The following is a 56,670-nucleotide window of genomic DNA, read 5'->3' on the forward strand; positions in this document are numbered from 1 at the left end:
GTTGAAACGGCCCTCCGATGGCGAGAAGCACATCCTTACGGATATCGTGAAAAACAGTCACATGATCTCGTGGCTACGTAACTGCCAGGTTGCAAGACATCATTGGGCAATGTAGTCCGGGCCATATTCATCATGCGCCATGACAGATGCCTGTTGAGCAAGGATCTATCAGAGCGGCTCGACAGAACGGCCGCAGACGATCGTCTGTTTGTGAAAGCCGCGCTGTATCGTAATTATACAGGCATCCCCTGACATGATCTGCCCGTCCGCTTCAGCGACTGGAAGACTGTGCAGAGACATCTGCAACGCCTTATGACGGGCTGAAATCAACTTTCCCCGCGCCCCATCCATCGCGTCTGCGCCATCATCAGGCTGACCTAACGACACGCCCCGGATACATATGATCCCTTTGGCTGCTGATCTTTTTGGGGTTGGCATGCAGGCTGGCGTAGCACGGATTCTTATATTCTTTTCTCGCCTCACTTCACTGTCCAATCTATAGTCACCCGGAAATAAGTTGCCGAGATCGTGACCCTGAATGAGAATACGAATGACCATATATGACAAACTGGCGGAGCTGAAAGAAGATTTCAGAATCCAGTTACAAGTTATTTATGCCTTGATGATGCGTGAAATTCATACACGTTATGGTCGAGAAAATCTTGGTTTCTTATGGGTTCTGGGCGAGCCAATCTTATTTTGTGCTGGTGTCGCCATATTATGGACTGCGATACGCCCTTCACATGAACATGGTCTGCCGATGACCGCGATTGTGGTGACGGGCTATGTGCCGCTGACAATGTGGCGGCACTGTCTGGGACATTCCGTGAAGGCTTTTGAAGCAAACGGTAGCCTTCTTTTCCATCGTCAGGTAACCCCGACCTGCATTATTATCGCACGCGCCAGTCTGGAAATAATAGGCACGACCATGGCGGGCGTACTGGTTACTTGCGCGGCAATTTTTGCCGGATTCATGAAACCCCCACAGTATTATGGTATGCTATACCTTGGACTGGGGTTTCAGATGGTATTCTGCCTGGCGATAGCCATGATTTTTGCTTCGTTAAGCGAAATGTCAAACTTGGTTGAAAAAGCAGTTGGGATTTTAAGTTATCTTTCCCTTCCATTTACCGGTGCATTTACAATGGTCAATTGGCTACCGCCAAAATACCGCTGGTATATGATGATTTCACCTAGCGTCGACAATATAGAAATGATCAGAGAAGGAGAATTTGGATTAAATGCCCATGCCCATTACGATATATTCTACGATTTCTGGATAACGCTTCTTCTTCTTATTTTGGGCTTTTATTCAGCACAACGTGTTCGCCGCTTTATATTGGTTCAATAATAATATGTTTGTTATGTAATTTTTTTAAGATTAATCTGACTTCCTAAATAGCACAGCCGGAGCGTGTCGTCAGGCAGCACCCGGCTCTGTAAGGCTTGGACTATTAGGTTATACGTAATGTTTTCTCCCTGTTACGCAGGGAGAAATGAAGATATCGTGGGCATGGCCCGATCCAAGTGACACAGTTAGTGGGCGCCGATAAAGAGTCTTCTCTCATGTCATGAAGGCCATGTCGGCAGAATGGCCGTAGATAACCATCTGTTTACCGTGCTGTATCATGATCGAACAGGCGTCCCCTGACGTGATCTGCCCACCCACTTCGGTGACTGGAGGAATGCGCACAGAGGATTTCGCAGCTGATGCGAAAGCGACGTGCACGAACAGATTTTCCGGCAACCGGCAGCCGACCATGACAATGAATACATGATGCTCGACAGCACGACTGTCCGCTCCTGCCAGCATGATCCAGGTGCCCGTGAAAAAGGGCGCGCAGATCAGGCATCGGACAGTTCCATGATGGATTGACCACCAAAATCCATGCCGTTGTCGATGCCGCAGGAAAGACGGTCGTTGCGTTCCCAATGCCCGGATATGACCGAAGCCTTATCCCGCTTTATCAACCAGGCAACACGGGAATTTCTGCATATGCGCGTCAGTAAAGGTAGTATCCGGAACTACCATTCAATCCGGCAGAGCTCCCGCATTCCCCGATCAGGACAGATCCAGACAGGCCAGCTTTGCCACCAGCCTGCCAGAAACAATAAAACCGCTTTATCTATTCTTTAACTTCAAACGTACGGACAAGGTCCGCCCAGAATGGTTCCGAGATCAGCCGCTCATAGGCCCCAGCCCATTCACCCTGTATCTGCCCGACGTGTTTCTTGAAATCTTTTAGCACTGCCTGCAACCGCTCATGCGCTTCGTGGTACAGGTCCGGGTTATAGGCAAAGATATGATACCCGATCTTCTGCGGGTCATAATATGCCCAGTCGCGGCCAGCACGGATATCGCGCCAGTTGATGTCATTGCGGGATTTGAAAACGGTTATCTGCCGTCTGCGGGTGCTCAGGATACCCAGCGGGGAGTTCTTGAACCGTAGCGGCGAGACATTCCCGTTATGGCTGATTTTTTGGTACAGATTGTACGTTTGAGCCAGGAGATTACGCTTGGAACTGGTCTTCTGTATCCACGGAACAATAAACTTACCAGATGTTCCGGGAGGTGTGGGAATGGCACCAATCGGCAGATCGGAACTGAACTGGTAATTGGTATTAAACCGCTTGTAAACCTGCATGATGCTTGCATGCAGGTCAGCAGCATCCGTCTTGGCCAGAATATTCGGACCTTTCAGGAAATCTTCGATAGCCAGAACCAGCAGCATGGCTGATCCATAGTGATAAATATTGATGAAATTGTAGAAACGACGGATCAGAAGCCGGGCCACGCGACGCATCAGTGCTTCAATGCGCTTCTGCACGTCATCATGGTATGTTTCAAAGTTATCCTGCAGCAGACGAGCGTAAAGTGCTTCCGTATGGCAGGAAAGCCGGATCAATTCGTTGCGGATATTGTAATATGCGAACCAGCCTTCAGGCTTGGCATAATACGGTTCGTGCCAGACCCCGATACCGGGAACAGACAGGATATGCCCCCCACCCAGCGAGATGCGGATACCGTATTCCACATCATCCAGATGGACAAAACACGGTAGCGGCATACCGAATTTCTTGAATCCTTCAACACTGCCGCCAAACAGCCACCAGCCATTAAAGTTGAGCTGATGATTGCGCATCAGACCATCTTTGGTCTCGATCTTACCCAGATTGGCAGGCGGCAGTCGACCAAACGGGCGTTCAAACCGATCCGGTATCCAGTGCGCGCCACCATCCGCCAGCATAACCGGATTGTAGACATCCAGCTGTGCGCCCCCCAGGAACAGGTAAGGGTCGGACGCCACGCTGAAAAGATTGGTCAGGCGTGTAATGGCGGTTGGTTCGACATCCGCGTCATCGTCCAGCATGATGACATGCGTATATGACCCGTCCTGCAGGGCTTCGAACATGCCGCGTCCAAAACCGCCAGCCCCGCCGACATTGCGCTGGGGAATCAGCCGGACGTTTGCAGGCCAGTGTTCCGCACGCCTGATCGTGCATGCGTTATCGACAACCATGATGCCAAAGTTCGGAGAATGTTCCGTCAGAGCCGAAACGAGGCGGTCCACATTGGCGCCCAGCTGTTTTTCGCGTTTAAAGGTACAGATGACAAAACATGGGCGCACATCACGCACCATGGCGTCATACATGCCCCAGCAGGCGCCCTTTACCATAAGATCGGACGTTAATGCTTCGATGACGAAATACCATCGGCCAATCGTGGCTTCGGAACCCGTAATGTCAAAGTCAATACGAATTTTCCTGACGCCCTGCTCGCCTTCTTCGGCGACATACTTGCGCTTTACGAATTCCGTAACCTCACCATCCTGTGCGCGGTGATAAAGACCGACACGACAGTTCCCGATAACGCTCAGCTCCAGATACAGTTTTGCATCCGGGATGATCTGGTTTATTTCCCGTTCATACAGTGCCGTCAGAAAGCCATCGAATGTGACAGTCTCCCCACATTCAATAAGAATGGAGCCGTCTTCCTCAAAATCAGGAAAGGGGCTGTTCATGTAAAGTGGCTTGATTTTTTGCGCCAGGGCAAAATTAATCGGGAAGAAGGGGAACTCACGCACTTTCTTGACAGAAAGTTCCGAAGTGTCATCTTTGGCTTTGAGGTTCATAATGCACAAGGTATCCAGATTTCAGATTATTGGTCCTAGAATGACCATGAAATACACCCTCATGCAAGGCACATAAAAAATCGGCGTCCTTGTGCAAATTCCATCTGAAGGGTTGATTTTCAAGCAATCCTGCACGCGATTCAAGCTCTGAATATGGTCGCCGGGGCAAAGAAACAGAATGGCCAGCATTACGTAACAGAACATCATTCATTTACAGGCAGTCCCGCAGAGTGATGCGTTGTCTGGCTTATCTCCGCTCATGACCTGTTCAAGCCAGGGCAGGTCCAATCATGGCATGACACAAAAAAGACATATCCATTATTGAATTTATGAGTGAATGATTGGACCTATCGATATGGTCCGTACCAGGCGCCCGGATGTTTCCGCACCCATGAAAAGGGCTCTCTACTGCCGAAGCCCTACCCCTCCTACCCGATACCGCGTCTTCACCCGGCCCTATTTCCTGTGACAGGCATCCTGCCTCTGGTCTGGAAACGAGAACTGAGCCTGTAGGCTTCAATCCGGTTATGTGTGAAAATAGGGTTACGACCGCTGCTCCTGATCCATGCTTGATATTGGCATGCAGGCACAGACATCAGAAGTATTTGAAACATATATAAAATAACAGGATTTAACCGAGTGTTTGACAATATAATTTTTTTATCAGGTGCCAATTACATGAGCACTGACAGGAAGGACTGGATAAGTGATTTCCTGTCGCTATTTCAACCGGTCATAAAACATGCCGTGGGCAAGGAGCCCGCCTGGTCTACCCTGGAGATGTCTGCCGACCTGCCAGAATCGTACCGGAAACCAGGCACACTGCTCATAGGTCATGAAATTTCAAAGAAGCAGGCCCTCGATCTGAATGCTGCCGGGGTATCCTTCATGGATATCCGTATTTCTCCGCTTCGTTTCATGGTGCAGGACAACATTTTTGCCATAAGTACCAACAGAACGGAACCAAGGGACATTCTGGCAGAATTTGCCATGCCTCCGTTTGACATCGCTGTTGAAGCAAGGGCACTGGCATTGTCACTTCGCTATCGGGATCTGGGACAGCACCAATTTCCCGCTGGCTCACTGGTGTTTTTTACAGAACAGCCAGGGGGAGCAGACAGCATACATTACGGCGATGAAGTATCACTGCATGATTATAAACATGAAATCCAGTATCTGTCGGAACATTATCCCGAAAGATACATGATCTGTCGGCCCAATGATCCGCCAGAGGACATCACCCTGCTGGAAAACATGGGATTTCGCCCAGCCTCAGCTAATTTCTATGCCGTGCTCGGCAGCAGGAACGTGGCTGCCGTCGCTGCCATTCGCTCTGGAATCCTGTCGGAAGCGCAGTATTTTGGCAAGAAAGTTCATGCCCTGGAGCAACCAACCACGCGACTATGGAAGGATAGCGGGGATTATAACGACGGTTCTTCGTGGTTTTTCAACATTGCGCCGGATCATGCGCTGTCCTCGCTTTTCTGGAAGAATGTACTCGCCGGCAAAACATGCTTTCCGCCTGATCGGGCCGCCATACGCCGTCCGCAGGATCTGATCCGTCGCGCGCTCAATAACTGGAATTCCTCGGCTATCGGCTTAAATCTTTACAATCAGATGTGGCATGAGACGGTTGGTAATCATATCGTTGGTCTGCGTCACCTGCTTCAGGAGGAAAACGGATTTCGCCTTGGGCAACGGCCTGATGCTGACCAGAGGGGCTGTGCCGCACTGACGGGCCGTTGGCGGTGGTTCAGTGGGGAAGTCGTGCATATAGAAGCTGACGGACATGCACGCAGTGATTCTGATTTTGGCAGACTGGCTGGCAGCGCCGATGAATGGACGATCCACTGGGTAAGGCGGAATCTGATCGATCGGCTGAAGCTGGATGAGACAGGAGGGAGCCTCTTCGTACAGAACCAGTATGGCGATGGCGGTGAGGCGGCACGGCTTGCCTGAAGCTGGCAGAAGGGACGCCGGGTTCGGTCTGGCGTTGGTTGATGTTGCGGACAATACGGATGGACAGATCATCCGCGACGCCATGCGCACATGCTGACCGGCGGTGAAGTATGCGCGCGAGTGGCCTTGCGCGTAATACACTGCTGGTCAGCACAATCAATATATTGCGACCAGCCTGCTGGGCAGCCAGATGGGCGTTCCGTCTGTGGTAGGGAATCCGATCAGGTAGCGCAGACTCCATAGCAACCCGATCAAACCTGGCCCGCCGCCACATGATGGAGAAACCGGAGAATGAAAAAGGCTGTTCTTCTGTCGGTCACGGCATTGTTTGCCTGGAACGGGGCAAGCCATGCACAGTCATCCTCCAGCCAGCCCCCGCAGGAACGCATGGACTGGCAGGCTGACAGGAAGAATGCCGCCACGGCACGATCGGTAATAGATGTCCGGGATTACGGTGCCGTGGGCGACAGGACAACGGATAACGGAACAGCGTTCAAAAATGCAATTACGGCTGCGGAGGCCAACAATCCTGAAATCAATTTTCCCTATTCACCAAAAGGATATGTGATCCAGTCGGGTGCGTTTACCAACAGGATGCTGGGGCGTTTCAATTTTAATGGTAACGTGTTTTCCGGCAAGGCTCTGGGTAGACCGGAAAACGGTGCAGGCCGGTTCAATTCGCTTTACACAAATCCATGGCTGATTGTCAGTAACGTCAAAGAAGAGATGGACCCCGCTGCGCTATCCCTTCCGGGCAGTGGTTCAGCACTGATCGGGCATGCTTTTGAATGCCTGCCGAACAGGCCCAACAACACCGATACCATAATGACCAGACGCATGGTGGCATGCCTGTACGCTGGCACGGATACAGGAACAGGGGGGAAGCCCGGGACGGCTTACACCATGGAAGTTTTCAATCCCGTTCTCAACCTGGATTCCAATTCAGGCAGCGTTCAGGAAATCGACCTGAATTTCAATGGAACGGTCAGGGACGGGGGCATTTCTCGTGGCCTGTTCATTACAGGCGGCGGAAAAATGGGGAATACCACCAGTTCGGTGGCGCTCGATATCCAGCACAGTGATTATTCCGGTGGTCCGCTGCCTTGGTCAACAGGAGTTTCCGTTCGTGAAGCCACTGTATCGTATCAGGCCCATGCACGCTCTGACGGGACAGGATCCATGTTCGAAGGATTCAGCCCGTCGGGCACAAAAGTCTCTGCAATCGACGATAACGGGTATGCGACCTTTGCGGGGATCGCCGCGTCTGCCGGGTATACACCGACGGCATCCTCCACCTGTAAAAAGGGGGCTATCATGAATGATGACAGCTACGCCTATTTCTGCACCAGCAAAGGCAAGTGGAAGAAGGTCGCACTTGATGCACTGTAATACACCGGAATGCCTACCAGCCAGTAATTACTTTTCAAAAAATATCCACTCGATTACTTCATTGAAAATATAATGCATCGTGGTTCATTACATTGTCACGAACGTATCCAACCCAGTCAATGCGCCATCATATGTTTTATTTTCCCCTGTAACTGCTTGATACGCATCAATAATGTGGGGCGCCACAGCCGCATATCATTAAAACGCTCAATCACTGTTTCCACTTCACAGGGGAGCTGTGTCAGGGGATCAATGTAACGCGGATAGAGAATGAGGGCCCCGGCTACCAGATCCTCCAGTAAAAGAGTACGCTGTCGCCGATTGGTGGGAACCTGCCCCAGATCCGTGGTTAAACCCCACCCTGCATAAAAAGGACAACCGTACGTCACGACCTTGCGCTGTCGCATCAGACCTTCAAACCCGGCAAGCGAGGTCAGCGTATGAATCTCATCCACCTGCCCCATAATATCCGTAATGCTGCCCCCGATACTGATGTGATCCGCGTAAGCCATGACCGCTTTATCCGGCAGCCTTCCCTGCCGGTGTCCGGCCACCACATCAGGATGGGGACGATAAATTATGAAAGCATCAGGATTACATCGGTGCACTGCCCGCAGTAATTCCAGATTGCCCCGCACCGGACCGCCACCCTTCACGACAGACAGATCATCACTGACCTGTCCGGGAACCAGCAGTACACGCTGTCCAGGCATGCCCCATTCACTTACCTGCCCCTGTTCGGAGCGGCCATATTTCGAGATTCCCTTGCAAACCACATGGTCAATCAATAACCGCGCCCGTTCCCGCAGATGACTGTCGAACGTTACTGTCGCCAGAATGTGCTCAAGATCGCTGGGCTCAGAAGGATCGTAATAAATGCCGCGCTGGTCCACAAAAATGGAGGCAGGAACCTGTAATCCACTTCCCAAACCGACCGAACGGACAAAACCATCCTCCACACGCCACACCGGCACCTTTGCCGCCTGTGCCTGCGGCGCCAGTGTTGGCGGCATGCGCGTGGCCCATGTGACAAGCGCCCTGCCCTGGGTAGCGCACCTTTTTACCGCAGGACCGACCTGTCTGAAAAATGGTGGGTGAGTGGGAGGGGTCGTGAAGAAAGCCGCAATGCGCCTGCGTTTCCACAGGGACATGCCAAAACACACCCCGATGTTCTGGTTGGCATCGATAATACGCCGCCACAATGCCTGAAATTCCAGAACTTTCAGGATTGTTGTCGCTTTACCCGTGTACGGGTCCCGATAATGCCAGTCCTGTATCAACTGTCGCGCGACCTGTGTTCCCTCAACACGATGACCATGGTCAGGGCTGGCATACCGCGTTACCTTCAGGCCCCGCAGCGCCGCAAGATCCCCGATATCGCCCCGCCCCAGTTCATGAATTTCCTGCGCATGATCCAGCAGACCATGCGGGTCCACGGGGGTATGCAGGTGAAGAACGCCATGTTTACGGGCAACCCGTGCGGCCGGCCCATATGCCCCAGGTGCAACCAGCAGCAGGTCACGGGCAGGGAAAACGGTCACAAGGCGTTCCAGCAAACGTGCCAGCACGCGCATGCTGGCCCCGTCCATCCCATATCCACCACAGATCAGCACAGGTTTTACATGGGAAGGGGACAGCGCCCAGAAGTTGCCGCCCGTCCTGTCCGTAATAATCCGCTGGGTAATTTCCGCCACGGCCTTCGCCGTGGCAGTTTCCCCGATTGCAGGCACTGCAATTACCGGCAAACCACGCCGGAAAGGAGGCATCCGTAACAGACAGGAATACGATGCCAATGTCATGATTGCTGCCTCTGGCCTGTCATGGCCTTTGTTAAAGACCTTTATGCAAATCGTTCATAGGTCCGCAATTTCCAACCACGTTCCCGGTGTTTATTCCAACGGGGATACCTTGTACAAGAGCCTGTTATCGATAACAACCTCCAACGCAACGGGTGCCATGCCGATTGCACAACGGGATTTTCATGTTACCATTTCAGGTTCTGGCATCTTTTATTGTTATCGTCTTCCTGACGCCAGCTATTGAATACGCTGTCGTAATGCCACGAGCAGAGCGACGCCTGTCGACACGTCGCTGGTTGCTGGACGTTTTATGCAGCATGGTCGCGTATGGGGGATGGCTGACCCTGACCGGAAGCCTCCCGATTGCTACCATCATGGTCTTGACGCTCATGACCGTTACGGTCGTGGCATCGAACATCAAATTCCGTGTGCTGGGTGAACCCCTGCTGTTCAGTGACGTTGTGGTTGCCCGCAGCTTTCTGCAGCATCCCAAATTCTATCTTTTTTCCATTCCCCTGACCGGGCGCATCACCCTTCTGGCGATCAGCATTGCAGCCCCGGTCCTGCTGTGGATCTATTCTTCAGCCGCACTGTTGCCCCATCTGGCAGGTGCCGGGATATTGCTGCTGGGGGGGCTGCTGCTATGGCTCCGTTCACCGCGAACACTCGCACCAACCCCGGATATTGAACGTGATGTCGTGCTACTGGGCCTGCCGGGAAGTATTATAATGTACTGGCGACAATGGCGGGCGAGCGCCGACCTCTCATCCCCTGCCCCACTTCGCGGCAGCCCTGCCTATGATCAGATCGTGATCATTCAATGTGAATCGTTTGCCGACCCGGCACGACTGAATCTGCCAGCCGACATAGCCCTCCCGGTGATGCCGGGTCTGAAGCGGGCCTATGAAATCGCCTCCCACCGGGGACCTTTATCCGTAAGTGGATTTGGCGCCTATACCATGCGTTCGGAATATGGCGTTATTTTCGGGCAGGAAGAACGCGACCTTGGTTTCCGGCGTTATGACCCTTTCCTGACTGCAGAACGCGAACGCGCGCATGCCATTGGCAACCGACTGAAAACCATAGGGTATGACAGCACGTTCATCCACCCACATGACCTGCGATTCTATAATCGTGAAACGCTTATGCCAGCCATGGGCTTTTCCCGCCTGGTCAATCCTGGACCACATATCCCGACACCGGACATGCCCTATTTTGGCGATGTCGCATTGGGACAGACACTGGTGGACATGATGCACCAGGTCACCACACCATCATTATTCTATACCGTCACCATGGAAAACCATGGGCCGTGGCCAACCGGTGCGGATAGACAGACCCCCTTGGAACACTATCTGCGGCATGTGCAGAACAGTGATCAAATGCTGCTGGACCTGATTGAAAACATGTCAGCCAGGGATTCCAGGACATTGCTGATATTTTTTGGCGATCATCGCCCATCAATCACGGGCATCGTCACGCCGTCGCCCATACGCGACGTACCGTACGTCGCGATTTCCTTTCCGCTGCAAGACAAGGCAGCACCTCAGACCCCTGCGGCCCTTACGCCAGCCCAGCTCAATCATCTGATCATTGAAATGTCAGTGCGCTCATCGCCCTGAACACTGCCCCATCAGTGGGTCAGTTACGATCACATTCCGTATGGCAGACCTTGTCCAGAAATACTGCCGTAATCGCATAATTGGCATCGGTCTGCCGGTAATGGTGATTGATGTGATGGATCTTGATCTTGCGCAGCAGAGGAAAACGCATGGGAAACTGATGGCATGAATAATGCACCGTGTCGTATGCCACATACCCACACAGAAAACCGGCGGCTACCGCCCCACCAACACCATAGCCCATGGACCAGACACATCCGCCCCAGATCACCAGCGCCAGCGGCAGGGAGACGCTCAGCGGCATCAGGTTACGCAAGGGATGGTTGGGCTGCTCATGATGATTGCCATGCATCACGAAAACCATTGACTGGATGAATGCCGATTTTGCCTGAAAATGAAATAGGAAACGATGCATCAGATATTCAAAGGGAAACCATACCACAAACCCGATCACGCAGTACAGGGCCATCATCTTGATCGAGACAGCCATCCGCCACGCGAAGAACAGGGCGGCAAACAGTATGATGCTCCAGACAACGACAAACGCACTGAAGGAAAGCAGCGTCAGGGATTCCATTACAGGATTTTTGAACAGGCGAAGGGGGGCCTCTTCCTTCATCCTACGCTTCTGCTGCATCATGGTTACCCTCGAACATTCCCATCTGGCATGAATGCGTATCCCTGCCTCAACGACCCATTATAGACAACTTATTTCAGAGGTGCAGCCCTGCCATTCCACTGCAAGAAAGTCTTTTTTATTAATCTGTGGCAAGTTTCTCAAGTTATGCGATTTCCCTGTCCATATCGCGTCATATATGGGGACGGATCCGGCTGTTGTCCATCTCAGAAGGCAGGCACCTATCAATAAGAATTTTTCCAATTCCTACTCTTTAAATGCACTTTCGGACTACCATTCATCAGAGTAACAGCAATTCTGCGGGAAGGTTTCATACCCGTCCGGATAATCCCCCCACCCTTCCTGATCGCGACATGGGTATCATGATATATCCATCAATGACTGTATGGTCCAATCTCATTTTCCCAAACCGTCGAAACAGAATTCATCAACCTATACAAAACCACATTCCGTGGGGTCATAAACTTTTACTATACGATTGTGATACCAGAAAAAGTAAGCATATTATATATATTCCGTTTGGGGCTATAATATGTACTATAAATCCATTTTTCTTATAATATTATTTAACAATTTATTACATTTTTAATGATTGTCCTCTGCGCGCAGAATCGGACCTGCCACCGTTTCCAGAAGACCCTCACCATGAACCATGGCCCCTGATCCATGGTTCATGATGTTCATTTTAGACGTTCAGGAAAAAGCTTACACAAATACGCATGGAATGTGCGTAAACGCCCGATCTGCGCGGACTCCGTAAATTCCTGCGCCCGTTCCAACCCGGCATGACGCAGTTTTTCCATTTCTGGCGCATCAGGCTGCATTTGATCCAGCCATTCAATCTTGCTGGCAATATCCTGCGTATCATAAGGATCCACAAGCATGGCCGCGCCACCCGCGATTTCCTCGGTCGCCCCCCCGCGAGATGTCATGACCGGGACACCCAGCGCCATGGCCTCGATAATAGGCAGGCCGAACCCTTCCGCCAGAGAGGGAAAAACGAGGGCATGGGCATTCGCCAGACTGCGCAGCAGGGAATCCCGGCCACACCATGGCACGCGGATAATCCGCTGACGCGGCGTGCGGGGACGGAAATCGGGCATATCATCACCGTCCGGTCCCAGCAGCACCAACGGCCGCTCTGTGGCGCTGGCTGCATGGGCATCCACCAGCCGTTCGATATTTTTACGCTTTTCCACCCGGCCGATACAGATAAAGCAGCCTGCGGGCGCCACTACCGGAGCCGTTGTCAATTGCTGGCGTTCGGCTACCGTCACACCCGCAAGCTGATAGAGATTGATGACCTTGCCAGCAGGGACACCAAATATCTCCCTGATCTGCTGCCTGACCGTTTCTGAAACCGTCACCACGACATCCGCCCGGGCAACCAGTTGGGTCAGCATCTGCTGCAGACGCTGGGGGTTGATCCCGGTCAGATGCGGGTGTGTAAGGGGAATCAGGTCATGGATCGTCACGATGTTGATCGTATTTTTCACCACGATCGGCAGTGGATAGGTCCAGAACATGATGTCCGGAAGCCGCTGGCTACGCAGAAACAGCAGACGCTTGCATATCCTGAAGTGAATATGAGCCACCCTGTAGATATCCGAAATATAGGGATAGGGTTCAGCTGATGACTGCTGATAGTGGCTACGGATTATCTGAACGGGCAGGCAGGCCCGCAGGAACCTGGTCAGTCGCCGCCATCCGGTATCGGGATGCTGCTGGGTGCCATCATCCGGGTCATGGTCCCACAGATATTGTGTGTGAAATCCCATACGGGTCAGGCATGCCTCCACCCCCTGCACGTAGGTTGCAACGCCAGTGCCACCTGATCTGCCCATGTTCCTGCTATCCAGCCATATCGTGGGAGCAGCCGGTAGGGGGCGGTCACTATTTTCAGGATGCGGAAAAATGGTCATGAAAGATGCGGTTGCCAATCACGCGTGCGTCACAAGCGGGAGATGCGGCGCGGGATAACCCCACTCGCTCCTGTACCCGGAAAAGAATATACGCCAGTTCCTGCACAGCTATAAACGATCCGGACGCATGCACCGGTCAGGGATCAGGACCCGTGCCGTCCGTCTGATCGAAAAAATGCTGCCGTCTCGTCAACAACGGCAATGCCTGCCGCAACCTGACGGGGCCAGTTGAACAGGTTCATGCGCGCCGTGCGTGCTGGCCCCCTGTGTGCCAGACTTTCCGCGACCATGGCGTCAATGGCCCCCCGCCATGCCGGGCCGTCGGTCGGATCAAGATATGTTGCATCCGCGCCCGCCACCTCATGGAATACCGGAATGTCGCTGCAGATGGCCGGGGTACCCAGAACCAGGGCCTCGGCCAGGGGAAGTCCGAACCCCTCGGAAAAGGAGGGAAACAGCAGCCCCAGCGATCCCTGCAGCAGACCGACGACTTCGGGGTCCGACAGGTCGTTATATTCCAGCACATTGCCCTGCAATGCCGGGCAGCGTTCCAACATGTCGAGAACGTTTTCGTTTTCCCAGCCACGGCGCCCGACAAGGATCAGACGTGGAGTGTCCTTTCCCTTTTCTTCGGCCATGGTACGCCACAAGTTCAATAATAACAGGTGGTTCTTTCGCGGCTCAATGGTTCCCAGACACACAAAATACGGCCTGCCATCATCCGGCAGGCGCGATGGTGTCCCGTCAGGCGACTGGGAAAGCTGCAAATGCAGCCCATGGGTTACGACATGCACATGGCCTTCGGCAGGGCGGCCTTTGACATACGGTGCAAGCGAACGGGCTACGGCTTTGGCCGGAACGATAACGCCGGCGGCAAGACGCGCTACTGTTTCCATTCGCCGGGTATGACGTTGCGGTTCACCCGGCCGGGCATATTCGGGAAATTCCATGGGAATGAGATCATGCACCATCGGCACGAACAGGCTGCCATGACGGGACAGGAACGTCTCGATTGCCCGCGGGCGCGTCAGGTGATGATGCGACACCAGAAGATAGACACTGTCGCCCCGGTACCGGGGCATCGTCCAATGCGATAGCAGCACTGACTGCAGCAGGCGCTGCGCCATGCGGGGCAGCCGGTCGCGCAATGCGATATCGCCATCCCAGACCTGTCCCATCATATGCAGGAAATCACGCACGGCCTGCATCCGCAGCGTACCTATGATACCGACCGGATGGAAAGCGACAAAGGTCAGACGATACGCCTCATTATGCAGCAGGTAATGGACGTATTCATATTCGACACGGTCAATCCCGGTTGGAATCGGGTTCCGCGCCCGCGAAAGCAGGCGGGAGACATCCATGAAAATATGCGGAGCGTCGTCCATCATCGTGATCAATCAGTGTTAGTGAGAAGAACGTGCATCAAGATGCGAGATGGTGAACACCTTCCCGTCCTCTGGCGGGGTCGTACGATTGATCCGCCTGAGCGTTCCCTGCACCAGTAACTGTAGCCCTTCACGAGAAAAGAAACCGCCCTCGATCAGGCAGCGATCAATCAGCACGCGCCGGAAATCCTCGAATGTAACGGGATCTGGTGCCGTGGGCGCGCCCCAGAAATGGTCCAGTGTTCCCTGATCGGTAATGCCCGGCAGATCGTAAATCGCCTGTCCCAGCGTAATGACCGGGACATTGCAGATCAGCGCAAGCGTACCCGTGGTGCTGTTGATGGTCACCACGCCTTTCGCTGCCCGGACCATCTGGGCGATATCACCACTTTCCAGATAGCGCACGCGATCCGCAATTCCCAGCTTACGCGCGGTCGCCTGCACAAGGGCATTCCAGTCCTTGACCCCATTATCCAAGGGATGTTCTTTCACCAGCAGGTAAAGATCCCTGGGCGCATGCCGCGCAAAGGATTCCAGCACGACATGGATTGCCCCTGCTATGCCATCAAAATCCGAATGCAGCCGGATCTGCGCATCGGCATCCAGCTGAAGCGGAAATAGCATGTAAGGCAGGTTGTTATCCGCCACTTCCGCCAGAATCTGTTCCGTGCGTTCCCGCGCCGCATCACGATGATACAGACGCTTGAGCCACCCGATCCCTTCCGTCCACGGATGCCACGGCCGGTAATCATGCCAGTTCTTGAAATACCGCCGCGTCAGCAGATCAGCCGCGTTATAGGCCACGGCTTCCAGCGCCCGCCGCCGGAACGAGGACGGAACCTGAGCATGTGGCTGCAGGGGCGGAAGACGGGCAGCCTGTTCGTGATACCAGGCCGGATCACGAGGCAGGGATGAATGGCCATTGACCCCGTCAAGTTCCAGCGTCACCCAGTCAGGACGGATGTAGCCTTCTTCAAACACATAAACCCGTATGCCACGCTTGACACATAACTCCGTCGCCTTACGGTGCAGTGGACGACAGTCACCAAACAGCATGACATCGGTAATACCGTACCGGGTCAGGACATTCGTCAGAAAGTCAGGCCATTCGTCCATGCTGCCTGTAAAATTGATTCCATTCGGCAGACGCCAGAACAGTTGATCGCCACCGTTGAAATTGATCTTGTAGACTGCATATCCGGCCTTACGGAATGCTTTCCCAATTTCATGGAAAAAAGGCCCCATCAGTCCCTGAAGCAGCAAAAAACGACGGGAAGAGGTTACAGCATTGTTTTGTGAAATGTCAGGCATCACATATCAGTCTGTTCAAGCTTGACAGGCATGCCAATTCCTTTGGGAGCAGGACAGCGCCGATACGGACCGCCGACCTTTGTTTAAGGTTACAAAGTCGCACAGATATATGAGGAACAATGGTACAAGCATATGGCAGTGATATGTTTTATCAACGGGCCAGAGCTTCGCTTTCGGTATAATCCAGTCAGACCGCCACCCGTTCAAGGGCCAGACAGACTGTTTCCCGTGGAAAATGACAAAGGCGCACGGAAAGATATGCGAAGAATGCTGACTTTCCATGCTGTTGATCTACCTGCCACTCCCTGCCGTTCTGTTCTCGTAGCGGGCTATTTTAGAGTATGGGGGATTAGAAAACAAATCCTATCTTATTTATGGGACACTCTGGCACGCCACCCTTTCCGGGTATACAGCAGACAAAAATCTGTTTTAAATAGTATTTTAGGAATAATTTCTTTTGTTGTCTGGAATTTACAGGGAATGGTATAAATCAATTCCCTCCTGAACGGATGCACATTCTATCATTTTCCGATCATGTATTACGGCGCTTCTGTCGCATATTTCTTTAATAAAATTCATATCATGCGAAACAATTATCAATGCACGATCCGCACGCTTGATAAACAGTTCCTGTCGGCACCGTTCATAAAACCGGGCATCACCAACCATGATGACTTCGTCAATCAGATAACAGTCAAATTCGATCACGACAGACAGGGCAAAGGCAAGACGCGCGCGCATACCGGAAGAGTACGTTTTTACCGGATCCATAAGCTGCTTGCCCAGTTCGGCAAAATCATCGACATATTTCCGCGTCTTCGGATAATCGAGATTATAGATCCTGCAAATAAAGCGCAGGTTATCCAGCCCGCTCAGGCTCCCCTGGAATGCCCCGCCGAAAGCAAGAGGCCATGAAATTGACATGGTACGTTCGATACGCCCCGATGTCGCCAGTTCAACGCCCCCGATGATTTTGATGAGTGTTGATTTCCCGGCACCATTACGGCCTAGAATACCAAGCTTTTCGCCCTTTTCGACCTGTAGGTTGACACCGTCAAGGATACGACGCTTACCGTGCTCGACATGATATTCCTTAACGATATCAATACAACGTAACATACTGACTTTTCCCATTGGTCCGGTGACTGATACGCCGCACCGGACCGGTCATGACGACCGGCCCCATCATGAATGACATGAATTACCGCAGGTTACGTTCCCGCGCGCCCGAAATCAGCAATTTACCCATTACATAAAGGCCAAGTGTCGAAAAGAACACGATTACGAGAACGATTATGTTACGGGGATATGCTGGCCAGTCAGCTGCATTGGGCTGCGCCACTTCATCGACATAGATCATCTGCTGGTTGGCCTGCTGCTTGGCCACTTCCAACGATGCGACATCACTGAGCAGGATACGCTGCTGCATATCACGCTGCACCATCAGATCTTCGTACCCGGTAATCTTTGGAACAAGGGATTCATCCGAACCCGTAATCTGGCTGCCCGATTTCTTGATCTGGTCGGTCAGGATGTCAGCCTGCCGCTGGTAGGCTGCGATCAGCGGACTGCCGGGGGCTGATTTCTGCAACTGGTTCAGCTGCATGTTCGTCGACGTAAGCATATTCTGCAGGCTGGTCACAAAATTGACCATCGGGACAGATTGCCGCATGGGGTCGATCAACGCGACCTCATTCCGGTATTCGGCCAGTTTGTGGTTGATATCACGCAGCCTGGCCTCAGCTGCCTGCACTTCGTTCGCAGAGGCACGAATCAGATTTTCCCGCTGCCTGCGATTGATCTCATTCACCAGATTCTCACCGGCATCCAGCAGCGCACGCGCAATCCTCTGGGAATCTTCCGCACGGAAAGTACGGACGGTCAGGATGGAAATGTTCGTTTCCGAATCCTGCTCTACCAATACATGCCATTGATAGTAGAGGTAAAAATGCTCGAAATTCCGGGGAAGCGCAAAAAACGGATACCGTGCAAAAAAGTCGGCTTCCGGCCGCGAATATACATCCAGCAGGTTATTATGCTTGATCAGCAGTTCTGCGGCATCGCGTGACTGGATATAATCCTGCACCACGTATGTATTTTCAGATGTCGCGCCGCTGCCACTGGATTGCAGGATATTGCTCAGCGAAATACCGGACTGCCCGGATCGTCCACGCACGACAAAATGCGCTTCGGATATATACTGCGGCGTTGCAATCAACGTCAGGTAAAGAAAGACCAGAAACGTCGGCGCAATGACAAAGATCAGGAATGGCGTATGGTTCCGCACCAGATTACGAAACCAGTTTAAAACCCGCGTCAGAAAGGATTCATCGTCACGATTGTCATGGAACCGATTTTCATCCTGATTATATACCTCAATATTCATGACATGCAGGCCCGATCCAGCGTACGACCAGCAATAATTTCCGAACCATACCAAACAGCAGACAATTTTACCGTAGGATCCACAACAGACACACGACCGAAGCCTTTATGTTTCAAAAATTGATTCATTATCGGACTATCCATGCCGCAGTGATCCCAGGGGCGATAAGTGTACTGATCAGGTTGAAGAACTTATAGAATTTGTTACTGGCGGAATTGGCAATATAGATCAGATCCCGATCCCGCATCATGAATCTTTCCGCCAGAAAATAATTACTGGGGTTCATCATATCCAACTGATAGATTACCGGCCCGGTTGTCGCATTATTATCAACCGGCATGCCAAGATGTTTCAGCACATCCGCATTCTCGAAGCGGAACAGGTAAACCGCGTTCGGATCGGCACGGGAATCAATCGGGCCACCATTACGCGAAATGGCTTCAGCCAGATTCAGCGTAGGGGTGGTGAACTGTGTCTGCGTTACCCGTCCGCTGGCACCAAATACCGTGAAGCTACGTGGCTGGAATACAAGTTGCACCCGGTCACCCGGCCGCATCGTGATATTCTGCGCAGGATCGTTTTCTATTGTCTTGAGCGGCAGTTCGGCAATTTTGTCGTTACGCGTCAGGCGAACGATATAGTCCTCGTCCGACTGGGCTGTCCGGTCTTCCCCCCCGGCCAGAGCAATGACATCAAGTATGTGTTCCTGATTGGGTGTAAGGGGAATACGGCTGGGTCGGCGGACCCCCCCGTACACTATGACCGAATTGGTAATATCGGACAGAATGCGCACGACCACCTGAGGAGACTGCGATTTCTGCTTGAGGCGCGCCGTAATCGTATCGGCCAGTTGACTGGTGGTCATGCCAGTTACATGGATCTGCCCGCCGAAAGGAATTTCAATATCCCCGTTCCCATCCACGCTCAATGGCGGCAGGCTGGAGGCCGTGGACATATTCATCCCACCAACACTGCTGCCCCCTGCACCACCATTTGCACTGGCGCTGGCACCAGCACTGGCGCCCCCAGGACCTGTCGGCGTCCCTACGCTACCGGGACTGAACAGCGCGCTTCCCACTTCATATATGGAGACCTGAAGGATATCGCCCGGCCCGATTGTGTCATTGCGGGGCGCACTGACGGGGGAATTATCCGCATCAAGGCTACTGAACAGCGGCGGTTCTTCGCTTTCCAGCAGACCGATCAGTTCCGGGGAAACCTTAACAATGCCGTAGTTTACGCTATTTTTCTGTGGGTTCCGCTGGGCATGATTGACCTCGGATTCCGTGGGGCCACTATCCGGCAGGGAGCTACATCCAGCCAGCAACAGAATCATCCCGCCGATAACGGCAAAACGCTGACCTTTTCGAACATGCCGTAGAACTGAACCCAAATTTTTCGGGAGACAGAAAATGGTCAATGTGACACCGCAGCTAAAAGTTATGATCAGGAAGATAATCCGGCTGAAGGAAGAAAAGGGCCAGCGCAGGGGCCTTTTATCAGATCACACTTTGACTGACCATACGTGAGGACATGAATGCCCCATAAAGCTGGCAGTAGCGGAAAACCATCCATTACATACCCGTTTTCCAAGCATGGACATACCATGACAGCCCTCTTTACGCAGGTCCGATCGGCACGCGCGAACGTAAGAAAACGTTTCGATATGCACGAAAATCACCTTTCCATGACGACATCAGCAACCGGCACAAGACCATGGCAATAAGGCAAAAAAAAAAAGACATCAATGCGCGCCGCCAGATCAGATCGCGCGTGTATGGAAAACGTTCCCTGTGCAACTACAGCATATCGTCAGTCAAGCGGAACGGTAACCGGGTATTGCACGCCCCGACTGTCCGTGCCGACTGTTTTCCGGGGATTTCTCGGAAGACAGGCGGATACGGCAGCATGGTATGCGCAATGACGGAACGGATACACCGCCACCGCTCTTTACCGGAAGGGGAACCCTGCCGAACATTCTTTAATAAACTGAAACAGTTCCAAACAGTTGCCCCCGCCATGACAGGCAGAAAGCAGCCTTGCCGACATCCGTGCAGTCCGCTTCAGTCATCATCATGCCTGACTGACAATACACCGTAGCATATGTCTGCGGCCCTACCGCTCCTGTTTCAGGGCATGCAACAGACCACGAATACTGTATGTATATAATGCCAAAAACAAAAACGGCCCCGAAGGGCCGCTTGCCAACCAACTGATTTAGTTTTTTAAATCTGGAGCGGGCGATGGGATTCGAACCCACGACCCCAACCTTGGCAAGGTTGTGCTCTACCCCTGAGCTACGCCCGCGCTCCGTGTCGGTGAAGCGGTGTTTACGGCAAACCCGATGGGTGTGCAAGAGGTTAAAGTGCTTTTATCGAAGTTTTTTTTCATCCCCCCATAATGCGGTTGCGGGGATCGTCGGGAATGCCAATCTATCCCTACAGCATATGAACCGACCGGCATGGGCATCAGGGCAGGCAATGTCCCCGTCCCCATGCTGGCCGCCAGACCAAACAGGAACACGACCAGATGGACTACATTATCGGCCAGACACCCCGCCCCGCCGGTTCCGCCCCCGCGGGTAGCCCGCCAATTGCAGGCGGCAGGCCCGACCCGGTGATGGAGGGCACGCAGAACACCTTCATGCGTGACGTGGTGGACGCCAGCCGTGAAATGCCGGTTCTGGTCGATTTCTGGGCAACGTGGTGCAAGCCCTGCACGCAGTTGACCCCGGTGCTGGAAAAGGTGGTGCGTGCCGCCGGCGGCCGCGTCCGACTGGTGAAAGTAGATGTGGACGCCAACCGCGCACTGGCCCAGCAGTTGACCCAGATCGGTCTGCCGCTGCAGTCCATTCCGCTGGTCGCCGCCTTCTGGCAGGGGCAGATCCTTGACCTGTTCCAGGGCGCCAAGCCCGAAAGCGAAGTACGCCGGTTTGTGGAAAACGTGCTGAAATCCGCAGGCGGCGCCCTGCCCGCAGCCGATCTGGTGGAAGCCGCCCACAAGGAAATGGAGGAAGGCCGCGCCGAAGCCGCCGCCGGACTGTTTTCACAGGTACTGGAAATCGAACCCGAAAACCCCGCCGCATGGGGCGGCCTTGCCCGTGCCCTGATTGAAATGGGGGATGAGGAAGGGGCCGAAACCGCCCTGAACGACGCGCCTGCATCCATCGCCAATCATGCCGAAATCACCGGAGCGAAGGACGCACTTGAACTCAAGCGCGAAGGACGCAAAGCGGCTGAGGAAGCTGAGGGAATCCGCGCCCGCATCACCGCCAATCCCAAGGACTACGCCGCCCGCTTCGAACTGGCCGCAGCCCTGAACGCCGCGGGCAAGCGGGCGGAAGCAGCAGACGAACTGCTGACCATCATGAAAGAAGACAGGGCATGGAATGACGACGCCGCGCGCAAGCAGCTTATCCGCCTGTTCGAAGCCTGGGGCCAGACCGATCCCGACACGGTCGCGGCGCGTCGGCGCATGTCCTCGTTGCTGTTTTCGTGACGCGTCATGACCCACGGGGGACCATCATCATCCATGATGACATCCCCCGCCGCATCCCGCAGATCGGGGAAATGACACTGGCGGACTTCCCGGCGGAGCTGGGGCTGTTCCCGCTGGATGAAGCCCTGCTGCTGCCGCAGGGGCGGCTGCCGCTCAACGTGTTCGAGCCGCGCTATATCGCGCTGGTGGAAGATGCGCTGGCGGGCAACCGCCTGATCGGCATGATCCAGCCCCGCCCGCTGGACGGCATGGATGGCAGCCCGCTGGATGATGCCGGGGATGCCGACATGGATGATGGGTACAGCACGACCCCACCGCTCTACAATATAGGATGCATCGGTCGTATCACCGCCATGACCGAACGGACGGACGGCACGTACGCCATCACGCTGACCGGCGTTGCCCGCTTCCGCCTGCTGCGCGAAACGGAGATGCGCCGGGGCTACCGGGTCGCACGGGTCGATGCATCGTCCTTCGTATCCGACCTGACGGATGCTGGCGATGACATTCCCTTCGATCGCGAGGGGCTGCTCAACGCCCTGCATGATTTCTGTGAGGCACAGGGAGTGAGTACGCAATGGGACGCGCTGCGCCAGATGGATGACGCCGCCCTTCTGGTCACCCTGCCCATGATCTGCCCGTTTGGCACCGAACCCCGCCAGATGATGCTGGAAGCGCCCACGCCCGCCGCCCGGGCACAGATCCTGCGCAATCTGCTGGACGGGGCTGGACATGAACCCGATGAGGGTGCATCCCCATCGTGATTAATTTCGCCTGAATAACTGCAACCTGCATGGGATCTGCCGCCATGACTGAAAAGCCGCCCGCCCCCCCGCTGGACCCCCGGCTGCTGTCTATCCTTGTCTGCCCGGTAACCAAGGGGCCGCTGGTCTATGACCGTGAGGCCGGTGAACTGATCAGCAAGCGCGCGGGCCTGGCTTTTCCGGTGCGTGACGGTATTCCCATCATGCTGCCCGACGAAGCCCGCAAGCTGGACGCCTGAAATACCGATAAAAACAAGAGTTTTTGGTGAAGCTTTTTTCAAAAAGCTTCGAAGAATGCAGCCTTTCTGAAAAAAGGCTGCACCCAAAAACTTCTTTATTCCGGCAATGCCACGGCCATGCCATCAATCAGCCGCACATCGCCCAGCCATGCCGCAGCCAGCAGGCGCGCGGGCGCATCCCCGCTCAGCGAAGCCAGCGGCTGCAGGTCCAGTTCCGATCGCAGTTCCACGTATTCCACCGGCTCAAAACCCGCATCCGCCAGTTGGCCGGCTGCCTGCGTCAATGCGGCCGGAATATCCGCGCCCGCTGCGATATCGGCGGCACAGGCCCGCATGATGCGTGGCAGGGCCACGGCAATCTGGCGCTGATGGGGTGCCAGACGCCGGTTGCGCGATGACAGGGCCAGACCATCAGCCTCCCGCTGCGTGGGACACGCCACGACCTCAACCGGCAGATCAAGATCGGTGACCATGCGCCGGACCACCTGAACCTGCTGGAAATCCTTTTCGCCAAAAAAGGCGCGATCCGCCAGCGTCTGCATAAGCAGCTTGCACACAACCGTCGCCACGCCATCGAAATGGCCCGCGCGGGTACCGCCACACAGCCCCTCCGACACCCCTGACACGTTGATGCGGGTGGCGAAACCGGGTGGGTACATCTGCGATACGGTGGGCGCATACAGCACATCCACGCCTGCGCCCTTCAGCAGGCATGCGTCCGCCTCCAGCGTGCGGGGATAGGTTTCAAGATCATCTGCGTTGTCAAACTGGATCGGGTTGACAAAAACGGTCGCAATCACCCGGTCCGCCTGCGCCCGCGCCGCATGAACCAGTGACAGGTGACCTTCATGCAACGCACCCATGGTCGGTACCACTCCCACGCGGTCACCTGCCTGCTTCCACTTCCTGACACATGCGCGCAATCCGGCTACGGTGGTAATGGTTTCCATGCGCTATCTTTTCCTCTCCCTACCTGTCACTGACGCCAATGACAGGACGGATTACATAACATCATTTCGGTTTCGTGCACGATGGACATGAGGACGCACGCCAGTTCATGTATGGACGTGGTGCAGGCATGGCTTTTCTGCTATGTCGACCATTGCGTCATGCAGGAGGTTTTTTTGGCCCGTTTTCTTCCCGTTCTTGGTATCTGTGCCATCGTGCTGTCCTTGGCCGCATGCGCCACCAACACGCCGGGATCGGTCAAGGACCGTTCGACATGGGCACGCTGGGGTTATGCCGAAGGGGTGAAGAACGTCGCATCCCACTGACGCCACTCCACGCGTTTCCTTACAGACCTGATATTCCCCAGCTACAGGATGCCGGCTCGACCGGCTGTTTGACTGCATGACCAATATTCCCGAACCCGCATGGTTTCCCATTGCGCTGCGGCTGGACGATGTCCGGGTGCTGGTGATTGGCGGCGGCATGATCGCCGCCAACAAGGTACGTCTGCTGCTGGCCCACCGCGCGAAGGTCGAGGTTGTGGCAGGCCGCCTTGATGCGGAAATGCAGGTATGGGCGGAAGACGGCTCCATCACCCACGTCGCCAGCACGGCCGATGACACCACCCTGCGCACCATCATGCCCGGCTGCCGTCTGGTCTATGCTGCAACCGATGACCGCGCGGTCAACCGCACTGCCGCGGCTCTGGCGCAGGAAATGAACATTCCCGTCTGTGCGGTGGATGATCCGCAGCCTTCCACTTTCATCACCCCGGCCCAGATCCATCGCGGGCTGGTGCGCATCGCCATATCCACCGGGGGGGCAGCCCCCGTCCTGGCCCGCCGCCTGCGCGAACAGGTGGAAAGCACCATACCCGATGGCACGGGGGAACTGGCCGTTTTCATGCAGCAGCAGCGTGAGCATGTGGGAGCGGCCTGCCCCGATATCTCACGCCGCAGGCAGGTCTGGGAAACCTTCCTTGACGGTGCGGGCGCACAGGCTGCCCGGCGGGGCGAGATCGAGCGCGCACGGGCCATACTGGATGACATCATCGCGTCCACTGGTACACGGGGCGAGGTCTGGCTGGTCGGCGCGGGACCGGGTGATCCGGACCTGCTGACGCTACGCGCACTGCATCTCATGCAGAATGCGGATTGCGTGCTGTATGACCAGCTGCTCTCCCCTGCCCTGCTGGACCGGGTCAGGCGCGATGCGGAACTGGTGTTTGTCGGCAAGCGGCGGAACAAACACACCATGCCGCAGCAGGAGATCAACGCCGAACTGGTCCGTCGCGCGCGTATGGGCCAGCGCGTGCTGCGACTGAAAGGCGGCGACCCGTTCGTGTTCGGGCGCGGGGGCGAGGAAATCGAGGCCCTGCTGGACTCCGCCATTCCGTTTCAGGTCGTGCCCGGCATCACGGCGGCCAATGGCTGCGCCGCCTATGCCGGTATCCCACTGACCCACCGCGACTGTGCGCAGGCCTGCATGTTCGTGACCGGGCATGCCCGCGCGGATGGCACCCTGCACCTGCCATGGGACAGTATGGCGCGACCGGGGCAGACGGTGGTGATCTATATGGGGGTTTCCGCCCTGCCCGCCCTGTGCGCACAACTTATGACTCACGGCCTGCCTGCGGACTGGCCCGCCGCCATTGTCGAACGCGGCACGCGCGCGGACCAGCGCGTGCTGACCGGTACACTGGGCGGACTGGCACGACAGGCAGCGGATGCAGGTGTAGGCAGTCCAGCGCTGATTATCGTAGGCGAAGTAATCCGGCACCGGGTGATATCCCCTTAGTGAATATCAGATATGCAGGTTGCTCCCGTACATCCTTTGTTATGAATTCCAGTCTACTTCCATTGTATTAAACGCCGTGAGGCCACTGAACGGTCAGGGAGGCCATGCCAGACCTACAGGCAAACAGCACGCGGCGTATTCACGACATCATGCATGCCTTCATGCCCTGGGCTGACCGCCTGCCTGCGGGCTGGGTGGGGTTCAGCCTGCGTACATGGTGCTCGCTGGTCCTTGGTCTTGCCACGGCCTTCTGGCTGCAACTGGACAATCCGCTGCTGGTTGGCGTCACGGTCATGATCCTGGCGCAGCCTTTGCGCGGACAGGCATTATCCAAGGCATTTTACCGGTTGCTGGGCACCATGGTGGGCATGGGCGTGTCCATTGTGCTGGTGGCGGTGTGGAACCAGCAGCGCGGCCCCTTTCTGGGGGGTGTCGCGCTGTGGCTTGCGGCCTGCGCCTTCGTGGGATCGCTGGAACGCGACTTCCGCTCCTACGCCGCGCTGCTATCGGGCTATACAGTCGCTCTTGTGGCCGTGAACTGCATTGATACGCCACAGAATGTATTCAACATCGCGGTGTCCCGTGCCTCGGCCATTACCCTTGGGGTCTTTGCCGTCGCCGTGGTCAATATCCTGTCAGGCTCGCCCGAGGCATGGCGCGGACTGGCGAACGGGCTGAAGCAGCTTATCCGACCGCTTAGCGAAACCGCGCGCGCCGCCCTGCAGCATATGTACGACCGGGGCGCACAGACCGACATCCGGCTGGGCGCACGCATACTGGCACTGACCACCCCCCTGTCCTACGCCCGCACGGAACTGGAACGCGGCGGTGCGCGCGCCAACGGGGCACGGCTGGCCATGGTGTCCATGCTGACGATACTGGACTGCGCGCGTGGACTGGGGCGACATACCGGTCATGGCAACATCAATCCGGCAGTGGAGGACGCCATTGCCCGTGTCGCCCGACAGACCGACCTGCGCACCGATCAGGCCGGTTTCACCACACATATACTGGATGCCGTGCGCACCACCCTGTCCGGCCATGTACCCAATGCGGACGAAGCCTTCGCCATTGAACGCGCCGCCCGCATGCTGACCGCACGTACCCGCATGCACGCCGGACAGGAAGTACTGACCGAGGGCACTGGCAGCGCCATCCACAGCAGGACCGTCAATATCGCGGTCCAGCCCAATTACCTGCTGGCCCTGATCGGGGCTCTGCGGGTTCTGGTCGGGTTTTCGTTTGCTGCCGGGGTCTGCGTCATCACCGGCCTGCCGGGGGCGACCGTGGCACTGGCCCAGACCGCGCTGACCCTGACCCTCGCCGCGACCAATGTGGATACGGCACGGTTTGGCATGGGCGCGATCATCGGCCTGCCGTGCAGCGTGCTGGCGGCTGCCGTGCTGAACTTCTTCGTGCTGCTGCATGGGGCGGACATGCCGTTCCTGGCGCTGACGTTGCTACCCCAGACATTCCTGGCCTGCCTGTTGCTGATACGCCCGTCCACGGCGGCCATCGGGTTCAATTATGGCGTGTTCTTTTTCGCCATACTGGGGCTGGACAACCACCAGAGCTACAACCCGACGGAATTCCTCAACCGCAACATCTTCTATCTTCTGGCGGCCCTGCTGGCTTTCATCATCCTTGTGCTGCTGTTTCCGCCATCACCACGGCGGCAGCGGTTCTGGATGGCATCCACCATCGTGCGCGCGCTGGAACGCCAGATGACCGGGCATGGCGAAGCCGACAGCCCGACCCGCCTGACCCGCACCTATGACCGGCTGGCCCAGATGCAGTTCTGGACCGATCGCCTGCCACGCAGCGCCAGCAGCGGGCGGCAGATGGAAAGCTTCACCACCTTTGCCGAGCTTGATGGCGCGCTGGCGCGGGCACGGACCTATGCCCGGCAGGCACAGGCAGTCCCCCTGCTGCGCCCGGCCGCCGAACTGGCGCAACGTGAACTGCTGCTGCACGCCCCATGGGATGTAGTACCCGCGATGCATGAGGCAATGGCCGCCATACCCGCCCCGCAGGCCCATCTGTCCCCCCAGACCCAGATCGCCGCCATCAACCTGCTGGCGGGGCTGGATGGCGTGATGCGGGCATGGCAGACGGCGGCGCCACGGTTGCGGCATTACGGCATCATCAAAACGAAGAAGGCAGGCTGATGCGTCAGGTTGTTGATCTGGAAGGCGTGCTGATCTCGGCCTTTGTCATGAACCTCGGGCTGGCACTGTGCACGCTGCTGGTGCTGCGCATCGTGCTGTCGTGGCTGAACCTGTGGCGGTTTGTCTGGAACCCGCCGCTGGCGCAGTTCGGCCTGATGATCTGTCTTATTGGCCTGTATACCCTGATCCTGTGAAAGAATCCTGACTTGTTCGCATATGCAAACCGCCTTGTGCGTCTGGCCGTTACCGCAACCATCCTGTTCGTCGCGGCCATCGTGGTCATTGTGCTGTGGGATTATTATACGGCGTCACCGTGGACACGGAATGGTCAGGTCCGTGCGCAGGTCGCCAATATCGCGCCGCGCATTTCAGGCCAGATCAATGAAGTCCGCGTGCATGACAACCAGTTCGTCCATAAGGGCGACGTGCTGTATGTCATCGACCCGTTCGATTTCAGGGTGAAGCTGGATATTGCTGATGCCGCCGTGAACGAACGCCGCGCGGACCTTGAATTCAAGACATCGCAGTACGAACGCCGCCAGAAGATTTCAGGCGTTGCCGTATCAGGCGAGGAAAAGCAGCAGTTCGAAGCCGTGGCACAGCAGGCAGAAGCCCAGTATGCGGCAGCGCTTGCGGACCTGAAACAGGCACGCATCAATCTGGAACGCACCGAGGTCCGCAGTTCGATCAATGGTTACGTCACCAACCTGACCATGCGCGCGGGTGACTACGCCAATGCGGGGCAGGTCAACATCCAGATCATCGATGCGGATTCCTACTGGGTGGACGGGTATTTCGAGGAAACGAAAATCCATTCCATCAAGGTAGGTGAACCGGTGCGACTGGACCTGATGGGATTCCATGAACCCCTGTTCGGCCATGTGGAAAGCATCACGCGCGGGATCGCCAGCAATAACGCCGCCACGTCCATACAGGGACTGCCGGCAGTAGACCCGGTCTATACATGGGTGCGGCTGGCGCAGCGTATCCCGGTGCGCGTGAAAATCGACAGCATCCCGTCCGACCTTGTGCTGGCAGCGGGCATGACGGCCACTGTGACCGTGGTGTCGGAAGCAGGCAACCGCCGCCATATGTCGGTACGTGACGCGCTGCGCCATGTAGGCGATGACATGCAGCACCTTGCCGGGCACCGTTAAAAAAACTGTTTGAAAATAATAAAAGTTTCTGGGTGTCGTCTTTTTTCAACAAGGCGACGTTCCCTGAAGCTTAAAAAAAAGCTTCAGCAAAAACTTCTTTCCCCATCATCTTATCCACAGATTCAGGGGACGAATATCCGGGCAACCCTGTGGATAGAACCGTCGGGAACCGGGGATAAGGTGTGTGTTTTCCACGACTCGTTGAGAGTCGTATGAATTTTTTCTGATATCCCATCCGTTCGGCGCCCCGCACATTCAGGGTGACCGCCGCAGTATCGTCAGGCGCGCGGCGGCGGGGCATAAGGATCCCGCTTCCCCATATCCGGCGCCGGGACATGCCCCATGCGATGGGCACGGTACAGCAGGCCGTGACCCAGTTTTTCAATCAGGATACCACGGCGCTGCATGCGATCGTGGCTTATGGCATATCCGATTTCGCGCACGATCTGACCACGAAGCACCTGCAACCAGCCACGCAGGACAAGTTTCATCCGTGTCATATCGCGTGCACTCCCGTTCACCACCATGTCAGTCATTATTATCATGGCAGATAAGAGTTATCCGCATAACTTTCAAGGTAAGTCAGATGGTCTAAAAGGTTATTTTTATTTAATCCATGTCATGACATGAAATGCATGGCCGTCCGTACCGGCCCCATTCATGACAAGGATGGTCCGAACCAGTCCTGCCATGGGGGATATCTTGCGTTACCTGTTCCTGTTTCTTGCCCTTATGTGCGGATATTGCAGCACCGCGGTCGCCCAGACAGCCCCGTCACAGGTCATCAGCACGCTGTTTGCCGACAAGCTGACCATGATGGACCTCGGCCTGATCCGCGCCGAACGCGCCATGCAGCATGAAATCGACAGCCTGCCCGACAGCTATGACAGCGAGATGATGCCCGTCGCCGATTTCGACCCCCGTCGTAACACCATACTGGTGGGCATATGGTATCAGGACCATGATACCTTCAATCGCGGGCAGTGCGACAAACTTCTGGAAACAATCAAGAAATCCTTTGGTAACCAGCCCACGACCATCGTTGCGTCATGGTTCCGCCATCATGGCTATACCTCGCTACGGGATGCGGGACAGTTCTATATCGGGCTGCGCAATATCATCTGGCTGGTGGTGACTGACGGGGACCGGGCCTGTTCCTATTCCATGGCCAACGGGCAGACCACAACCAGCGGATTCTGAACTTAAGGAATTTTTTGGTGAAGCTTTTTTCAAAAAGGCGGCTCCCAAAAACTTTTACCTTTTTGTCTTCAGATACATCTCTCAGACGGCAGGTTCATTCTTTCCCCGCCAGAACGTACGCTGCAGTTCCGCCGCTTCGTCTTCCAGCAGGGGACCAATGACCGCAACCGACCGCTGACCCGCCGCAAATACGGTGCGACAGGGCAGATCAAGCGTCGGGTTTTCGGGGTGATTGCCCGTTATGTCCTTCAGGCTGGCCTCGCTCTGACCATAGACCACGCGGCCGATCCCACTCCAGTACACCGCACCCGCACACATCGCACAGGGTTCGGCGGATGTGTACATGGTGTACGACGCCAGCTCGTCCGGCGCATGGGCTTTTGATGCCCGCGTGGCCAGCAGGCGTTCGGCATGGGCGGTCATGTCACCACCTTCCGCCGTGTATCCATTGCCCTGTTCCATCACCACATTACCCTGCGCATCGACCAGCACGCAGCCAAAGGGATGATCGCCCGCCTGTCGCGCGCGCTCCGCCACGGCAAAGGACTGCCGCAGGAAATGTTCGTGATCCAGATCGGGCAGGCAGGTTGGTTGGGTCATTCCACATCCATGAAAAAAGGTTCCGTTCGCTTGTGCCGGTTCCGGATTTCATTTTCAAACGGAAATATTCAGCCCCGTCTCCTGTAATCCGGCTCCACCCACGGCACTCATCAGACTGGGATCAGTCCCTGTCCTGTGGGTGCGCCATTGCCATGCGGACCGTTTCCATTTCGTCATCCAGATAGCCAAGGATATCCACCCCGTCATACGCACCGTCAAAACGATCAGACGCCAGTTCGACCCGGATGGCAGCCAGACGGTTCAGACGATGCTGGAGCTGCGTGACGTAAGGCGTGACCCAGGCGGGTTCCTCGGGTTCGAATCGGGCATCGATATCAGCCTGGTTACAGCCTGCGGGCAGATAGGGATCGTGCATTACGGTTCCTTGCATGTGTATGAAAAAGATACACAAACATCTCGCAGGCACGATTACGTTTCTTTCCCCTGCATTATTTCCTTGCTACATGTGTATATTTTTAGCACAAATATCGTATGAAAAATGAACACGAAATTGCACAGGGCGCACAGACCCCGTCCACACCCCGTCGCACACGCCCGCCACGGCTGGACTGGGCTGCCATTGCTCCATCCGTCGCACAGTTACGCAGGCAGGGCTACTCCGCCCGTGAAACCGCGCGCAGGCTGGGCCTGAACATCAAGACACTGGAGGCCCACCTGCGCCGACACCGCATCCGCCACGCCATACCCATGGACCGTCCGGATCAGGTCCGCCGCACGTGCCTGAACTGCGATACCGCCTTTGTCGCGGATGGCCGTTTCCTGCGCCTGTGCCCGGACTGCCGGGCCATATTCAGCTAACGGCGGCTCACATTTATGTGCAACCGGAACCCGCCCACCGCTTTCACACTTGAGGAAACATCATACCAGGCAGGGATCCGCACATGGATACGCATACGTCTTCACTACCGACATCACCGAATACGGCCCAAGCATCGACCCATATCCAGTTCCGCCTGTCCCTGCATCATGACCGTCCCGCACGCCCGGCCCGACGTAGCATGCGTTCCCTGACCGCACTGGGCCTGGCGCTGGTCCTGGCCAGCACGGGATTAAGCGCGTGCAAGCGCCACCATGAAACCACGGGCGAGAAAATAGATCATTTCGGGGACAAGATGCAGGATACGTTTGATCCGCCAAAGGGACCGGCGGAAAAGGCCGGGCGCTCGATTGACCGCACGATCCATAACGACTGATGTCCGACGCGGTCAGGGCGTGGTATCGCGCCCGATCGCATCAAACGGCAGGTCCATGACCGGGTAATCCTGCCAGTCCACATAATCGAAATGCCACCATTCCTCAGCCAGTGGCAGGAAACCGCTAGCCGCCATGATACGGCCCAGCAGGTCACGCAGGGCCCGGGCCCCCTTATTACCTCCCGCATAGGCCACATAGGCACGCGACGTCATTTCATCAAAACCCGACGGCATGGAGACAACCCGCCCTGTTGCCAGATCCCACAGGGTCAGATCCACGGCGCATCCACGATTGTGGCGGGAGCCGATGGCGGGGTCACCGACGAATTCGTACAGATCCTGCGGCACCGCCTGACGGAACAGGTAACTGACATGCCATGGACGATAGGCATCGTAAACCAGAAGACCATAGCCATGCCGTGCAGCAAGTGCGCGTGCGTGTGACAGGGCGTGCGCCGCCGGACGCTGCAGGAATGCCCGTGGCGTGGGATAGACAGGAAAGCCCAGGAAATTCCGCGCCGTGGCATAACGTATATCCAGCGCAATCGCCGGATCGACCTGAGTTATGTCAACCAGGTCGGCAGCCCGGGACGTGGGCGCGAACCCCGGCATACGCGCCGCCCGTGCATGGGCCAGCAGCACATCGGGCGCGTACTGCAATGCACGCGGAATGCATCTTCATCCGGTGGCCCGCCGGCAACCGGCCCGGCCTGCCACTGGCGTTCATGCGACATGACTGGCGCTTTCCATTACGTCACCGGGCATTGCATGATGCCCCATTCAGGCGGGTGGGGTATAGGACTGCACATCTTCCAGCGTGTGGCCGAGCAGGATCTTGCCGCCATCAGTGGACTGTACCCATGATACGGGAATGGTGAAGGTACTTTCCGCCGGGCCATCAACCGTAATCTGGATGGTCGCATCGGGATTGACCGCTGTCAGCGTGCCCATACGGCCCGAACCTGTCGCGAACACATCCTGGCCCAGCATGGACTGCGTTACATCTGTCATGAATTTCCCTTCCCTGCGCGACATGAAAGTCGCGCCACCCTGTCGGCCTGAACCCCGCCATCATTACAGGATCATCCGGTCACGGGGCCGCCCGGGTACACGGGCCGGCAGACAGGTTGCGATTGATGCCGCCATGGACATGGCGCTACCGGATTCATGCCCCGCATAACACACGCCGGGGGCACAAGTTGCCCAGCCCTCAGTTCACGCCAAACTGCTTGCGCTGGGACATGACCTTATTCAGGCGTTCGTTATAGCTATGGTAGGTACCACGGGGCACGCAACCCATTTCCTCCAGATCCTCAAGCTTGATGCTGTCATTCAGCCACGAATTGACTTCATTGAACTCGACTTTCTGCGGCACGTCGCGGCCACTGAACACCACCGGGTCATCCTGACCCTGCACATAGCCAAACTTCATGAATACCCCGCCAGCAGCGGACGCGTTGTGCGGGGCCATTTCGCCACACACCACCGATGTCGCATCCATGGGATGCACCGTGACATTGCGGAATGTTACCCCGTGCGGGTCAGGCTGCGTGGCCGCGACGTGACGCTCCGCCTCGGCAATGACGGAAGCCGTTTCCCCATGCCGGCCACCGCCCACCGCATGGGCCGCCCCGGAAAACAGGCATATGGATACGCCCAGTATGATGAACCTTTTCATGCTTCCGCCTGCCTGATCGTCTATATCTGTCATTATCCAATCTTTCTGATGCGCTGCCCTGTTCCATCGGTCAAGCGGGTGGTCTGTTATCGGATCATATGTAATTATATAACGTGCGATAATAGTATTAAGCTGCGCCAGACAAAACCTGACAGACGCGTTATAACGAGGGGGCACAGACGCACCGCCGCAACCGGTACATTGCACGAAGGCCCTTCCATGTCGCAGCGCCCCATTTCAAGTCCCGCCCCCGATCCACACAACCGCGCGGATTTCGTGCATGTCCGGGGGGGGCGCGAACACAACCTGAAAGATGTGAACGTGGACATGCCGCGCGACCGGCTGGTGGTGTTCACCGGAGTTTCGGGATCGGGTAAATCATCCCTCGCCTTCGGGACGCTGTATGCAGAAGCGCAGCGACGGTATCTGGAATCCGTCTCCCCCTACGCACGACGGCTGTTCCGACAGATGCCGGTGCCTGACGTGACCGCGATCGAGGGCCTGCCACCAGCCATCGCCCTGCAGCAGCAGCGCGGCACTGGCACCGGGCGATCTTCGGTCGGCAGCATCACCACGCTGTCGAACCTGCTGCGCATGCTGTATTCCCGCGCAGGACATTATCCCGCTGGCATGAAGCGGCTGGAAGCGGAATCCTTTTCCGTCAACACCCCCATGGGTGCGTGCCCGCAATGCCACGGGCAGGGCCGGATCATGGACACCACAAACGCCCTGCTGGTGCCCGATGACAGCCTGTCCATCCGCCAGCGCGCCGTGGCCGCGTGGCCCACCGCATGGCAGGGGCAGAACCTGCGTGACATCCTGATTACCAAGGGCGTGGACGTGGACTGCCCCTGGCGCGACCTGCCACAGAAAACGCGCGACTGGATCCTCTATACCGAGGAAACGCCGACTTTTCCCGTCTATCCCGGCCTGGACCACGCGGGCGTGCAGCGTGCGATCCGCGACCATGTGCCACCATCCTATAACGGCACGTTCACCGGCGCGCGACGGTACGTGCTGCATACCTTCGCCACATCACAGAGTGCGAACATGCGCCGGCGGGCCGAACGCTTCCTGACCGCCACCCCATGTCCCACCTGTCATGGGCAGCGCCTTAACCCCGATGCACTGCGCGTCACGCTGGCCGGGTTGAACATTGCGCAGATGACACAGCAGACCCTGTCTAGCATTGCGCGTACCCTTGCTCCGCTGGCCGAAGGCACACAGGTGCTGGATGATACGCCGCAGGCAGGCGACGCCACCGCCATCGCCGCCCGCCGCATGGCTGCCGACCTGATTGGCCGCATCGGCGTGCTGGAACATCTGGGGCTGGGGTACCTGCAGGCCGACCGGTCGGTCACCACCCTGTCACCGGGGGAATACCAGCGGCTGCGGCTGGGGACACAGATCCGGTCCAACCTGTTTGGCGTGGTATATGTGCTCGACGAACCTTCCAGCGGATTGCACCCGGCAGATGCCCATAACCTGCTGGATGCGCTGGAAGGGCTGAAGGCAGCGGGCAACTCGCTGTTTATCGTTGAACACAACCTCTACCTGATCCGCCGCGCGGACTGGATTGTCGATGTCGGTCCCGATGCGGGCACGCGTGGGGGCGAGGTGCTGTACAGCGGTCCGCCCGATGGCCTGCGTGACGTGCCGCTCTCGCGCACCGCGCCCTACCTGTTCGCCAGTGACGCGCCCATCGCAGGCATACCGCGTGCACCGAAGGGGTGGCTGAAACTGGGTGGGATTACGTGGAACAACCTCCATAGCCTGAGTGTTGATATCCCGCTGGGCACGTTCGTGACCGTTACCGGCCTGTCCGGGTCAGGCAAATCCAGTCTGGTCAGTCAGGCCATGCCCGCCATTGTCGCCCATGCGCTGGGACAGAAACTGGTGCAGGATATGGACGGCGAAAATATCGAGGATATGCCCATCGGTACACCGCAGGGGCACGTCACCGCCGGAGCCAGCCAGATCAAACGGCTGGTCATGATTGACCAGAAGCCGATCGGCCGCACACCGCGTTCCAACCTTGCGACCTATACCGGCCTGTTTGACACGATACGGCAGATGTATGCCGCAACCGATCTGGCCAAATCCCGGGGTTACGACGCGGGCCGTTTTTCCTTCAACCTGCCCAGGGGCCGCTGCCCCACCTGCGAGGGCGCTGGATCGGTCATGGTGGAACTGCTGTTCCTGCCCAGTGTCTATTCTCCCTGCCCCACCTGTCACGGCACGCGCTATCAGGCAGATGTGCTGGAAGTCACGATATGCGGGAAATCCATTGCCGATGTCCTGAACATGACAGTGGATGACGCGGCCACGTTCTTTGCCGGCACGCCTTCACTGGCCAACGCGCTGGGCACCTTGCAGCAGGGCGGTCTGGGCTACCTGCGGCTGGGACAGCCCGCAACCGAGCTTTCAGGGGGGGAGGCGCAGCGCATCAAGCTTGCGACCGAACTGCAGAAGCAGCGCCGGGGCCACACGCTATATATCCTGGATGAACCGACCACCGGCCTGCATCCGGCGGATGTGGACCGGCTGCAGACCCACCTGCAATCGCTGGTCGATGGTGGCCATACCGTGGTGGCGGCTGAACATGACATGCGGGTCGCCGCACGCGGGGACTGGGTGATCGACATGGGACCGGGCGCGGGGAATGCGGGCGGCAAGATCGTCGCCGCAGGCACACCCCATGATGTCGCCCGCGCATCCCACAGCTGCACCGCACCGTTCCTGCTGCCACTGACGGGCTGAAAACCATAAGAAGTCCTTGGTGAACCTTTTTTCAAAAAGCTTCGAAGAACACCGCCTTTTTGAAAAAAGCGGCACCTTTCAGACTGGCATTACTGCCCACATCGCGGCGACACCCGCAAAAACCAGCAGGGCCGCGATCAGTGTCATGATGCTCCAGCTCCGCAGTCCTTCGCGCACACTTACGCCGCACATGCGGGTCACGATCCAGAACCCCGCATCATTGACATGCGACAGCGCCATGCCGCCTGCCCCCATGGCCAGCGCCACAAGGGCCAGATGCGTCTGGTCCAGATGCAGCCGCCCGATCATGGGACCAAGGATACCCGCCGTGGTCATCAGCGCCACCGTCGTCGGCCCCTGCGCCACGCGCAGGATCATGGTCAGGACAAAGGCCAGCACCAGCAGCGGCAGGCCACTTGCCGCCAGCAGGCCACCCAGCGCATCACCCACGCCGCTACCCACCAGCACCTGCGCGAACGCGCCACCCGCGCCGGTAATCAGGATGATGATGGCCGTTCCCGGCAGGGCAGCGGCCACCACGTCGGACACGGTCGCCAGCGCCAGCCCGCGCCGCAGCCCCAGCAGCCACGCGCACAGCATGACATCCAGCCCAAGGGCGACAAAAGGAATGCCCGCAAAAACCAGAACCGAGCGCAGGCAACCCTGCTGCATGAGTTCCCCCGCCAGCGTACCCGTCACCATCAGCATGACCGGCACGGCAATGACCGCGACGATTTCCCCCATGCCGACCGGCCGGTGCTGGCCTGCCTGCATGAACAGGCGGGCAGGTTCATCCGCCGCACCATGGCCCTGGGCCGCATCGCGTGCTTCATCCACCACGGCGCGGATATCGGGCGCACAGCCGAAGGGCTGCGTCATGATCGGGCGCGTCAGCACATAGGTCAGCACGGTCACTACCGCCGCCAGCGGCAGGCCAAGCAGCAGCATGTGCCCCGCCCCCACACCGAGTGCCGCCGCCACCGCCACGGCACCTGGATGAGGCGGCAGCAACGCATGCACCGTCAGCATGGTCACCGCCATGGGAATGCCAAAGACCGCAGGTGGCCGCCCCGTCTGCCGCGCCATGCCATAGACCAGCGGCATGAGCATGATGACGCCGACTTCGAAAAACACCGGAATTCCGACACCGAAGGCGGAAATGACCAGCGCCAGCGGCACATGGGCGGCCCCCACCCGGCGCACCAGTCCCTGCGCCACGACAGCGGCCCCGCCCGAAAGGTCAATCATCCGCCCGATCATGGCCCCGAGGGCCACGATAATGGCGATATGGCCCATGGTGCTACCCATGCTGCCCTGAACCGCATCAGCCAGCTTTGCCACCGGCATGCCGGTCAGCAACGCCACCCCCACCGCGACAATCAGCAGGGCCACAAAAGGATGCAGCCTCAGCCGCAGGATCAGCAACAGCAGGACGGCAATGGAACCAATGCCGATCAGAATCAGCGCAAGCGGAGTCATGCAGGGAATCCCGGACGTAAGGGCGGCCTGTCTCGGATGGCCAAACGGATCTTATCGGGCATCCCGACACGGCCCGCAACGCCGCCACGCATGAAAAGCATGCCCAACAGAAAAAGTGGCGGGAAACCGGTATTTTTCAGGTGATTGTCATGCCCCTTGCAAATAGGGAGAATTTTCATGCTTGACAGGTTTCAATCCTGTCTGCATTACGCGCCACCGGTCACGAACCGCAGTCGCTTTTTTGGGTCCAGAGCGCCCCGGGACGCATGCCATGACAACCATGATCAATACGCCACTGCCCTCCACACGCAGCATTCATACGCGTCGTGCCATGGACCATGCGAAAGGCATCATGCGCGAGATGTGGATCGTGCCCATGGTCGTCATGGGCAGCGTCCTGTGCGGTGGGGTGGTGACCGTGCTGTCGCACCTGCTTGGCCATTAAGCCACGTCCGCCCCGGAACGCAGGTTCAGGGGCGGGGTCCGGACGCCCCTAGCGGGAAGCCGAACGTTCGTTGCCCGTGCGGTGCCGTTCGACCCTGTGCGGCACGGGTTCCGCCAGCCAGTGGATACGGGCGTTGCGCAGTTCGAAATTGCGCTGTCCCTGTACTCCCATATCCCCGAACGGGTCGTATACCACACCGCTGACCTCGGCCTGACACTGTACATTCCTGCCGGTATCGCCACAGATCTGCTGGGCCTTGCGAAAGGAGGATTCCTCCATCGTCGGGCCATCAAGCGGCACCGCCCCGTTCCAGTCCACCTGCCCCGGCAGGTCGGCAATGCGGAAGGCCGCGCAATCCGCCCCGCCTGAATTGGCGGAAGTAATGTAACACCCCTCGACCTGCACCAGCTTGCCCACATACTGGGCCGCCTGCGTCTGGAACGCCGCCACGTCCAGTGTGGCCACCGGTGCCGGGGCTGCTTCATGGCGTGCCTTCGCATCCCGTGCCGCGGCCGGGCCGGGGGCCGTTACTGCCGCGATAATGGCCAGCCAGCCCGCCAGTACGCCAAGATGAAAACGTCGCCTCATCACGTCCTGTCTTCCTTTTCATGTGGGTCAGCCTGCACTGACAATCCGGAAGGGAAGAGTGTTTGCCATACACACCGTCATTGTCACCACGGCACAGCGTGCGGGCTGCCATGCACGCACAACCGGCTGGTTTCCCCAACCGTACGCAGGCGCCCGCCTGCCCGTCACCAGCCCTGCGTTGCGTGGCGGCAGGCATCACGTCCGTCACTGCCCTGCCCGCAATGGGAATGATGCATGCGGGTCTGCGGATAAATCGACGATATATCCCTATCCTTATAATGATGAGGTCGTTAACGTATGCCCCGATCTGTTCCTGCATGTGGTTTACACAATAATATTTCATGAAATAAAAAATGAATAAAAAATAAAATGAAACCACATCCAAAATATATGAAACGTAATTTCCCGGAAATTCTTGTAATCAGCCTGTCATGCGCTATAGAACGTCGGAATACACTGACACGGCAACTTACCGCATTCGGTCTTGATTTCGATTTTCTGGACGCGGTTGATGCCCATGACCTGACCGATCATGATTACGAAATCTATAACAGGCGCAGACGCCGGATTTTCATGGGCAAGGATCTGTACCCGGGAGAAATAGCCTGCATGCTGTCGCACAGGCAGGCCCTGCAGCGGATCGCAACCATGGACAGGCCATGGATCGTGCTGGAAGATGACGTCCTGCTTTCCCCCGACTGGCCCTATGTCGTGCACGCCCTGATGACGCGACAGGATGAATGGGAATTCGTGCGTTTTTTTGGCGACGGAAAACATGCCACCCGCCTGCAGCGCAAACTTGTGCCGTTGGGGCGTGATTACTGGCTGACCCGTATGTCCACGTCACCCGGGGGTGCCCATGCCTACCTGATTACCCCGTCTGGCGCGCGCAGGATCCTGCGTTGCCTGCACTACACGGCCACGCCAATCGACACATTGATGGGCCAGCCATGGAAAACCGGGCTTGGCGCCCTGAGCGTCTGGCCCGGACTGGCGCGGGAGAACGGGAAATTCCCGTCCTATATAGGCAATGCCCGCTTTGCCAGCGCTCCCACCACGACAGGACTGGAACGCACGCTGTATTTTGCGGCCAATCCCGGCCTGCGGCTGGTGGAAAACATACTCAAGCGCGGGTTCTATTACAGCCACGCGCCATCCGATCACTGGCACAGGTACCGCGTGCAGGCGGCATGCCCCCCTGCACCCGTACGGACCTGACCGGCTTCATGTACATCAGCTCTGGTACAAGCCGTCCTTGCCCGGATAGCCATACGCATTCACGCCCCTAAAACGGGGAAGCCTTCTGTCCCGCACCCTGGCCCAGATTGGCGAAATGCTGGGTTTCGGCACAGCCACGAAAACGGTCCAGAACGGGAATGCTGCCCGCCAGGTTGACGCTCAGCGTCGTGCGGCTACCAAATTTCACCACCGCCATATGCGATGTCGCCATGGCGTCCAGCAGATGGGTCAGGTCATCGGCGCGGATGTCGGCAGCCAGGGTCGTGGCGTCATTGGCCTGCATGTGAAACACACGGGTATAGGCACCTACGGTGACCGTCATGTCGCCCTTTTCACCGTTGGCCAGCGTCCAGTGGTCATCCGCGCTGCGCACCTGTAGCGAATCGGCATCGGCGCGGAACATCAGGATCTCGCTTTCCGACCCGGCAATGCACAGGTCGGTATGCACGCCCGCATCGGGCGTATGATGAATGGCGACCCAGCCACCGGCACGTTCATCCACCAGCATCCGCGATGGGCTGGGGCTGCTGTTTTCATCTTCGGGCTGCATGGCCACGGGCACGGCACGGGGCCGTTCATCGTACGACTGCGCCAGCGCAATCCCCGGCAGGGAGATCAGTGCCATACAGCCCAGAAGAAAGTTCTGTTTCCTGCTCACTTTGCGACAATCCCATTGCAACAAGGACCGACGAATCGGGGTAATGGATAATTCCAGCATCACTGTGACGTGATTTAGACATATATTGTCATAATTCAGGCCATGGAAGGATATTTCCACATGCCTGTTTCCATGACGGGGAACATGGACACCATGATGCATGATCGTGACCGGTCTGCGACAAAATATGTCCGTCCTTCACCGCGATGCGTGCCATGCCAACGGCAAAAATAATACTAAAGAAGATTTTCATTTTTTACGCGCCACAGGGGCGACCTGTGCGGTCGGCATTGGCCAGTTGGTATCGCGCCGTTATCATGGCGACCGTTGATGACTTTTTTTTGGATACTGGAAGGAAATAGCCGGGATGCGCCTGCTACCTGCTGCCATCCTGGCAATCGGGACCCTCTGCGCCACATCATATGCGCACGCCGCTGACCCGGACTGGATATTCGCCAATAACGGACCGGCGGGCCAGCCCATGATCATGTCCCATCAGGGCACGCTGGATATCATGTTCTACCGTGCAGCCAGCGGTACGGTGGGCATTGCCGTCCATCAGCGTCACGGCCGTTACCACAACCCGAAAGGAGTGGAGACGGCCATGGTGATGATCGGCAAATTCACCATTGCGCTGCAGGTCTTCGGCAATGCCCAGAAATGGGATACTGCCGGGGGCGACCTGAAACCCGACACCGTGCCCGATCTGGTCGTCGCCCTGAAGGGAGCTGCCACGGGCGCACTGATCCCGTTCGAGCACGAACCGGTACAGTTTTCGGTAAAGGGAGCGATGGCAGCCCTTGATGACCTGGCACAGTATGCCACCCAGCATGGGGAAAGCCTGCCATCGCCGCTGCAACCGGCTCCCGCCGCCCATGCGGCGGCCCCGGTGGTGGATATCGAAAAACTGGCCCATCATCCTTACGATACCCAGCACGGCCGCAGGCTGGTGCTGCCACAATATGATATCGCGGCCAACTGCGACCGCGCCCATATCGAAATGCAGGATACGGATGGGGAATGCATTGGCGCCGAACAGAAAAGCCAGGCAACCCTGACCGCGCACTGGACCGGATACGACAGTGACCTGCGCGCCGCCTGCCTGTCACTGGTCAGCGATCCGGGGCGGCTGGAAAAATACCAGGCGCTGCTTATGTGCCTGTCGCGCTATCAGGATGACCGACGGCAGTGGCAGCTTGTTTCCGGCTCCAGCGGCAGCGACGACATCATGCCCGCCAAGAACCCGGCGCAACCGGGCGATACACTTGCCGCACCTGCTGCCCGCCCCTGAAGTAATCAGTCGGTGGGGTTACGGCGTGTCAGTGCGAATATGAAAAAGGCCACACCGCTGAGCAGCAGCCCGAACAGGATGACCAGCGGCTGGATGTAGAGCACCACCAGCACAAGGAACAGCACCAGCAGGGCGCTGTATTTCAGCTTGCGGTCCTCACTGGAAAACAGGTCGATCAGGCCGTCCGAAATCTGGTGCAGGGCCGATGCGCCGTCCGTCCTTTCGCGCGGTGCGACCGTCAGCCCCCGCTGTTCCAGCTGCAGCAGGAAAACACGCGCCCGATCCTGTGCCGGCATGGTCACCGCATCACGGCCCGTGACGGTGGGCAGACATGCCGCCACGACATCAACGACATGACTATCCACAGAAACCTGATCGTTCATTTTTAGCAGTTCCCCCGGCCATGCAGCGTGCGACGCGCTGGCCCATCCACGCTGTTATCCACATAACTTACTGGTTTATCCCCAAAAGGGGGATTATTGCCCCCCGGCATGAGTGTGGCCCACATGGGCGCATGCGATACGCCTGCCATCACGGAGCGACGGGTCAACCGTCATCTCCCCACGTGGCACCGGGCCGTCAGCAATCCGGTGGCCCGTGCCCATGTGACCCGACCATGTGGCATAGGACAGCGTGCGGTACGTATCCGCCGCACAGTTGTACATGACGGAAAACCGGACCGAGGCAAAGGGCAGCCCGTGACGGATCATATCCTCGTCAAAATCCTGGATGAAGGTGGCGGATGAATGCGTGCCATGTACCTGAACGGATGCAAGGTCGATATATTCATTCACCTTGTTCTGGTACGGCGGCAGCTTCTGCAGTTCCGTCTCGGCATGCGGGGCCGGGGATGCGGGCAGGTCCTGTACCTGTGCCGCCCGTGCGCCGTTTACCATCCCACCACAGGCAATACCCGCGGCCATCAGCGCCACCACAACCCTGTATCGCATCTTCTCCCTTTCAGGCGCACGAAACGCGCGCGTACACACCAGACCCGGATTCATTGCCCTGTTTTGCAGGATCGGCCCCATAGCGGCAAGATAAACAGCAGATAACAGGGTTTCATATCGACCCCATAATGACAGGAATGCTCCATGCACACTTTTTTTTGGCACGGGAGCCGCCGTTTTCCCGTGGCCGGGCTGCTGCTGGCGATGGCGGTTGTCACGGTGGCGCATGCGGACACCACAGATCCGGTGACACTGGGCCGCGCACCGTTTGGCACCACCCCGGACGGCCGGATGGTCGACCGTTTCACCCTGTCCAACAGCCACGGCATACGCGTGCAGGTCATGACCTATGGCGCGACCATCACCGCCATTGATGCACCGGATGACAGCGGCCACGTGGCGGATATCGTGCTGGGGTTCCCGACGCTGGAAGGATACACGCGTGACAGCGCCCGTGGCGGCCTGTTTTTCGGGGCGACGGTCGGGCGCGTGGCCAACCGCATCGCCAATGGTGCCTTCGTGCTGGACGGGCATACCTACCACATCCCCCGAACCGAGGGGACCAATGCCCTGCATGGTGGCCACAGGGGATTCGACAAGCATGTATGGACGGTGGAAAACACCAATGTCACCGCCAGTGGCGCCAGCGTAACCCTGAAACTGGTCAGCCCGGACGGGGATGAAGGCTTCCCTGGCACGCTGATCACGCATGTCACCTTCAGCCTGAACGACAGCAATGAACTGTCGCTGCACTATACCGCAACAACGGACCGGCCCACGGTGATCAACCTGACTAACCACAGCTACTTCAATCTGAATGGGGAAGGCAGTGGGTCAATCGAAAATGAAGTCCTGCAGGTCAATGCCGATACCTTCACGCCGATCAATGCGAAATCCCTGCCGCTGGGGACGGTCGCGCCCGTTGCGGGCACGCCACTGGATTTCCGCACACCCCACCGTATCGGCGACCGGCTACGCGATACGGACCCGCAGATGATGTATCCGCATGGTTATGACCAGAACTGGATCATCAATGGCCAGCTATCGCACACCCCTGTGCCTGCCGCCCATCTGTGGGATCCGGCATCGGGACGGGTGCTGGATGTACTGACCACGCAGCCGGGGCTGCAGGTCTATACATCCAATTCGCTTGACGGACGTTACGCCGGGCCAGCGGGCCGGGCCTATCGCCAGACGGACGCCGTGGCGCTGGAAACCCAGCATTACCCTGACAGTCCCAACAATCCCGATTTTCCCAGTATCGAACTGAGACCGGGGCAGACATATGATGAAATCACCCTTTACCGCATGGGCGTGCAACCCGTACCACGCCGGCGCCATTAAGGGAGATGGGAAATACCGTTGATTCCGGGGGGAAGATCCTTACATACCTCACCATAGCGTGATTGAAGGACATAAGACCCAGATGAAAAAGATTGCCGTTCTGCTTCTGCTCGCGGGGCTGACAGCATGTCAGGCCGATCGTTCGCCCAGTGATCCAAGCGAAAGCGGCGGCGTTGGGGGCATGACCGGATCACCGGGACAGGATGCGCCCAGCGATGGCCCCGGGGGAACGGGCGGACCGGGCATGGGCAACTAGTCCACACGATCCGGCGCGGGTGTGGCGGTATCAGTCGCGCCCGCCGCTGAGGTTGATGACCCCAAGCCCCAGCAGACCAAGGCCGGCCAGCCCTTCAGCCACCATCCATGATATCGGGCCAATCCCCTCGGCCGTCATTCCGCGCACCAGAACGCCCACGCTACCAATCATCAGGAGCAGGGACACAATGGTAACCCATTTTACAATTTTGCCGCGATTCATCAATCTCTTCGCTGTCTGTCGATCCGGTCACCGGCAGGCCCGGCACCTTTCCTTCTAACACCCTGAACGGACAATCGTCCAAACACGGCATGCGCAGCCGCAATGCGCCTGCCGCGCATCAGGAACCATTTCATGCAGATGTGATCCGTGCCGGTGCATCTTTCATGCCTTCCTGACGTTGCTGGATTCATGGACCCTTCGGGCGCGTGCTCCGCGACAGCAGCACCCCGGCACCGGCAAGGAGCAAAGGTCATGCAGGCAATCCGCCCCCCCTCCATCCCGCCACGTGAATGGTCCGCCCGGATGCGGCACCTTGTCCGGACATGCGTGGCCTATCCTTACGCTTTCCTGCACCTGTGGGATGGGGACTGAGCACTTCCCGGGTCATTCATGGCGCAGGTCGGCTGCGGAAAACCATTCGTCATTGCCCGTGCGGTCACTACGCACGCGGATCTGGCCATTTTCAATAATTTCGACAACGGCGCCTTTCATGCCGCGCAGTTCCGGTTTGACTGCCGCATCGTCCCTGACCACCACGATATCGCCTGCCTTGAAATCCACGTCCTGTTCTCCCTTTCCCGATTACGGTGGTCCAGTCTCCCGGGGGATCGGTCCGCCGTGGCCCATGTCCCACCCATCCCCTCCAATCATGCCAGCGATGGCGGGTATCACAAACCGTTGTCCGGCCATGTCATACCACATCCGCACAAAGGGCAGGTTGCGACAGGGGAAAGGTGTTCCGACATGAAAGGGCAAGCCAATACAAGAACACAGGAATACCTTATGTCATCTGAACATCACCTTCCTTCCGCCACAGACCTGCAGCGCGAACTCGAACAGGTGCGTCGTGACTACGCCATTGCACTGAAAGACCGGCCCGAACACGCACGGGCACTTGAAGAACGCGCCAGAAAGCTGGAAGCCGAACTCGCGCGCCAGAAATAACAGGGCGATACGGGTCGGGTACGGTACGTCCAACCTGATCGGGCGGAACGGCATGCACACGGTATCGACTGTCCCCTTGTCAAGATAACCGCATGACAGGCTGCCATGCGGCGGCAGGCATGGATCACCGCGCGACCCCACCCCATGTAAATGGGAACGGACACACTGCGTGTCCCCTACAGAACAAGAATTAGGATGCTATCATGAGCAAAGTGGCAACCAGTGGTCCCGATGCACAGGGCAAATACAGCCTGGAAGTTAATATCGGTGGTCTGACCGGCACGCTGAGCGGTTTTTCTTCCGCCATGGAAGCCGAGGATTATGGCGTTTCCCTGCTGCGCCGCGTCAAGGAACTGGCCAAGGCCGATAACCTGAAGACGGCCTGAACCAATCCCTGAAACCCGCAGGTAACGGATGGTGTGCGCTATCGCCCCGTCCATCACCTGCGGGATGACGGCCATCAATGGTCGTCTTTATACCTTTTTTCTTTATACAGTTGAAAACCTGACAGGATCAGGACGTGAAGCTGTATATGGAAAAAGGATTTCTTTCCCATGAAACGACTGACCCGATCACTGTCGGCGCTGGTATTGGCCAGTCCGCTTGTCGCCTGCGTGGATGGCCCCGGATATGGCGGCTATTACGGCGGGTACGGTTACGGCCCCTCGGGGGGGTATTATAGCGGATATGGCGATTATTACGGCGGCGTGCCCGAATATATGGGGCGCGGCGGCGGATGGGGCCGCGGTGGCGGCGGTCGTGGTGGCCCGGGTGGTGGCTTCCGTGGGGGCAGGCCCGGCGGTGATTTTCATGGCGGTGGACCGGGTGGCGGTTTCCACGGTGGCGGCGGCCATGGCGGTCCGGGCGGTGGCGCCCCCGGCGGCGGTGGTCGCGGTCCCGGTGGACCGGGCGGTGGCGGCGGTGGCGGCGGCCACGGTGGTGGTGGCGGTCACGGCGGCGGTCCGGGCCGACATTGATGTATGCGGCCGGTCCTGTTTACGGGACCGGCCATTTTTATCCGTGCTGGCCTGCGCTGGACAGCAGGTTCATGACCAGTACGCCACATATGATAAGCGTCATGCCAGCGACCGCTGCCAGATCCAGCTTCTGTCCCAGCACCACGCGACAGACCAGTGTGATGAGCACGGTGCCAATACCCGACCAGATGGCATAGGCCACGCCGGTGGGAATGGCGCGCAACGCCAGGGACAGCGAATAGAACGCCACGCCATACCCGACCACGGTCACGCATGATGGCCCCAGACGCGTAAAGCCATTGGATAACGTCAGGCAGAATGTGGCGGTGACTTCCGCCACAATCGCAACCAGCAGATAGACGTATGCCATGCCCCTATACGCGCCGACGGGCCGCGGCACCCCGTGGGGGCAGTCCCGTCAGCCGGGGACGCGGTGCGCGGGGAGGAAGCGGCGTTTCATCGCGAATCGCCACGGCATCATGCCCACGGGCACGCAGTGCATCAGCGAATCGCTGTACATGCGTCCATTGCGCCCCCGCATACAGTTCACGACCATCCAGCATTACACGATGTCGTCTCAAACCTTTCCCTCATCCCGTCCGTTTCTGACCTTAAAGATGGGGGCAGCGGACATAAAACGCAACGGCACGGAAAATTTGTTTCAGCCCTGCAGGAAACCTTCGCTTTCATGAAACGATTCATGTATAGGAAGGATAGGAGGTATGATACATGAGCAACTCTGCACGCATGATCGCCCATCTGCTGATCACGGTCCGGTTGAGTACGCGCAATCGTCCTTCCGCTCCTGTTCCCGCGGCATCGCGCGATTGAATATATCGCGCCGGGTAGCCCGGCGCGCATTCCATCAGACATGTTTTGTCATGTTATGACATAATGAAGGATCATGCCTTTTTCCGCGCCCGCGCCAGACGGGTCGCAAAAGCAGGCAGTTCATCATGATGTAGCAGAAACACGTTATTGGACCGTGCCAGCTGCCGGGCCGAATTCGTGTAATCCGCGTTGGAGACCACAGCCGCGATATCGGCATGATAATGCAGCCGGGCCGCTGAAATCTGCTGCACGGCTTCGTTCCCCACCGCATTACGGTACAATTTGCACTGCACGACCAGTCGTGTTCTGCCGCGTATGGCAATGACATCCGCGCCCTGGTCCCCTCCGGGTGGCGTGGCCTGTGCATCCCATCCACATTTACACAGGCGTTCGGCGCAATACCGTTCATAAGCAATAGGGTCCATGTCCGGCGCGTAACCACTGCTGGCCTGCCCTGCCCCGCCGCCTGACGGCTTCTGGCTGGCCACATGCTCGATCCGGGCCTGCACGCGGGCCGCAATGATGGGCCATGCCCATTGCAGACGGGACTTCCGTAGCGCGGGCTGCACGATGGTCCTGATGAATTCCGCCTGTTCCCGTCGCCACCGGGTCGTACGTTCCACGCCATAGCTGTTCAGTTGCACCAGTTGCCTGCGCCGGATACGCAGGGCATCGGCATGGCGGGCCACCAGTCGCCTGCACACGCGCCAAGCCTGCCACCTGCGTAAAAACCGCCAGCCATACCGTAACAGCGGCCACAGCATCACCGCCCCGATCCCCGCCATGACAAGACGCAGCAGGCCGAATGATCGCGGCCCCTCCCAGCCTGACATGGGTTGCAGGATGGCGGCAGGGAAATACAGCGCGCCCTCCCCTTTGTGGATGGGCAGGTGACGCAACAGCACCGCATCCCCATGATGGCCTACCACCTGCCAGTTTCCTGTCCCGTCCACGCGCCTGCAATGCAACTGGGTCAGTGTGCGCTCAGACGTGGCTGTAGCCGACAGGCCCGCCATCCGTTGCAATGCGCCTGGCTGTGTGCAGCCCACGGTTGCGGGGGGCACGTGATGGATCACCTGTCCCGCCACGGCGGATAATGGGGCCAGCAGCAACCCGCATCCTACCCATGGCATGATCCATGCACGCATCCCTGTATTCCCACCCCGTGTTCATAACCTGTTCCAAGAACCCTAAAGCATGAGAACAAAATAGGAAAGTAGAGAAACGCCAATCCTTTCCACCATGGTTTTTCCCATCTGCCACGCCTATCATGCGGATATGCGAATCTGTTTTATCGGTGACAGCTACGTAACGGGAACCGGCGATGAAACCTGTCAGGGATGGGTGGGACGCCTTTGCGCCACGGAACGACAGGCAGGCCATGACATCACGCCCTACAACCTGGGCGTGCGCGGGCAGACCGGCCGCGACATCGCCTTGCGGTGGCATGCCGAAACCCGGCCCCGGCTGGAAGGACGCCACGATGGGGGCATCGTGCTGTCCTTTGGCGTCAATGACTGCACATCCACCACGCATGGGCAGCCCCGCATCCCGCACGATGAATCCATCGCGACGACACGACAGATCCTGCAACAGGCCCGACAGACATGGCCGGTCCTGATGATCGGCCCGCCGCCAGTCGGGCGGCCCTGCCCCGATGACCGCACGCGGGCACTGTCGCACGCCATGGCGGAATTATGCGCGCGGTTGTCCGTGCCCTTCCTGCCGGTATGGGAACCACTGCTGGCCCATCCCGCGTGGTGCGCCGAAATCGCGCGTGGTGATGGCGCCCATCCGGCAGGTGGCGGCTATACCGCACTGGCGCGGATCATCCATGACTGGCCGGCATGGCGGGAATGGATGGAGCCGCTACCCTAAATCCACATGCCGGTTTATCCGTTTCCCCTGGCATGGCGCGACGGCAGGGTCACATTCGCCACATGACCGCCATATCCCGTTTTGAACAAAGGCATACAGACATGAAAAAGATCCTTACCTGTGCCCTGCTGGGCGTGCTGGCCGCCGGCACTGTCTCCATGGCACACGCCGAGGTGCCGGAGGGGGAACTGAACTCGCTCTACATCCGCCCCGAAGTAAAGCTGCCCGCGCCTGCGCTGACATTCCCCAATTATCCGATCGTTGATGACTGCACGACGGAATTTGGCGATGAAGTCACCAATGCCTGCGTCACACAGGAAAAGGAACGCGCGCTGGTCCTGCAGCCCGCATGGGAAGAATATCAGGACAGCGACAAGATCGCCTGCCAGGAAGACGTGACGCATATCCGCCATATCCAGCTGTACAAGAACCTGGCCTACTGTCTGGACAAGCGACGCTATGACGCATGGCTGCAGAAGCATCCCAACGGGAAATAAGAGAGTCTGCCAAAACAAATCATTGATAAGAAATGAAAGTTTTTGGGTGTCGCCTTTTTTTAAAAGGCAGCGTTCCCTGAAGCTTTTCCGATAAAAAGCTTCATCAAACACTTCTGTCTTCAGTCCTGTGCGATATGACACCTGCCATCATCATGGCTGTGGTCATAATCAACAGTCTGGTTGGTCGTGCTGTCTCCATGCACAATCCGCGCCATATGGGCAGGATGGGCTGACAGCACCGACAGGGCTTCATCTGCAGCCCCGTAATGCAGCCCTGCCGCATCCAGCACGCTGGGTGGCAGGGCCGCAAGCGTCAGCGGCACATGCACGTTATCGCGCGCGGCCTGCGCCGCCTGCGGGTGGGCCATCTGCAACGTGGCGGAGGTCCACAGGTAGAATGGTATTTCATACGCGGCGCGCACATCCCCATGCGCTGGAATACCGCCGGTGCATTCCGAAATCCGCACCCCATGGTCGGATACGTAAAACAGGGCGGCTTCCCCTCCATGCGCCACCAGCGTGGCAAGCACATGGGCCAGCATATGGTCGGTATAGGCAATGCTGTTGTCATAAGCCGTGCCAAGGCTGGCAAAACCGCGGGGAAAACGGTCGGCCGCATTTTCATGGCTACCGAACAGATGCAGCACGATAAAGACGCGTCCATGCGCATCCGTAACTGCATGATCCACGACCGGCAGCATGCGTTCGTCCAGCACCGGACTGCCCATCAACCCGTCATGCACGGTGGTGTAGACGATATGACGGGCCTGTTCCGAATACGCGCCAATCACGCTGTCATATGGACCCAGCCGGGGATGGTTGCTGATCCACCATGTATCAAACCCCGCCGCGTTGAATACGGATACCAGGTCGTGCCCCGGCATCGCACCGGGCCGCAGGCGGTCATAGCCGGACAGGATGACCGGCACGGCGCCCACCGTATAATCAAAAGGGGTGATCATGTCATCAAAGCGCACCAGCCCCGGCACCCGCTCCATTTCCGGCGTGGTCGCGGGACCATATCCATAAATATGGTGGTGGTCCCGCCGTGCGCTTTCGCCGATCACCAGCACGATCACCTGTGGCGTGGTGGGCGGCGGCGGATCGAAACGGATCGGTTCATGGCTGATCCGTCGCGCCATGTCGGTCACGCGCCGGGTTTCACGCCGGGCGGCGATGTAGCCGGTCGCCATGCTCCACGGCCATGCCCGGTCAAAGCGGGAATGGATGGGCACCATCGGATTTTCGGTCCCACCCCGCGTGGGAGGCAGATGCCGCCATAACTGCACGGTGGGCACGATGATGCATCCCAGCAGCACGGCCATGCAGACCATGCGCGTGCGGACCCGCCAGCCCACTATCGCGCCGCGTGGTCGCGACAGATAGAACCCGGTCAGCATCACCCACATCAGCGCCCATAACCCCAGATACGGCAGGACAGGCCGCACATACCCCACCACAACGGGAAAAGAGCAGTAAAACAGGATCAGCCACAGCGGATATCCCGGCGGCACGCCACTGATGCTGATGTAATACAATGCCGCAGGCAGCAACACGACCACCGGCAGCATGAACGCAAGCAGCATCCGCCTGCTGTTGAACAGCAGTGCGACCACCGCCCACAGCACAACCGACCGCACGATCCCCTGCAATGCCGTGCACGCGGGCAGCAGCGCAAGGATGACCATGAGGCCAGCCAGCATGTCGGGCCACAGACGCCGGAATGCGGCCTGCCTGCGGGCCGGATCACGGGGGAAACGGACAGTCATGACCGTTTCATGTCACACGCCCTCCCCCTCGGGTAGTCCCATCATGCGGGCAGGCCGCACGATGATGGCACGTTTGTGAATGAACCCGCATGCAGCAATGCTTTTTATCCCCTGTCGGCACGCCTAATAATGCGACCGCCGGGAGGCCCGCTGCGCGAACGGGCGTCAGAAAGAAAAAACACACAAAAACAGTCATCATTTAAAGGCAGACAAACGTACCATGGCAAAAATAAAGGTCAGAAATCCCGTTGTCGAAATGGACGGCGACGAGATGACCCGCATTATCTGGCACTTCATCCGCGAACGGCTGATCCTGCCGTATCTGGATATCGACCTGAAATATTACGATCTTGGCATCCGCCACCGTAACGAAACCGATGACCGCGTAACGGTGGAAGCCGCCGAAGCCGTGCGCCGTTACGGCGTAGGCGTGAAATGTGCCACCATCACCCCCGATGAGGCACGGGTGGAGGAGTTTGGCCTCAAGAAGATGTGGCGTTCGCCCAACGGCACCATCCGCAACATCCTTGATGGCACGATCTTCCGCGAACCGATCATCTGTTCCAACGTGCCACGCCTTGTCCCCCACTGGACCCAGCCCATCGTGATCGGCCGCCATGCCTATGGCGACATCTACCGCGCAGCCGAGACACGCATCCCCGGCCCTGGCAAGGTTACGCTGCGCTACACCCCCGCCGATGGCGGGCCGGAGCAGGTGCTGGACGTGCATGACTTCAAGGGGCCCGGTGTAGCGCTGGGCATGCACAACACCCGCGCCTCGATCGAAGGCTTCGCGCGCGCGTCACTTGCCTACGGCCGCGACCGGAAACTGCCGGTTTACCTGTCCACCAAGAACACCATCCTCAAGGCCTATGACGGCATGTTCAAGGATGTGTTCCAGGAGGTGTACGAACGGGAATTCAAGGCCGAGTTCGAGAAGCTGGGCCTGACCTACGAACACCGCCTGATCGATGACATGGTGGCCTGCGCGCTGAAGTGGAAGGGCGGCTATGTCTGGGCGTGCAAGAACTATGACGGCGATGTGGAAAGCGACATCGTGGCACAGGGCTTCGGCAGCCTTGGCCTCATGACCTCGGTGCTGCTGAACCCGACCGGCGATGTGGTGGAGGCCGAAGCCGCCCATGGCACCGTCACCCGCCATTTCCGCGAACATCAGAAGGGGCGGCCCACCAGCACCAACCCCATTGCCTCGATCTTCGCATGGACGCGTGGGCTGGCCTATCGTGGCAGGTTTGATGACACGCCTGACGTGACCCACTTCGCCCATACGCTGGAACGCGTCTGTGTGGAAACGGTCGAAGGTGGCCAGATGACCAAGGACCTTGCCCTGCTGGTCGGCAGGGACACCAAGTGGCTTGATACCCAGCCTTTCCTTGACGTGCTGGATGAAAAGCTGCGCGCAGCACTGGCCAAGGCGTAAAAACACGAACGGGACGGCCCACCAGCCGTCCCGTTTTACCTAGGCCCGGTTAACAGAAGTTTTTGGGAACGCCTTTTTTAAAAGACTGCATTCTTCAAAGCTTTCTGAAAAAATCTTCATCAAAAGACTTCTTTACGACTTCAGTCTTTTCATACAGTTCCTTATTCCCCTTCCGCCAGCGCGTGATTGGCCAGCTGGCCTTCCCACCGCGCTGCGACGGCGGCAGCGTAGCCATTGCCCAGCACGTTGGTTGCCGTCCGCGCCATGTCGAGGAAATGGTCAATCCCCAGTATCAGCGCCAGCCCCGCCTCCGGCAGGCCGAACTGCGGCATGACGGCCGCCAGCGTGACCAGTGCCGCACGCGGCACACCGGCGATACCCTTGCTGCTGAGCATCATCACCATCACCATCGCGACCTGCTGGCCCAGCGGCATGTGAATACCGTAAGCCTGCGCGATGAACAGCGCGCCAAAGGACTGGAACAGCACCGACCCATCCAGATTGAAACTGTAGCCCAGCGGCAGCACGAAGCCGCTGATACGGTCGGGTACGCCAAAGCGTTCCAGCCGTTCCACCAGCAGGGGATAGACGGATTCACTGCTGGCCGTGGCGAAACCAAGCAGGATGGGCTGCACCAGCAGCCGGGCCAGTTCAAACACGCGCCGACCCAGCACGCAGAAGGTCATGGAGGTCAGAAGCACCCACAACACGCCCAGCGTACCATAGAATTTGCACAGGAACATGCCGAACGTGCCAAGGATGCCTGCCCCACTATGCGCGACACTACCCAGAACGGAACCGAAGACCGCAACAGGGGCAACATACATGACCATATCGGTCATGCGCAGCATGATGCGCGCAAGCTCCCCCGTCCATGGCAGGATCATGCGCTGCGCACCCTTTCCCGCCGCCGGCAGCGCCAGCCCGAACAGGATGGAGAACACCACGATCTGCAGGATGTCATTGCGCCCCATGGCGTCAAAGATGCTGGTGGGCACCACGTGCAGCACGAATTCGATCGGGTCGAAATGCGCGTGGGCAAGCCCCAGATCCCCCACCGATAGCGGAGTGGTGAACCCCGCTCCCGGCTGCAGCAGGTTGGCCGCCACCAGTCCCGTCGCCAGCGACAGGAAGGATGCGGCGATGAACCACAGCAGGATGCGCCCGCCGATCCGCATGACCTGCGCCCCATCGCCAAGGCTGCCGATGCCCGATACCAGTGTCGCAAAGACAAGCGGGGCGATGATCATGCGCACCAGCCGCAGGAAAAGCCCCGTCAGCATGGTGGCGAACCGGGCGGCGGGTTCGCTTGCCGCAGGGCCTGCCGCATGCAGGACCAGCCCCACCACAACACCCAGCACAAGGGCTACAACAATGGCGCGCGTACGATGGTTCGCATTACTTTTACCGGAAACGGCCAATATCGGTATCCTGTTGCGGTGGAAGACACGCGGGAAGTAGCGCGGCGTCCCCCCGTCACGCAAGATGGCGGCACGACGCGGCCCGTCTCACGGGCACCTTCCGCACCCGCCGCGCATTCTGCCGTATCCCCCCGTTCATGCCGCCGCAACTCCCATCCCATGATGGTGGGGTGACCATGCCGACACACATAATTGTCATCACCGGCCGCGGCAGGAAAAAAAGTCCGATAAAAAAAATTTGGACATGCAATATATACCTACCCATTCGGGTAGGATGAGATTATACAGGCGTCATGCACGATCCCACGCCGCAGGCGTCGTCTCCGGTTCCCACGCAGGGAACACCATGGCTGGAAAGCGGCCTGGAGCGACTGTTCTTCCGTGCACGGTGGTTGTGCGCACCGCTGTATCTCGGGCTGACGGCCGGGCTGCTGGTAATACTGGTCAAATTCTTCCAGACCGTGTGGACGCTGGTCAGGCATAGCTACACGCTGGAATTCGATGATGTGTTTGTTGGCATCCTCGACATGATTGACCTGGTGCTGCTGGCGAACCTGCTGCTGATCGTGATGTTCGCGGGATACGAGAATTTTGTTTCAAAGCTGGACGTACGCAGCCACCGGGATTTTCCCGACTGGATCGGGCACGTCACGTTCGGGGACATCAAGATAAAGCTCATGGCTTCCATCGTGGCCATGTCCGCAATCCATGTACTGGCGGATTTCATACGGGTTAATGAAATCTCCAGCCGGACACTGGCCTGGAGCGTGGGTATCCATCTGGCCTTTGTCGTATCGGGCCTGATGCTCGCGATGATGGACCGGATGATGGAACCACCCGCCCCCGCTACAGGGTCGGGGGCAGAATCGGGCACCCACTGACAGGCTGCCCATTGCCGTTACGACGGCCAGGAATAAGGCGCCCCGGCGGGCGTTGCAGGCATGGATTGGCGCCTGAGCGAACTCGCACCCGTTGATTTGGGGCGAGACAAAGGCGTTTTCGTCCCATTACAATCACATTTACGTGATAGTATAGGACCGTTTCCGTCGCCTTTATTTGTCATTGGCTTACTAAAACCAAGGGCTGGAGCATGTTTTGACATATAAACGGCATATGGAATACCGTTTATATGGGTCTGTCTCTGTCGATTGCCCCTATGTTAGGTAGCCACATGCGCCTGACCCTGCACACCGATTATGCCTTACGCACGCTGCTATACATGGGAATCCATGCGGACAGACGTGTGTCGATCCATGAAATCGCCAGTGCGTACGACATATCCGAAAATCACCTGGTCAAGGTCATTCATCGGCTGTCACGTCTTGGGCTGATTGATGCACGGCGTGGCCGGGGCGGGGGACTGCTGCTGGCCCATGACCCCAGGGACATCCGGATTGGCGATGTCGTACGCCAGACCGAGGATGACATGCGCCTCGTCCATTGTGAACCAAACACTGATACCGAAAACAGCAGTTGCTGCGTCCTGTCGGACATGTGCCGCCTGCGCGGGGTTCTGTCGATGGCGCTGGGAGCATTCATGAAAGTGCTGGATGGCACGACACTGGCCGACCTGCTGCCGCCAGAAGAACATGCCATGCTGCGCGAACGCCTGCCCGGTCCCCGGGTCCCCGTCCCGTCCACCAGAACAGTCACACCCACAAACAGGCCGACGCTGCAATAAATCCTTCCCTTGCATGGGACAGCCGGATAGTGACCTGATTACGCCACCGGCGTCCCGGGCACATCCACGGTCCGGGCCGCCGCATCCACACGAGCTTCACGCAGGGCCTGCCGGGTCAGGCGTTCTTCATTGCGACGCAGGAAAATGGCGCTGGCCACCAGTCCGGCAGCCACAGCCAGACCCATCGCG

At 57.8% G+C, this 56,670-nt stretch carries 61 protein-coding genes and 1 tRNA gene (1 of these 62 only partly in view); 31 read left to right on the forward strand and 31 right to left on the reverse strand.

The genetic code is table 11. The features are described 5' to 3' along the window. The first annotated feature begins 550 nt into the window (after window positions 1-550). Window positions 551-1,351, forward strand: coding sequence for an ABC transporter permease (locus tag MSKU9_RS09775; protein ID WP_141261285.1), 801 nt, complete (start codon window positions 551-553; stop codon window positions 1,349-1,351). Between the two features lie 213 nt (window positions 1,352-1,564). Here the strand turns inward: MSKU9_RS09775 and MSKU9_RS18925 are convergent, their stop codons facing one another. Then, window positions 1,565-1,813 (reverse strand): hypothetical protein, encoded by a 249-nt coding sequence (locus MSKU9_RS18925; protein WP_141261286.1) that lies wholly within the window; start codon window positions 1,811-1,813, stop codon window positions 1,565-1,567. 313 nt (window positions 1,814-2,126) lie between these two features. After that, a complete protein-coding gene (locus MSKU9_RS09785) occupies window positions 2,127-4,022 on the reverse strand; it encodes a glycosyltransferase (protein ID WP_227002445.1) in 1,896 nt (631 codons plus the stop codon). Window positions 4,023-4,811: 789 nt separating this feature from the next. Here MSKU9_RS09785 and MSKU9_RS09790 point away from each other — a divergent pair. Then, a complete protein-coding gene (locus MSKU9_RS09790; protein ID WP_141261288.1) occupies window positions 4,812-6,092 on the forward strand; it encodes a hypothetical protein in 1,281 nt (426 codons plus the stop codon). A gap of 291 nt (window positions 6,093-6,383) precedes the next feature. Continuing rightward, window positions 6,384-7,481: a hypothetical protein gene (locus MSKU9_RS09795; protein ID WP_141261289.1), complete on the forward strand. Its 1,098-nt coding sequence runs from the start codon at window positions 6,384-6,386 to the stop codon at window positions 7,479-7,481. 116 nt (window positions 7,482-7,597) lie between these two features. Here the strand turns inward: MSKU9_RS09795 and MSKU9_RS09800 are convergent, their stop codons facing one another. Beyond that, window positions 7,598-8,761: a capsular polysaccharide export protein, LipB/KpsS family gene (locus tag MSKU9_RS09800; RefSeq protein WP_227002446.1), complete on the reverse strand. Its 1,164-nt coding sequence runs from the start codon at window positions 8,759-8,761 to the stop codon at window positions 7,598-7,600. A gap of 424 nt (window positions 8,762-9,185) precedes the next feature. Between MSKU9_RS09800 and MSKU9_RS18085 the strand changes: the two genes are divergently transcribed. Further along, window positions 9,186-9,524, forward strand: coding sequence for a hypothetical protein (locus MSKU9_RS18085; protein WP_162515731.1), 339 nt, complete (start codon window positions 9,186-9,188; stop codon window positions 9,522-9,524). Between the two features lie 73 nt (window positions 9,525-9,597). Continuing rightward, window positions 9,598-10,902 (forward strand): LTA synthase family protein, encoded by a 1,305-nt coding sequence (locus MSKU9_RS09805; protein WP_227002447.1) that lies wholly within the window; start codon window positions 9,598-9,600, stop codon window positions 10,900-10,902. Window positions 10,903-10,921: 19 nt separating this feature from the next. Here the strand turns inward: MSKU9_RS09805 and MSKU9_RS09810 are convergent, their stop codons facing one another. The 8 genes from MSKU9_RS09810 to MSKU9_RS09845 form a co-directional block, all read right to left on the reverse strand. Then, entirely contained in the window at window positions 10,922-11,539 is a 618-nt protein-coding gene (locus MSKU9_RS09810) for a sterol desaturase family protein (RefSeq protein ID WP_227002448.1), read from the reverse strand. Between the two features lie 680 nt (window positions 11,540-12,219). Beyond that, entirely contained in the window at window positions 12,220-13,383 is a 1,164-nt protein-coding gene (locus MSKU9_RS09815; protein ID WP_141261293.1) for a glycosyltransferase family 4 protein, read from the reverse strand. Between the two features lie 221 nt (window positions 13,384-13,604). Further along, on the reverse strand, window positions 13,605-14,852 hold the full coding sequence (locus MSKU9_RS09820; RefSeq protein ID WP_141261294.1) for a glycosyltransferase family 4 protein: 1,248 nt from the start codon (window positions 14,850-14,852) through the stop codon (window positions 13,605-13,607). A 15-nt stretch (window positions 14,853-14,867) separates the two neighbouring features. Then, entirely contained in the window at window positions 14,868-16,160 is a 1,293-nt protein-coding gene (locus tag MSKU9_RS09825) for a capsule biosynthesis protein (protein ID WP_141261295.1), read from the reverse strand. 471 nt (window positions 16,161-16,631) lie between these two features. After that, window positions 16,632-17,279, reverse strand: coding sequence for an ABC transporter ATP-binding protein (locus MSKU9_RS09830; protein WP_141261328.1), 648 nt, complete (start codon window positions 17,277-17,279; stop codon window positions 16,632-16,634). A gap of 82 nt (window positions 17,280-17,361) precedes the next feature. After that, window positions 17,362-18,546 carry a capsule biosynthesis protein gene (locus tag MSKU9_RS09835; RefSeq protein ID WP_141261296.1) on the reverse strand — a complete coding sequence of 395 codons (1,185 nt, stop codon included), beginning with the start codon at window positions 18,544-18,546 and terminating at the stop codon, window positions 17,362-17,364. 127 nt (window positions 18,547-18,673) lie between these two features. Further along, on the reverse strand, window positions 18,674-19,882 hold the full coding sequence (locus tag MSKU9_RS09840) for a polysaccharide biosynthesis/export family protein (protein WP_141261297.1): 1,209 nt from the start codon (window positions 19,880-19,882) through the stop codon (window positions 18,674-18,676). An 896-nt stretch (window positions 19,883-20,778) separates the two neighbouring features. Beyond that, window positions 20,779-20,853: transfer RNA gene (locus MSKU9_RS09845), tRNA-Gly, on the reverse strand. Window positions 20,854-21,075: 222 nt separating this feature from the next. Between MSKU9_RS09845 and MSKU9_RS09850 the strand changes: the two genes are divergently transcribed. The 3 genes from MSKU9_RS09850 to MSKU9_RS09860 are packed head-to-tail and all read left to right on the forward strand — an operon-like array spanning window position 21,076 to window position 23,047. After that, entirely contained in the window at window positions 21,076-22,044 is a 969-nt protein-coding gene (locus tag MSKU9_RS09850) for a tetratricopeptide repeat protein (protein WP_141261298.1), read from the forward strand. After that, a complete protein-coding gene (locus tag MSKU9_RS09855) occupies window positions 22,041-22,808 on the forward strand; it encodes an LON peptidase substrate-binding domain-containing protein (protein ID WP_141261299.1) in 768 nt (255 codons plus the stop codon). The genes MSKU9_RS09850 and MSKU9_RS09855 overlap by 4 nt, the downstream gene beginning before the upstream one ends. 44 nt (window positions 22,809-22,852) lie before the next feature. Further along, window positions 22,853-23,047, forward strand: coding sequence for a Trm112 family protein (locus tag MSKU9_RS09860; RefSeq protein ID WP_010516368.1), 195 nt, complete (start codon window positions 22,853-22,855; stop codon window positions 23,045-23,047). A 95-nt stretch (window positions 23,048-23,142) separates the two neighbouring features. Here MSKU9_RS09860 and panC read toward each other — a convergent pair whose 3' ends face one another. Continuing rightward, a complete protein-coding gene (panC, locus tag MSKU9_RS09865) occupies window positions 23,143-23,997 on the reverse strand; it encodes a pantoate--beta-alanine ligase (RefSeq protein WP_141261300.1) in 855 nt (284 codons plus the stop codon). Between the two features lie 174 nt (window positions 23,998-24,171). On the opposite strand from panC, the gene MSKU9_RS18235 reads away from it, so the two are divergent. From MSKU9_RS18235 to MSKU9_RS09885, 5 genes are all read left to right on the forward strand, one after another. Further along, entirely contained in the window at window positions 24,172-24,321 is a 150-nt protein-coding gene (locus tag MSKU9_RS18235) for a hypothetical protein (protein ID WP_019087433.1), read from the forward strand. Window positions 24,322-24,397: 76 nt separating this feature from the next. After that, a complete protein-coding gene (gene cysG / locus MSKU9_RS09870; protein ID WP_141261301.1) occupies window positions 24,398-25,792 on the forward strand; it encodes a siroheme synthase CysG in 1,395 nt (464 codons plus the stop codon). Between the two features lie 104 nt (window positions 25,793-25,896). Further along, a complete protein-coding gene (locus MSKU9_RS09875; RefSeq protein ID WP_141261302.1) occupies window positions 25,897-27,960 on the forward strand; it encodes an FUSC family protein in 2,064 nt (687 codons plus the stop codon). Next, window positions 27,960-28,154: a DUF1656 domain-containing protein gene (locus tag MSKU9_RS09880; RefSeq protein ID WP_141261303.1), complete on the forward strand. Its 195-nt coding sequence runs from the start codon at window positions 27,960-27,962 to the stop codon at window positions 28,152-28,154. Before MSKU9_RS09875 ends, MSKU9_RS09880 begins: the two co-directional genes overlap by 1 nt. 12 nt (window positions 28,155-28,166) lie before the next feature. Beyond that, the gene (locus tag MSKU9_RS09885; RefSeq protein ID WP_141261304.1) at window positions 28,167-29,117 is read left to right on the forward strand and encodes an efflux RND transporter periplasmic adaptor subunit; all 951 of its coding nucleotides are present in this window, start codon (window positions 28,167-28,169) and stop codon (window positions 29,115-29,117) included. Between the two features lie 278 nt (window positions 29,118-29,395). Here MSKU9_RS09885 and MSKU9_RS09890 read toward each other — a convergent pair whose 3' ends face one another. Then, window positions 29,396-29,617 carry a hypothetical protein gene (locus MSKU9_RS09890; protein ID WP_141261305.1) on the reverse strand — a complete coding sequence of 74 codons (222 nt, stop codon included), beginning with the start codon at window positions 29,615-29,617 and terminating at the stop codon, window positions 29,396-29,398. A gap of 160 nt (window positions 29,618-29,777) precedes the next feature. Here MSKU9_RS09890 and MSKU9_RS09895 point away from each other — a divergent pair, with 160 nt between their 5' ends. Beyond that, window positions 29,778-30,317 (forward strand): hypothetical protein, encoded by a 540-nt coding sequence (locus MSKU9_RS09895; protein ID WP_227002449.1) that lies wholly within the window; start codon window positions 29,778-29,780, stop codon window positions 30,315-30,317. Window positions 30,318-30,398: 81 nt separating this feature from the next. Here MSKU9_RS09895 and MSKU9_RS09900 read toward each other — a convergent pair whose 3' ends face one another. Continuing rightward, window positions 30,399-30,917, reverse strand: a complete 519-nt coding sequence (locus tag MSKU9_RS09900; RefSeq protein ID WP_141261306.1) for a nucleoside deaminase — start codon at window positions 30,915-30,917, stop codon at window positions 30,399-30,401. Window positions 30,918-31,038: 121 nt separating this feature from the next. After that, window positions 31,039-31,293, reverse strand: a complete 255-nt coding sequence (locus MSKU9_RS09905; protein WP_141261307.1) for a hypothetical protein — start codon at window positions 31,291-31,293, stop codon at window positions 31,039-31,041. 116 nt (window positions 31,294-31,409) lie between these two features. On the opposite strand from MSKU9_RS09905, the gene MSKU9_RS09910 reads away from it, so the two are divergent. Next, complete coding sequence (locus tag MSKU9_RS09910) at window positions 31,410-31,736, forward strand: helix-turn-helix transcriptional regulator (RefSeq protein WP_141261308.1); 327 nt, start codon at window positions 31,410-31,412, stop codon at window positions 31,734-31,736. Window positions 31,737-31,819: 83 nt separating this feature from the next. After that, the gene (locus MSKU9_RS09915) at window positions 31,820-32,131 is read left to right on the forward strand and encodes a hypothetical protein (RefSeq protein WP_141261309.1); all 312 of its coding nucleotides are present in this window, start codon (window positions 31,820-31,822) and stop codon (window positions 32,129-32,131) included. A 12-nt stretch (window positions 32,132-32,143) separates the two neighbouring features. Here the strand turns inward: MSKU9_RS09915 and MSKU9_RS09920 are convergent, their stop codons facing one another. The 3 genes from MSKU9_RS09920 to MSKU9_RS09930 form a co-directional block, all read right to left on the reverse strand. Further along, window positions 32,144-32,791, reverse strand: a complete 648-nt coding sequence (locus MSKU9_RS09920) for a M15 family metallopeptidase (protein WP_227002450.1) — start codon at window positions 32,789-32,791, stop codon at window positions 32,144-32,146. A 120-nt stretch (window positions 32,792-32,911) separates the two neighbouring features. Then, window positions 32,912-33,142 carry a DUF2171 domain-containing protein gene (locus tag MSKU9_RS09925; protein WP_141261310.1) on the reverse strand — a complete coding sequence of 77 codons (231 nt, stop codon included), beginning with the start codon at window positions 33,140-33,142 and terminating at the stop codon, window positions 32,912-32,914. 199 nt (window positions 33,143-33,341) lie between these two features. Next, a complete protein-coding gene (locus MSKU9_RS09930; protein ID WP_227001023.1) occupies window positions 33,342-33,809 on the reverse strand; it encodes a hypothetical protein in 468 nt (155 codons plus the stop codon). Window positions 33,810-34,028: 219 nt separating this feature from the next. Here MSKU9_RS09930 and MSKU9_RS09935 point away from each other — a divergent pair, with 219 nt between their 5' ends. Further along, window positions 34,029-36,569: an excinuclease ABC subunit UvrA gene (locus MSKU9_RS09935; RefSeq protein WP_162853808.1), complete on the forward strand. Its 2,541-nt coding sequence runs from the start codon at window positions 34,029-34,031 to the stop codon at window positions 36,567-36,569. Window positions 36,570-36,647: 78 nt separating this feature from the next. On the opposite strand, the gene MSKU9_RS09940 is transcribed toward MSKU9_RS09935, so the two are convergent. Then, on the reverse strand, window positions 36,648-38,048 hold the full coding sequence (locus tag MSKU9_RS09940; protein ID WP_141261311.1) for a GntT/GntP/DsdX family permease: 1,401 nt from the start codon (window positions 38,046-38,048) through the stop codon (window positions 36,648-36,650). Window positions 38,049-38,319: 271 nt separating this feature from the next. Between MSKU9_RS09940 and MSKU9_RS18240 the strand changes: the two genes are divergently transcribed. Continuing rightward, on the forward strand, window positions 38,320-38,493 hold the full coding sequence (locus MSKU9_RS18240; protein ID WP_162853809.1) for a hypothetical protein: 174 nt from the start codon (window positions 38,320-38,322) through the stop codon (window positions 38,491-38,493). Window positions 38,494-38,541: 48 nt separating this feature from the next. Here the strand turns inward: MSKU9_RS18240 and MSKU9_RS09945 are convergent, their stop codons facing one another. Beyond that, a complete protein-coding gene (locus MSKU9_RS09945; protein ID WP_141261312.1) occupies window positions 38,542-39,081 on the reverse strand; it encodes a hypothetical protein in 540 nt (179 codons plus the stop codon). A gap of 390 nt (window positions 39,082-39,471) precedes the next feature. On the opposite strand from MSKU9_RS09945, the gene MSKU9_RS09950 reads away from it, so the two are divergent. Continuing rightward, on the forward strand, window positions 39,472-40,299 hold the full coding sequence (locus MSKU9_RS09950; protein ID WP_162515732.1) for a glycosyltransferase family 25 protein: 828 nt from the start codon (window positions 39,472-39,474) through the stop codon (window positions 40,297-40,299). A 67-nt stretch (window positions 40,300-40,366) separates the two neighbouring features. Here MSKU9_RS09950 and MSKU9_RS09955 read toward each other — a convergent pair whose 3' ends face one another. Continuing rightward, on the reverse strand, window positions 40,367-40,978 hold the full coding sequence (locus MSKU9_RS09955; protein ID WP_227001024.1) for a hypothetical protein: 612 nt from the start codon (window positions 40,976-40,978) through the stop codon (window positions 40,367-40,369). A 160-nt stretch (window positions 40,979-41,138) separates the two neighbouring features. Here MSKU9_RS09955 and MSKU9_RS17905 point away from each other — a divergent pair, with 160 nt between their 5' ends. Beyond that, on the forward strand, window positions 41,139-41,309 hold the full coding sequence (locus tag MSKU9_RS17905) for a hypothetical protein (RefSeq protein WP_154670674.1): 171 nt from the start codon (window positions 41,139-41,141) through the stop codon (window positions 41,307-41,309). A gap of 36 nt (window positions 41,310-41,345) precedes the next feature. Further along, on the forward strand, window positions 41,346-42,269 hold the full coding sequence (locus tag MSKU9_RS09960; protein WP_141261314.1) for a hypothetical protein: 924 nt from the start codon (window positions 41,346-41,348) through the stop codon (window positions 42,267-42,269). A gap of 5 nt (window positions 42,270-42,274) precedes the next feature. Here the strand turns inward: MSKU9_RS09960 and MSKU9_RS09965 are convergent, their stop codons facing one another. Continuing rightward, window positions 42,275-42,652 carry a hypothetical protein gene (locus tag MSKU9_RS09965; protein WP_141261315.1) on the reverse strand — a complete coding sequence of 126 codons (378 nt, stop codon included), beginning with the start codon at window positions 42,650-42,652 and terminating at the stop codon, window positions 42,275-42,277. A gap of 93 nt (window positions 42,653-42,745) precedes the next feature. Then, complete coding sequence (locus MSKU9_RS09970) at window positions 42,746-43,219, reverse strand: surface-adhesin E family protein (protein WP_227001025.1); 474 nt, start codon at window positions 43,217-43,219, stop codon at window positions 42,746-42,748. A 144-nt stretch (window positions 43,220-43,363) separates the two neighbouring features. On the opposite strand from MSKU9_RS09970, the gene MSKU9_RS09975 reads away from it, so the two are divergent. Next, window positions 43,364-44,563 (forward strand): aldose epimerase family protein, encoded by a 1,200-nt coding sequence (locus tag MSKU9_RS09975; protein WP_141261317.1) that lies wholly within the window; start codon window positions 43,364-43,366, stop codon window positions 44,561-44,563. 82 nt (window positions 44,564-44,645) lie between these two features. Further along, window positions 44,646-44,819, forward strand: a complete 174-nt coding sequence (locus MSKU9_RS18245) for a hypothetical protein (RefSeq protein WP_162851939.1) — start codon at window positions 44,646-44,648, stop codon at window positions 44,817-44,819. A 30-nt stretch (window positions 44,820-44,849) separates the two neighbouring features. Here MSKU9_RS18245 and MSKU9_RS09980 read toward each other — a convergent pair whose 3' ends face one another. Both MSKU9_RS09980 and MSKU9_RS18250 read right to left on the reverse strand, forming a co-directional pair. Continuing rightward, the gene (locus MSKU9_RS09980) at window positions 44,850-45,005 is read right to left on the reverse strand and encodes a hypothetical protein (protein WP_227001026.1); all 156 of its coding nucleotides are present in this window, start codon (window positions 45,003-45,005) and stop codon (window positions 44,850-44,852) included. 420 nt (window positions 45,006-45,425) lie between these two features. After that, window positions 45,426-45,602 carry a hypothetical protein gene (locus MSKU9_RS18250; RefSeq protein ID WP_162851940.1) on the reverse strand — a complete coding sequence of 59 codons (177 nt, stop codon included), beginning with the start codon at window positions 45,600-45,602 and terminating at the stop codon, window positions 45,426-45,428. A gap of 222 nt (window positions 45,603-45,824) precedes the next feature. On the opposite strand from MSKU9_RS18250, the gene MSKU9_RS18255 reads away from it, so the two are divergent. The 3 genes from MSKU9_RS18255 to MSKU9_RS18375 all read left to right on the forward strand — a co-directional run bounded on the left by MSKU9_RS18255 (window position 45,825) and on the right by MSKU9_RS18375 (window position 46,963). Then, entirely contained in the window at window positions 45,825-45,986 is a 162-nt protein-coding gene (locus MSKU9_RS18255) for a hypothetical protein (protein ID WP_162853810.1), read from the forward strand. A gap of 203 nt (window positions 45,987-46,189) precedes the next feature. Then, on the forward strand, window positions 46,190-46,372 hold the full coding sequence (locus MSKU9_RS09985) for a hypothetical protein (RefSeq protein WP_025437346.1): 183 nt from the start codon (window positions 46,190-46,192) through the stop codon (window positions 46,370-46,372). A 168-nt stretch (window positions 46,373-46,540) separates the two neighbouring features. Further along, window positions 46,541-46,963 carry a hypothetical protein gene (locus MSKU9_RS18375; protein ID WP_193557678.1) on the forward strand — a complete coding sequence of 141 codons (423 nt, stop codon included), beginning with the start codon at window positions 46,541-46,543 and terminating at the stop codon, window positions 46,961-46,963. Window positions 46,964-47,000: 37 nt separating this feature from the next. Here the strand turns inward: MSKU9_RS18375 and MSKU9_RS09995 are convergent, their stop codons facing one another. The 3 genes from MSKU9_RS09995 to MSKU9_RS10005 all read right to left on the reverse strand — a co-directional run bounded on the left by MSKU9_RS09995 (window position 47,001) and on the right by MSKU9_RS10005 (window position 48,927). After that, window positions 47,001-47,333, reverse strand: a complete 333-nt coding sequence (locus tag MSKU9_RS09995) for a DMT family transporter (RefSeq protein ID WP_141261318.1) — start codon at window positions 47,331-47,333, stop codon at window positions 47,001-47,003. A gap of 4 nt (window positions 47,334-47,337) precedes the next feature. Continuing rightward, a complete protein-coding gene (locus tag MSKU9_RS10000) occupies window positions 47,338-47,526 on the reverse strand; it encodes a hypothetical protein (RefSeq protein ID WP_141261333.1) in 189 nt (62 codons plus the stop codon). A gap of 339 nt (window positions 47,527-47,865) precedes the next feature. Beyond that, a complete protein-coding gene (locus tag MSKU9_RS10005) occupies window positions 47,866-48,927 on the reverse strand; it encodes a restriction endonuclease (RefSeq protein ID WP_227002451.1) in 1,062 nt (353 codons plus the stop codon). A 145-nt stretch (window positions 48,928-49,072) separates the two neighbouring features. On the opposite strand from MSKU9_RS10005, the gene MSKU9_RS10010 reads away from it, so the two are divergent. Together MSKU9_RS10010 and MSKU9_RS10015 are read left to right on the forward strand one after the other, a co-directional pair. Next, window positions 49,073-49,672, forward strand: coding sequence for a GDSL-type esterase/lipase family protein (locus MSKU9_RS10010; protein WP_141261320.1), 600 nt, complete (start codon window positions 49,073-49,075; stop codon window positions 49,670-49,672). Window positions 49,673-49,773: 101 nt separating this feature from the next. Further along, complete coding sequence (locus MSKU9_RS10015; RefSeq protein ID WP_162853811.1) at window positions 49,774-50,169, forward strand: hypothetical protein; 396 nt, start codon at window positions 49,774-49,776, stop codon at window positions 50,167-50,169. Window positions 50,170-50,288: 119 nt separating this feature from the next. Here MSKU9_RS10015 and MSKU9_RS10020 read toward each other — a convergent pair whose 3' ends face one another. Beyond that, window positions 50,289-51,938 (reverse strand): phosphoethanolamine transferase, encoded by a 1,650-nt coding sequence (locus MSKU9_RS10020; protein ID WP_141261322.1) that lies wholly within the window; start codon window positions 51,936-51,938, stop codon window positions 50,289-50,291. Window positions 51,939-52,158: 220 nt separating this feature from the next. On the opposite strand from MSKU9_RS10020, the gene MSKU9_RS10025 reads away from it, so the two are divergent. Next, window positions 52,159-53,379, forward strand: coding sequence for an NADP-dependent isocitrate dehydrogenase (locus MSKU9_RS10025; protein WP_141261323.1), 1,221 nt, complete (start codon window positions 52,159-52,161; stop codon window positions 53,377-53,379). Between the two features lie 161 nt (window positions 53,380-53,540). Here MSKU9_RS10025 and MSKU9_RS10030 read toward each other — a convergent pair whose 3' ends face one another. Continuing rightward, a complete protein-coding gene (locus MSKU9_RS10030) occupies window positions 53,541-54,800 on the reverse strand; it encodes a dicarboxylate/amino acid:cation symporter (protein ID WP_141261324.1) in 1,260 nt (419 codons plus the stop codon). A gap of 293 nt (window positions 54,801-55,093) precedes the next feature. Between MSKU9_RS10030 and MSKU9_RS10035 the strand changes: the two genes are divergently transcribed. Together MSKU9_RS10035 and MSKU9_RS10040 are read left to right on the forward strand one after the other, a co-directional pair. Beyond that, complete coding sequence (locus tag MSKU9_RS10035) at window positions 55,094-55,681, forward strand: TIGR00645 family protein (protein ID WP_141261325.1); 588 nt, start codon at window positions 55,094-55,096, stop codon at window positions 55,679-55,681. Window positions 55,682-55,971: 290 nt separating this feature from the next. Continuing rightward, complete coding sequence (locus MSKU9_RS10040) at window positions 55,972-56,481, forward strand: RrF2 family transcriptional regulator (RefSeq protein WP_141261334.1); 510 nt, start codon at window positions 55,972-55,974, stop codon at window positions 56,479-56,481. Between the two features lie 38 nt (window positions 56,482-56,519). On the opposite strand, the gene MSKU9_RS10045 is transcribed toward MSKU9_RS10040, so the two are convergent. Further along, window positions 56,520-56,670, reverse strand: the 3' portion of a protein-coding gene (locus tag MSKU9_RS10045) for a DedA family protein (protein WP_227002452.1). It continues 452 nt past the right edge of the window; the window shows 151 of its 603 coding nt (coding positions 453-603); the start codon falls outside the window, past its right edge; the stop codon is at window positions 56,520-56,522.

This window comes from Komagataeibacter diospyri (assembly GCF_006538165.1).
Taxonomy (GTDB): Bacteria; Pseudomonadota; Alphaproteobacteria; order Acetobacterales; family Acetobacteraceae; genus Komagataeibacter; species Komagataeibacter diospyri.

Bases quoted from the DNA above. Each gene is read 5' to 3' on its own strand.
- MSKU9_RS10035 (WP_141261325.1), top strand. From the start codon at position 55,094: ATGCACGATCCCACGCCGCAGGCGTCGTCTCCGGTTCCCACGCAGGGA.
- MSKU9_RS09945 (WP_141261312.1), bottom strand. From the start codon at position 39,081: ATGAGGCGACGTTTTCATCTTGGCGTACTGGCGGGCTGGCTGGCCATT.
- MSKU9_RS09970 (WP_227001025.1), bottom strand. From the start codon at position 43,219: ATGCGATACAGGGTTGTGGTGGCGCTGATGGCCGCGGGTATTGCCTGT.
- MSKU9_RS09975 (WP_141261317.1), top strand. From the start codon at position 43,364: ATGCACACTTTTTTTTGGCACGGGAGCCGCCGTTTTCCCGTGGCCGGG.
- MSKU9_RS09950 (WP_162515732.1), top strand. From the start codon at position 39,472: ATGAAACGTAATTTCCCGGAAATTCTTGTAATCAGCCTGTCATGCGCT.
- MSKU9_RS18375 (WP_193557678.1), top strand. From the start codon at position 46,541: ATGAAACGACTGACCCGATCACTGTCGGCGCTGGTATTGGCCAGTCCG.
- MSKU9_RS09915 (WP_141261309.1), top strand. From the start codon at position 31,820: ATGGATACGCATACGTCTTCACTACCGACATCACCGAATACGGCCCAA.
- MSKU9_RS09905 (WP_141261307.1), bottom strand. From the start codon at position 31,293: ATGCACGATCCCTATCTGCCCGCAGGCTGTAACCAGGCTGATATCGAT.
- MSKU9_RS09835 (WP_141261296.1), bottom strand. From the start codon at position 18,546: ATGAATATTGAGGTATATAATCAGGATGAAAATCGGTTCCATGACAAT.
- MSKU9_RS09815 (WP_141261293.1), bottom strand. From the start codon at position 13,383: ATGGGCAGATCAGGTGGCACTGGCGTTGCAACCTACGTGCAGGGGGTG.
- panC (WP_141261300.1), bottom strand. From the start codon at position 23,997: ATGGAAACCATTACCACCGTAGCCGGATTGCGCGCATGTGTCAGGAAG.
- MSKU9_RS09965 (WP_141261315.1), bottom strand. From the start codon at position 42,652: ATGAACGATCAGGTTTCTGTGGATAGTCATGTCGTTGATGTCGTGGCG.
- MSKU9_RS09805 (WP_227002447.1), top strand. From the start codon at position 9,598: ATGGTCGCGTATGGGGGATGGCTGACCCTGACCGGAAGCCTCCCGATT.
- MSKU9_RS10025 (WP_141261323.1), top strand. From the start codon at position 52,159: ATGGCAAAAATAAAGGTCAGAAATCCCGTTGTCGAAATGGACGGCGAC.
- MSKU9_RS10010 (WP_141261320.1), top strand. From the start codon at position 49,073: ATGCGAATCTGTTTTATCGGTGACAGCTACGTAACGGGAACCGGCGAT.
- MSKU9_RS09940 (WP_141261311.1), bottom strand. From the start codon at position 38,048: ATGACTCCGCTTGCGCTGATTCTGATCGGCATTGGTTCCATTGCCGTC.
- MSKU9_RS10015 (WP_162853811.1), top strand. From the start codon at position 49,774: ATGAAAAAGATCCTTACCTGTGCCCTGCTGGGCGTGCTGGCCGCCGGC.
- MSKU9_RS09795 (WP_141261289.1), top strand. From the start codon at position 6,384: ATGAAAAAGGCTGTTCTTCTGTCGGTCACGGCATTGTTTGCCTGGAAC.
- MSKU9_RS18255 (WP_162853810.1), top strand. From the start codon at position 45,825: ATGTCATCTGAACATCACCTTCCTTCCGCCACAGACCTGCAGCGCGAA.
- MSKU9_RS10005 (WP_227002451.1), bottom strand. From the start codon at position 48,927: ATGCCATGGGTAGGATGCGGGTTGCTGCTGGCCCCATTATCCGCCGTG.
- MSKU9_RS09985 (WP_025437346.1), top strand. From the start codon at position 46,190: ATGAGCAAAGTGGCAACCAGTGGTCCCGATGCACAGGGCAAATACAGC.
- MSKU9_RS09830 (WP_141261328.1), bottom strand. From the start codon at position 17,279: ATGTTACGTTGTATTGATATCGTTAAGGAATATCATGTCGAGCACGGT.
- MSKU9_RS09825 (WP_141261295.1), bottom strand. From the start codon at position 16,160: ATGCCTGACATTTCACAAAACAATGCTGTAACCTCTTCCCGTCGTTTT.
- MSKU9_RS09960 (WP_141261314.1), top strand. From the start codon at position 41,346: ATGCGCCTGCTACCTGCTGCCATCCTGGCAATCGGGACCCTCTGCGCC.
- MSKU9_RS09850 (WP_141261298.1), top strand. From the start codon at position 21,076: ATGGACTACATTATCGGCCAGACACCCCGCCCCGCCGGTTCCGCCCCC.
- MSKU9_RS09925 (WP_141261310.1), bottom strand. From the start codon at position 33,142: ATGACAGATGTAACGCAGTCCATGCTGGGCCAGGATGTGTTCGCGACA.
- cysG (WP_141261301.1), top strand. From the start codon at position 24,398: ATGACCAATATTCCCGAACCCGCATGGTTTCCCATTGCGCTGCGGCTG.
- MSKU9_RS18240 (WP_162853809.1), top strand. From the start codon at position 38,320: ATGACAACCATGATCAATACGCCACTGCCCTCCACACGCAGCATTCAT.
- MSKU9_RS09790 (WP_141261288.1), top strand. From the start codon at position 4,812: ATGAGCACTGACAGGAAGGACTGGATAAGTGATTTCCTGTCGCTATTT.
- MSKU9_RS09935 (WP_162853808.1), top strand. From the start codon at position 34,029: ATGTCGCAGCGCCCCATTTCAAGTCCCGCCCCCGATCCACACAACCGC.
- MSKU9_RS09820 (WP_141261294.1), bottom strand. From the start codon at position 14,852: ATGATGGACGACGCTCCGCATATTTTCATGGATGTCTCCCGCCTGCTT.
- MSKU9_RS09895 (WP_227002449.1), top strand. From the start codon at position 29,778: ATGACAAGGATGGTCCGAACCAGTCCTGCCATGGGGGATATCTTGCGT.
- MSKU9_RS09840 (WP_141261297.1), bottom strand. From the start codon at position 19,882: ATGATTCTGTTGCTGGCTGGATGTAGCTCCCTGCCGGATAGTGGCCCC.
- MSKU9_RS09810 (WP_227002448.1), bottom strand. From the start codon at position 11,539: ATGCAGCAGAAGCGTAGGATGAAGGAAGAGGCCCCCCTTCGCCTGTTC.
- MSKU9_RS18245 (WP_162851939.1), top strand. From the start codon at position 44,646: ATGAAAAAGATTGCCGTTCTGCTTCTGCTCGCGGGGCTGACAGCATGT.
- MSKU9_RS09775 (WP_141261285.1), top strand. From the start codon at position 551: ATGACCATATATGACAAACTGGCGGAGCTGAAAGAAGATTTCAGAATC.
- MSKU9_RS09860 (WP_010516368.1), top strand. From the start codon at position 22,853: ATGACTGAAAAGCCGCCCGCCCCCCCGCTGGACCCCCGGCTGCTGTCT.
- MSKU9_RS09910 (WP_141261308.1), top strand. From the start codon at position 31,410: ATGAAAAATGAACACGAAATTGCACAGGGCGCACAGACCCCGTCCACA.
- MSKU9_RS10000 (WP_141261333.1), bottom strand. From the start codon at position 47,526: ATGCTGGATGGTCGTGAACTGTATGCGGGGGCGCAATGGACGCATGTA.
- MSKU9_RS09995 (WP_141261318.1), bottom strand. From the start codon at position 47,333: ATGGCATACGTCTATCTGCTGGTTGCGATTGTGGCGGAAGTCACCGCC.
- MSKU9_RS09785 (WP_227002445.1), bottom strand. From the start codon at position 4,022: ATGAACAGCCCCTTTCCTGATTTTGAGGAAGACGGCTCCATTCTTATT.
- MSKU9_RS09900 (WP_141261306.1), bottom strand. From the start codon at position 30,917: ATGACCCAACCAACCTGCCTGCCCGATCTGGATCACGAACATTTCCTG.
- MSKU9_RS09930 (WP_227001023.1), bottom strand. From the start codon at position 33,809: ATGAAAAGGTTCATCATACTGGGCGTATCCATATGCCTGTTTTCCGGG.
- MSKU9_RS10040 (WP_141261334.1), top strand. From the start codon at position 55,972: ATGCGCCTGACCCTGCACACCGATTATGCCTTACGCACGCTGCTATAC.
- MSKU9_RS18925 (WP_141261286.1), bottom strand. From the start codon at position 1,813: ATGCTGGCAGGAGCGGACAGTCGTGCTGTCGAGCATCATGTATTCATT.
- MSKU9_RS09890 (WP_141261305.1), bottom strand. From the start codon at position 29,617: ATGACACGGATGAAACTTGTCCTGCGTGGCTGGTTGCAGGTGCTTCGT.
- MSKU9_RS09880 (WP_141261303.1), top strand. From the start codon at position 27,960: ATGCGTCAGGTTGTTGATCTGGAAGGCGTGCTGATCTCGGCCTTTGTC.
- MSKU9_RS10020 (WP_141261322.1), bottom strand. From the start codon at position 51,938: ATGACTGTCCGTTTCCCCCGTGATCCGGCCCGCAGGCAGGCCGCATTC.
- MSKU9_RS17905 (WP_154670674.1), top strand. From the start codon at position 41,139: ATGATCGTGACCGGTCTGCGACAAAATATGTCCGTCCTTCACCGCGAT.
- MSKU9_RS09875 (WP_141261302.1), top strand. From the start codon at position 25,897: ATGCCAGACCTACAGGCAAACAGCACGCGGCGTATTCACGACATCATG.